We start from the raw sequence: 57671 nt of genomic DNA on the forward strand, positions 1-57671 counted from the left end.
CTAAAATTCTAAAATTCTAAAATTCTAAAATTCTAAAATTCTAAAATTCTAAAATAAGCCGAATTTACCGTCCTTGCGCTTATAAAGCACGCGCATTTTAGCATCCATATCGTTAAAGACCAAGAACTGATCGGTACTTTCTTTAAGCTTATTTAGCGCCTCATCGATCTCTAGCGGCTTATATAGATCCAGCTCGGTAGGGACGATCTCATCAACTTCATCGTTTAAATTTGGCTTATTGGCACCGACCGCATTATCTACGGCGTTTTGCTTCATTTCGTCGCGATTTTTGTGAGAATTTACCTTATCGTGGTATCTGCGAAGCACTTTTGAGGCGCGCTCGACGATGAGATCGACGGCAGCATAGAGATCTTTATCTTTTTGGCGCACGACGATAGTGTCTTGATGCGCTAAATTTAATGAGAAATCCACCACGAAGCCCTTTTTACCTTGCTTCTCGTCAGCAGAAATTACACAACGCCCCGAGATAATGTCGAGATTATATTTTTCTAGCGTCTCAAATGCGTTTTCGACATAATTTTTGATAGCTTCCGTTAACTCAAACTGCTTACCTACGATATTTAAATTCATCGTCTCTCCTTTGCATTATGGTTTTTGAATAGTACGCCTATGATATGTGATCTGTGGTCTACCCATAACTTCTACGTTAGATCTTACTACTACGTCTACGAGCGCGGCATGACTTAAAATTTTACCCACACCCTTACCGCTTGGAAGCGCCTCGGATGAGCCTTGCCCAAAATTACTATAAGCGACGGTATGATCGGCATCTGCACCTAACTGTCTATCAAAATATCCGAATGTCACGGTGATATCAAACATCTTTTGAGCTGGATCATTTGACGGATACTCAAGAGTAATCGTATTTAACGTAGGAGTGGTCGCAGCCGTAGCGCCTCCTGCCTTAAGCTCGGTAGTTAGATACTGGTGCTTTTGCATAGCAAGGACTGCTAGCTCCGTAGCACTCTGCGCTAGCAGTAGCGCCTGCTCTCTGCCTTGGATATTATTGACGTCGCGAGCCGTCATAGACGCGATAGATAGCGCCGTAATCGCGGTAGTCGCTACAATGATGATAAAAAATATGGCTGCTACTAGAGCAAAGCCTTTTCGCATAGTTTTCATTAGTACACCACCTGTGCTTTACAAACGTTTAGATCCAGCTCCGAAGGATCAAAATTTCTGCCGTCGTCTCTCATACATAGTTTAAGCGCAACGGCGCCATTATCATCCTTAAACCTAAATAAGCTCACATCTTCCGCCAGTAGTGCACTGCTAGCCTTATCATACGAGTTCGCATCTTTTGCGACAGTGCTCCATGGACGATAGTTATATTTCAAGAGCAGATTAAAATTCTTACTCAAATCACCCGCTCGATCTTTCGTGTATATTTCTACTTGATCCGGGACAATCGCGTAAGCGCTATGAGCTATATAGTATTGCTCAGAAAATTCCTGCGAGTTGGCATTGTTTGGATTGAATGGGTATTGATTGATAGCGATAGTTTCACCTTCCATACTACCGCTACCGGCATCACTAGGAGTGCCTACGGCGATTAGCACGCGGTTTCTGCCGTCTGCCCAAACAGCCCTATCGTAGCCATAGCCTATATCTACACTAGTAGGCGAAGCATCGTTAGTAACAACCCTAAAGATAACAGCAACTTGGGTGTTAGTAGACGATTTACCATATTCCGTAGCCCTTAAATTTCCAACTATTTTAGCTACTTGCGGAAAATCACTACCCAAGGATACCATATTAAACGCAGCCCTAGTATCTGCGATATAGCCGGCATCTCCTTTATCTGCATCCGCTTTCCATGTGCTATCTCGGAGTTGAGACATCGACATAAAGCCACTCCAACCGGGAGTTCTCTTATTTATATTTCTCGTCTCTACGCTTTGTCCGATCCACTCCAGTATGTCGTATTTAGGATCGGTAAGATCGCTGATCGGTACAAACTCATTTGAGCTAAGCTCCCTGCCTATAGTACTGCTTTTTATTCTATCTTCTAAACGATTTGTGATTAGCATCATCGCATTTTGCGTTCTGGCTTCCAGCTGATTTACCGCACGTACATGTACGTAAGATTTATAGATCTTGGTGTATAGATCAGCGCCAAACATCGAGATGATCCCCAGCACTACGATAACAAACACAAGCTCTATAAGAGTAAAACCTCTTTTCATCTCGCGCTCCTATTAGTTATGTAGTCTAGTGACGGTTGTCTGAACGCCGACACCGATATTAGATAAAAACGCCTTTAAAACAACTGATTTAGCAGTACCATCTTTAGCTACGGCGTCGTTTAGATCCGTAGCAGCAACCCTAACCATCTTGATATTGGTAACGGCGCCATTGGATGGCTGATCGCTAAGAACACCACTTATATCGGTACCGGAAGCATATTCCGCCGCGCTAAAAGGCTCTACTACATAATCTACATCGACATTAATCCTAGTATTGAGGATAAAATCACCTCTACTGCTAGAGCCTACTAAATTGCCTACTGTCATTTGAGTAGTAAATTTATCGTAGTCATCAACATCGTTATAACGACCGCCGCCAAAAGAAATTCCATTTCTACCAAATTGCTTTTTCGTAGCTGGAGCTTGGGAGCTGATTCCACGCTGACTAGCTTCCGGCAAAATCCCCGGTCTAACTTCCTTGGTACTATTGCCCGAATCATCTACGACTGGAGTTACGGTCAAAATTCTATCCATGCAGCTTGCATCGCCTCCGCAGCTAGCATCTGCTGCGTATGCGCTATCCCACTGCGCCTTATATATACGAGACATAAAAGCTTTAGCGTTATATACAAGCTCCTCTTTGATCGCAAGGGCATTTAGCTCGGTCGTCTGCGCGACGATACGCGGGATCGCCATCGTAGTGATCGCTAAAATCACGATAGTAAAGATCAGCTCGATTAGAGTAAAACCTTTTTTCATCTTACATCCTTTCTTTAAAATTTTGAAATTACGGAAACGCAAACTTACTCTGCGTTATCGGCGCTAATTATACTATTGTTAAACTTAAATTTAGAATTTATCGCGTAAATTTTTTGGTTTACAAAGATTTTTAAGCCCGAACGCACAAAAATTTTAAAGAAATTCCATTTTTAAATTTGAACGCGGAATTTAAGCTTGCATTTACTCAAAGACTATAAAATTACGAGCTAAATAAATTCCAAGGATTTTTTATGACAAATCTAAGTAAAATTCTATCCGCTCTCCTATTTATCGCGTTTATCGGCGGCTGCAGCGGCAAGGGCGACGGCGAGCTTTTTAATCTAAGCCCCGAGGCATGGTATTCTAAAATTTTAGAAGACATCAATAACGCCAGCATGGAGGATGCCGAGAAGCATTATACTAGCTTTTCTAGCGAGCATATCGCCTCTCCGCTGCTTGAGGAGATGACACTCATTATGGCGTGGGCTTTTGTGGAGGATGAAAACTACGAGAAAGCAAACAAATACCTAGACGAATATATCCGCCTCTACGGCACGACGCAGAAGATCGAATACGCAAGATTTCTAAAAATTAGAGCAAATTTCGACTCCTTTAGCCGCCCAAATCGCAACCAAAAGCTAATGCTAAACAGCATCGACGAAATTCGAAAATTTATAGCTGAATACCCGCAGAGCGAGTATCGCCCACTACTTGAGACGATGCTAACAAAGCTACGCCTTGCCGAGCATCAGCTAAATATCGACATCAAAGACCTTTACCAGCGCACCGACCGCGAAAGTTCTGCTAAAATTTACGAGCAGCGCATCGAAGAATCCCCGCTAAACGGCACTGACGTCATTAAACCGCACTCGCCTTGGTATCGCGCGATTTTTGAGTAGGAGGAGCGATGCAACTGATGCAAAATACAACCTTCCCTAGCGATCTACCTATCATCGTCGAGGACGAGCTATTTTTATATCCCTTTATGATAGCGCCCCTTTTCATCGGCGACGAGCATAACAAAAAAGCCCTCGATCTAGCAGCCAAAAACGAATCTATGATAATGGTCGTAAGCTCGAAGTCGGAATTTAGCGGCGATAGAAGCTTCAGCGGTATCTATAACGCAGGCGTCGTGGGCTCCGTGATGAGAACCGTGCCGCTTCCTGACGGTCGGGTTAAAATTTTATTCCAAGGCGCGCTAAAAGGCAAAATCGTAAAAGAAATTTCGCAAGATCCGCTGGTCGCTACCGTCGATATCATCCACGACGAGCGCGGCAACGACCAGAAATTAGACGCGCTGGTAAGCGTGCTAAAGGAAAAAACCAAGACGCTTAGCACTCTTACGCATTTTTTTCCAAACGATCTGCTAAAAACCATCGACGACGGCACCGATGCCGCGCGCGTCTGCGATCTGATTTTAAGCGCACTGAGGTTAAAAAAGCAGGTAGCCTACTCGTTTTTTACCGAGAGTAACTTGCAAAAGCGCCTTTTCAACCTCATCAACTACATCTCCGACGAGATCGAAGCGCAGAGGCTCGAAAAGGAGATCAAAAGCAAGGTTCATTCCAAGATCGATAAGACAAACAAAGAGTATTTTTTAAAAGAGCAGCTCAAGCAGATCCAAAAGGAGCTCGGCGGCGATGCCGATCGCGATGTCGAGATCGAGGAGTACCGCAAAAAGCTAGAAGCTAAAAAGCCCTATTTGGGCGAGGATGCCTACAAAGAGATCAAAAAGCAGATCGATAAATTTGCCCGCCTCCATCCGGACAGCGCCGATGCGGGGCTCGTGCAAAGCTATTTGGACTGGGTTTTGGAGGTGCCTTTTGAAAAGACCGCCAAGCATAAGATGTCCATCGAGGGCGTTACGGCACAGCTAAATAAAGACCACCACTCCCTGAAAAAGCCCAAGGCGCGTATCGAGGAGTATTTCGCGCTAAAGCAGCTTTTAGAGCTTCGCGGCACAAGCGGCAAGAAAAGCAAAGAGGACGGCAAAAACGGCGGCGCGATTTTATGCTTCTACGGCCCTCCCGGCGTAGGCAAGACAAGCCTTGCGAACTCTATCGCGACCGCGCTTAAGCGTAAACTTATCCGCATCGCTTTGGGCGGGCTTGAGGACGTAAACGAGCTGCGCGGACACCGCCGCACCTACATCGGTGCGATGCCTGGTCGTATCGTACAAGGGCTCATCGAGGCAAATCAGATGAACCCCGTCATCGTGCTTGATGAGATCGATAAAATTTCAAGCTCATACAAGGGCGATCCGACGGCGGTTCTGCTTGAAATTTTAGACCCCGAGCAAAACTCGAGCTTTAGGGATTACTATCTAAATTTCAACATCGATCTTAGCAAGATCATCTTTATCGCCACGGCGAACGACGTATCTCTCATACCCGCGCCGCTGCGCGATAGGATGGAGTTTATCGAGCTTAGCTCATACACGCCGCAGGAGAAATTTCAGATCGCCAAGGACTATCTGATCCCTCAGGAGCTGCAGCGCCACGGGCTCAAATCTGCCGACGTAGCGATCAACCCCGCCGCCCTTTCCGAGATCATCGAAGAGTACACGCGCGAAAGCGGCGTGCGAAACCTACGTCGCCAGATCGCTGCGATCTTCCGTAAGGTCGCGGTTAAAATTTTAAAAGACAAAGAGTTTAAAAAAATCGTCGTTACGACGAAAAATTTAAGCGAATTTCTAAATAAAAAGGTTTTCGAGATCGACGAGGTCGAAAAATGCGATCAAATCGGCATCGTAAACGGGCTTGCGTGGACTGCGGTAGGCGGCGACGTACTCAAGATCGAAGCGGTCAAGATCAAAGGCAAAGGCGCGATGACGATCACGGGCCAGCTCGGCGACGTGATGAAAGAATCCGCGCAGATCGCCTTTAGCGTCGTAAAGGTGCTGATCGACGAGGGCAAGCTCAAAACAGGCCAAGACGCGAAGGCGGACGCGACAAAAGCCTCACGCACGGGCAAAAACTCCGCATTGCGCGCAAATGGCGGCGCGACATCTAAAAGCTCGGCGGCGGCGCGAAATTTAGGCGCGGAAGAGAATTCCGAAAGCTCAGAGCAGATTTATAATAAATTCGACCTTCACATCCACGTGCCCGAGGGCGCGACGCCCAAGGACGGACCGAGCGCGGGCATCACGATGAGCACGGCGATCGCGTCGATTTTAAGCGAGCGCGAGGTGCGTGCCGATCTAGCGATGACGGGCGAGATCACGCTAAGCGGCAAGGTGCTACCGATCGGCGGGCTTAAGGAGAAGCTCATCGCCGCGCACAAAGCCAAAATCGCCGAGGTTTTGATCCCACGCAAAAACTACGAACGCGACCTAGCAGAGATCCCAGACGAGGTCAAAAACGATCTGAAAATAACGCCGGTAGATCGGATCGAAGAGGTGCTGAAGCTGGCGCTGGTCTAAATTTAAAGCGCCGTTTTAGCCGCTTTAGCCGCGCACTTCGGCGGAATTTTAAAATATTTATAGCGGCGCGAATTTTGCCCACGTAAAATTTCTATCGCCAAAATTCATACCCGTTTGGGTAACGTGAAATTTTATTGCGCAACTGGACATTGACGCGCTTGCGGCAAAATTTCTTGTAACGATGCGGCGAACGTAAAATTTCGTAGAATTTCGCATACGCGCGATCGCGTAATGCTGTAAAATTTTAAAACAGCTTAAAATTTTAGCTTCGCTTTTAGCGTAAAATTTTATAAAATTTACCTCGCAAAAGGAATAAAATGTTTGATTTTAAAAAAGAGTTTAGACAACTTTACGCGCCAAAGCAGACGCCGCAAATTTTAACCGTCCCGCCTGCAAATTTCGTTTGCGTCCGCGGCGAAGGCGACCCGAACGAATCAGGCGGCGCGTATCAGCGCGCGATAGAGGTGCTTTACGCCGTGAGCTACGCGCTAAAAATGAGCTACAAAACCGATTATAAGATCGATGGCTTTTTTGAGTACGTCGTACCGCCCCTAGAGGGGTTTTGGCGACAAAGCGGCTCGGCTTGCGGCGAGACAGACTACGCTAGAAAGAGCGATTTTAGCTGGATTAGCGCGATTAGACTGCCCGATTTTATCACGCGAGAAAATTTCGACTGGGCAGTGCGGCAGGCTACTTGGAAAAAGAAGTTAGACTGCGGCATAGCGGAGTTTTTGAGGATAGACGAAGGTCTTTGTGCGCAAATTTTACACATAGGCAGCTTTGACGACGAGCCAGGGAGTGTTGCTAAAATAGACGAGTTTATCGCCGCAAACGGCTATGCAAAGGACTTTGGCGAGCAAAGGACGCATCATGAAATCTACCTAAGCGACCCTAGAAAAATCGACCCGCAAAAATGCAAAACGATAATTAGACTGCCGATTAGAAAAATTTAGCCGTTTTTAGCCAAATTCGACTTATATAAAAGCAATACGCTATAAGCTTTAGCACATCGTAAATGTCAAAATTTATTCCATGAATCAAGAACGTTAAGCTAAATTTAGAATTTACTTCATTCTTACGTAGCCTCATAAATTTTTATCATCTCTTTATTTGTTTCAAATTTTAAAATTTACAAAATTTTACTAGTTGCAAATATAGTCCGATATACTACGCCGAAGCCCTCAATTTAACCCCAGCTTAAGCATAAGCTTATATACTTTGGCTTTAAATTTAAGGCGGCAAATGAGATCTCAGAGCGAATTTTTTGGCGTTTTCATCACGCTTCTTGGCGGCGTATTATGGGGCTTTAGCGGCGTTTGCAGGCAGTATCTGTTCACGCAAAAGGGCGTTAGCGCGGGCTGGCTCGTGCCCTACCGCCTGAGCCTTGCCGGACTTGCGATGGTGGCGTATTATTTAGTGCGTTCGCCGCGCGCAGCCCTCGCGCCGCTAAAAGATCGCGCGCTGTTGCCGCAGCTGCTCATCTACGCCGTATTTGGGCTTATGATGACGCAGCATTCGTACTTTTGCGGTATCGAGCTCTCAAATGCCGCCGTCGCGACCGTAATCCAGTACTCCGCGCCCGCGCTCATCCTCGCCGTCGTCTGTTTTTTAGAGCGGCGCGCGCCTAAAAAGGTCGAACTCATCGCGCTTATTTTGGCGGTGCTGGGCGTCGTGCTGCTCGCCACTCACGGCGATCTGGGTTCGCTCGTTATCAGCGCGGAGGCACTGGTTTGGTGCCTCGTTAGCGCGCTTGGCGTCGTGGTTTACAGCCTCATCCCAACGAAGCTAAATCAAAAATACCCCATTGCGCTAAATTTAGGCTGGGGTATGATCATCGGCGGCGGCGTGCTCGCGCTTTACACGCGGGTTTGGCAGCTAGGCGGCGTGAGCGACGCGCAGGGCTTTGCGGCGCTTGCTGCGGTGGTGATTTTGGGCACGATATGCGCGTTTAGCTTCTATATGACGGGGTTAAAGATAATAGGCGCAAGCAGGGCGAGCATGATAGCGTGCATCGAGCCGGTGAGCGCGGCGGCATTTGCCTATTTTTGGCTGGGGACAGAGTTCGTGTTCCTTGATTTTGCGGGCTTTACGCTCATTATCTCGTGCATATTTTTGCTGGCTAAAGACAGGAAAAAGGCGTAAATTTGGAGGAGAGATGATCTATTTGGCGCAGACCGATACGACGGCCGGGTTTTTGAGCAAGGATTTTCGCGAGATAAATGCGCTCAAACGCCGCCCGCTTAATAAGCCATGCCTCATAACGACGGCGAAGCTTAGCGAGCTAAAAAATCTCGCTCGCGTACCCGCTAAATTTAAAAATTTAGTGCGCCGCGCGAGAAAAACGACGTTTTTATATCCGAACACCAAGGCCGTGCGCGTCGTGAAAGAGTGCGCTCACGAGGAGTTTTTGAGGCAATTTGACTGGCTCTACTCCAGCAGCGCAAATTTAAACGGACAAAACTTCGACGAAGCCTGGGCAAAAGCGGCGGCGGACGAGGTTGTGGATCAAAATTTCAGCCAAAACGCAAGCTCGAAAATATATAAAATTTCAAAAACTAAAATTTTGCGGATTAGATAGAGCTGTATTCAAAATTCATGCGCAAAGAACGCTCAAAAAAGAGGCGCTAGTTTATAAATTTAAGCGACTTTGTAAATTTAAATGGCTCTATAAATTTACCGAACTGTAAAATTTCGTCATATATAGACCGCGCAAATACCATCTGGAATTTTAAAAAATCGCGAAAGGATCATGGCAAACTCGCGGAAAAATCATATAAAAAGCTGTAAATCCCCCCCCTCCCGTTGCCTTCAAATAGTAAAATTCCTGCCGTTTTCGAAGCAGTAAAATTTCACTATTGCTAGCTTTGAATGAAATTCTATCGCCAGATACTCTCGATCAAAATTTTAACTCGAGTGAGCTAAGATTGTCGCTAGAAATTCTAGCATCCCGAGTGTTCTGGATCAAAATTTTAGAGATTAGGCATTGCCGCCGGTTTTTATCCGAGTCGCTACGCGCCATTTTTTGATCGAAGCTCTACCCATGTTGCCTGCTTTCAATTAAAATTCCGCCGCTTCCACCGATAGTTTTAATTAAAATTTCATCGCCGCGCGCGAATAATTCCAATCAAAAATTCTATCATCACCGATCTTATGTCAAAATTTATTGTTGCCGCCTCACCTCCGCCACTACTGCCTTATCTCCACCGCTGCCGCAGCAGCAAGCACCACAAATCCGTCCGCGTCACTCATACTCTTTAGCTGCCAAAGCTGCGTGTAAGACGCAAGCGCACCGCCCCTCTCATCGCCGCCATTGCTGCGCTACGACGACAAATCCGCGATAAAATTTCCGCCGCCCGCCGCGCGAAAAGATAAAATATTCGATTTTGAAAAAGGGTTTAAGTCGCTCTACACGCCTAAACAAATATCGTAAATTTTAAAATTTAAACCGCCTCTCGCCGCGCGGCACCGATAAATTCCAACCGATAAATTCCAACCGATAAATTCCAACCGATAAATTCCGCTAGCTAGTCCATCATTTCCGCATAAATCATAAATTTTCATAAATTTAACGCCGCCTTTCTTGCTTTATATTAAAATTTCGCTAAAATTACCGCATTAAATTTGAGGCGCAAACGGAGCTTAAGCTTAAACCGCTTGCGGGCAAATTAAATCCATTCAAGGAGCTTTTATGAGCGGTGTTGCGTTAATCATCTGCTTCGCCATAGCGGTCGTCGTGATGATTTTTTTGATCTCCAAAGCAGGCGTTCACCCGTTTTTGGCGCTAATGCTTATCTCCCTGGCGCTCGCGATCGTCGCGGGCATACCGCTAGCCAAGATCCCCGCGATTATCGGCGACGGATTCAGCGGCACGTTTAAGAGTATCGGTATTGTCATAATCTTCGGCGCGATCATCGGCACCGTGCTCGAAAAGACGGGCGCGGCGCTCAAACTCGCCGATATGGTCGTAAACGTAGTCGGGCAAAAGCGCCCCGAGCTTGCGATGCTCATAATGGGCTGGATCGTGGGTATCCCCGTATTTTGCGACAGCGGCTTCGTCGTTTTAAACCCGATCCGAGAAGCAATCAGCAAAAAAATCGGCGAAAATCCGGTCGCTCTTGCAGTAGCGCTCTCCGGCGGACTCTACGCCTCGCACGTATTCATCCCGCCGACTCCCGGACCGATCGCCGCAGCAGGTGCCGTAGGTCTAGGCGGCAATCTGCTGCTCGTAATCGCAATGGGCGCGGTAGTGTCCTTGCCGGTGCTGATCGCCACATACTTTTTTTCTAAAAAAGTCGCCAAAAACGTCCATATAAGCGAAGCCGAAGCGAATGAAGTAATCGCTAAAAGCTACGACGATCTGCTTAAACAATACGGCAAATTGCCGGGCGGATTTTTAAGCTTAGCCCCTATTTTGGTGCCGATCCTATTTATGGCGCTGGGCTCCGTCGCCAAGATCCTAAAAGTAGGCGGGTTTGCGGGCGAAATTTCGCAATTTTTAGGAAATCCTATCATCGCGCTAGCCTTGGGCGTAGTTTTTGCGGTATTTTTGCTCGTACAAACCGGCAAACTAGGCGAATTTAGCGAGCTCACCAACGAATCCTTAAAAATCGTAGGCCCGATCCTCTTTATAACCGCAGCGGGCGGAGTGCTAGGCAAGGTCATCACCGACGCCGGCTTCGTAACCTACATCAAGGACAATGCGACCGCGATTAAAGCCGCGGGGATTTTCTTCCCGTTCTTAATCTCGGCCGTCTTAAAAACCGCACAAGGAAGCTCCACCGTTGCGATCATCACTACAGCTTCGATTATGGGGGCGTTTAACGTGGATGGCTCGCTAATGCAGGTACTGGGCTTCACCTCCGAAATGTCCGGCGCGCTTGTGGTAATGGCGATTGCAGCGGGCGCGATGACGGTTTCGCACGCTAACGACAGCTACTTTTGGGTCGTTACGAATTTCAGCAAGATGAATCCGCAGCAAGGCTACCGCACTCAAACAATGCTGACGCTAATTATGGGCATTACGGGCATGATCAGCGTGTGGGTTTTGTCGCTGTTTTTGATCTAGGTTAGCTTATTCTAGCCGCTACCGCGCTAAATCCGTGCGGAGCGCTACGGGCATCTACCAGCGGCTAGCTACATAAAATTCTTTAAATTTACGTAGCTAGCCGTACCGCGCAAATGCTCTAGGACATTAAAATTTCGTATAGCGGAGTTTTAAATTTACACACAAAGCCTCAAGGAGCGAAATTTTAAAATTCTATCACTACGGAATTTTAAAATTTAGCCGAAATTTTGTGGCTTACAGAATTCTAAAATTCCACGACATGAAATTTTAAAATTTGCCCCATAAATTTGGCAACGAGATTTTAAAATTATACTCTTGCTTCAGTCTTGTCATCGTAAATTTAGCCTACGCGCTGTAAAATTCCAAAATTTTAAAATACCAGCTAAAGGAAAAATATGAAAGTTTTAGTCGCGATCGATTCGTTTAAAGGCTCTCTTAGTTCGCTTGAGGCGGGCAACGCCGTAAAATCAGGCATCGAAAAGCTAGGCTGCGAGGTGCTCGTCAAGCCTATCGCAGATGGCGGCGAAGGAAGCGTTGAAGCCCTTACCGACGCGCTAAAAGCTAAGTTCATGGACGTCATCGTAGCAAATCCGTTAGGCGAAAAAACGCCCGCGCGCTACGCCTTAAAAGGCGAGCTAGGCATCTTAGAAATGGCGTCCGCATCAGGTCTGCCACTCATCGAAAAATCGCGCCGCAACCCGCTAAAAACGAGCACTTATGGCTTTGGCGAGATGATAGCGCATGCGATCGCACACGGCGCGCGAAAGTTTATCATCGGCATCGGTGGAAGTGCTACGAATGATGCGGGTATGGGTATGCTGCGCGCGCTTGGTTTTAAATTTAAAGATGCAAATGGCGCAGAGCTTGCAGGAGCGGGCGAGGATCTGATTAAACTCGCCACGATAGATTGCACTTCGGTGCTACCGCATCTTAAAGAATGCGAGTTTCTTATTGCCTGCGACGTGGATAATCCGCTTTTTGGCGAAAATGGCGCGGCATATATTTACGCTCCGCAAAAGGGCGCGGATGCGGCGATAGTAAAGCAGCTCGATGCGGGACTTATAAATTTTGCAAGCGTCGTAAGTAAGCACCTCGGACGCGAGCTTTGGAATAGCCCCGGAGCAGGAGCTGCCGGCGGGCTAGGCTTTGGCTTTGTGAGCTTTCTAAACGCGACGCTTAAGCCGGGCATCGACATCATCACCGAAGAGATCGGGCTAGATCGCGATATGAAAGGCGTCGAGCTCGTCATCACAGGCGAAGGAAGGCTCGATTTTCAAAGCTCGATGGGCAAAACCCCTTGCGGTGTCGCAAAGATTGCTGCTTCTTACGGCGTGCCCGTAATCGCGCTGGCAGGCGGCATATCGCCCTGTGCCAGCGGCTGTAATGAGCTAGGCATAGGCGCATTTTTTTGCATCCTAAACGAACCGATGAGCCTTGAGCGCGCGATGGAAAAAGAGACCGCAACACGAAATTTAGCCCGCGTCGCCGAACAAGCGGTGAGATTGTTTCTGCTAGGGCACGGCGCTAAATAGGGCTTTTGGGCTAAAATTTTAAGGCGCGGGCACTAAAACTTGCAGCGGGTACGGCGCGTATGTGCGCAGGGATATGGCGCGGCGGTGGCTCACAACAAATAAGCACGACAAAGTGCGGCAGGAGGCGAGCATGGCAAAGAAGCTAAATTTTATGCAGGATGGATTTGCGTGCTTTAAAGGCACGGCGCGATCTTGACGCAGATGCGGTGACGCGCAGCTTACAAGGCATAAAAAATATACGCGAAGAAGCAGGCGAGAGCCACAACGATGGACGTTATTAAAGTAGCAGCCGCGGCAAGAGGATATGGGCTATGGCATGCATGCGCGGCGAGCAAATACCGCGCGCAGCTTACGACGGGCGGCAAAATTTCATCCACCATAGACCACGGGTAGGCAGATAAAATTTTGCATTAAAACGTAGCTTTGCCGAAATTCTAGCGCGTTTGAAGATACAGAGCAATCGGATGAGAGTTAAGACAGCGGACGGCTCGGCGGTGACATAGCGGCGTGAAATTTTCGGCGCAAAAATTTATTTTACCGCGCGATACAAACGCAAGGCGCGCTTTAAAACTCATTTCCAATCAAGCGGTTCGCGAACCCTCACAATACATACCTCAAAACATGACTAAAACAAATAGAATTTTAAAATTTGACCGCCGTATTCGCAGCCTATGAGATTTGCAACGTAAATTTAAAAGCAGCGATCCGCCTTATGAAATTTCGTTTAAATTTTAGCCCGCGATATGTCCGTCTTTAGGCGAAAAAGGCCGCTCAATCGCAAGATCGCGCTTCTTGCAAAGATGGCGGCGCATTACTTCACTCGCTCACAAAGCCCGTCAGCTTTCCGATGACGCTTTGATGAGAGGTGGGCTGCGTCTGCGTAAATTCGTATTATTAGGATCGCGGATTTGCTTATCGCTAAATTTAGTGCGGATGCGGTCACCGTACGCCGCTACGACAGGGGTGAGCTTTCGTTAAATTTACTCCGATCGCACTATGTTTTGCGATAAAAATTTATGAAATTTTATTTTCGATCGGCGCCAAAAAATTTTATAAAGCTCTATTTTAAAATTTGCGGCACGGGTACGTACCGACCAGGTCGTCAAGCTAAAATCAAAATTCCAAGCGGCGAATGCAGAAAACCCTCGCGCCTAGCGTATCTGCGGCGGCGGTACGGGCACGCTAAATTTATCGCTTTTGGGACGCAAAAGATGCGCAGGCGCGGGCAAAATTTATTGATTTTAGAGTTTAAAGCATCGAATTCGCGCGCCTAGGCTAAATTTTAAAATTTAAAGCGCACGACGCTTCGGACGTATCCACGCGACTGCAAGCGCTCATAAAATTCGCCCGAAGCAAGGTTGTAAAACTGCGGGCGGCCGCAAAATTTATCGCCGCAAAAATCAAAACCGCGAAAGCAAAAAGGCTCCACGAGCGCTCGCTGCCGCACCCGCCCGAGCAAATTAAAATCGCATAATCCGCCTGGTTGGCATACGCGGAGGGCGCTGCTGCGGGCATTTGCACTTAAATCCGGTGCGATCGCAATGCGATTTAAAACCACGCCTGCTTAAATTCGCGCCGTTTCGGTTCGCTCGCAATCACATCTCGCCGCAGTAGCGCTATAAATTTGCGCCGCCGCGATTTATGCGCATTCAATCGCTACGGCAAGGGTAAAATTTCAAAATCTAGGTCCATACGCGCCGATTTGCGCCGCCCAAAATCGCGCGGATCGAATTTGCGCTACCGCAATCCGCGCAGATTAAAGCGCCGCCGTTTAAAAGCGTAAAATTTACCCCTCAAACGGCGGCGCGAAATTTCACTAAAATTTCATCTTTAAATCCGGCGCGCGATTTATAAAATTTCGCCCTCGCCGCGCTCCGAAATCTGCGGCCTAGGCAGCGCCAGGCTCTTTGCGGTTTTGCTAAAAAGTATCAGATCCTCGGTGCTTTGCACGCTCCACGGCAGGCGCTTTAGAGCGAATTTAAAAATTTCAAAGCAGGAAACGGCGTCGCTAAATGCGCGGTGGTGGACGTTTTGCACGCCTAAAAGCTCTTTTAGCGAGCCGAGCCCATATCTTTGCGCCTCGATCGTGCGACGCGCGAGCTCGACGGTGCAGAGCCTGCGATTTAAAAGCATTCCAAAGCCGCATTTTTGCAGGCTCGCGTCGATGAAGCCGTAGTCAAATTTGACGTTATGCGCCACAAAAACGCTATCGCCTAAAAACAGTCTAAATCGCTCCAGCACGCTAGCTAGCGGCGGTGCGCCCACCAGATCGTCCGAGCGGATCCCCGTAAGCTCCGTGATATTTTCGGGCACGACGGGCGCGTAAACGAAGCTCTCGAAGCGGTCCAGCTCCTGCGTGCCGCGCGCTTTTATCGCGCCGATTTCGATGATCTGGCCGTTTGAAAGCCCACCGTTCGTCTCGATGTCCACGAAGCAAAAAATTTCGTCCGAAATGTCCGTCTCACGGGTTTTGAGCGTAATTTTGCCGTTGTCGAGCTTTATTATCTCTATGCCCAGCGCCCGCCACATCGAGAGGTCTTTGGGCTCGAAAAGCTCAGTAATTTCAGCAATGTCGCTTGCTTTTGAGATAAAATCGTAATAATTTATGCTCTTTTGAGCTAGTAAATTTATGAGATTTTCGATTCTATGCGTCAAAATTTTACCCCTATGTCGCGCCTAAATTTTAAGCGCACGGATCGCCTCCGTGTAGTCGTTTGAAGAAAATATGTAGTTGCCCGCTACCACGACGTCGGCGCCAGCTTCGTCGATACCTGCGATATTCAGCCCGTTTACGCCGCCGTCGACCTCGATGAGGCATTTTGCGCCTTTGCGATCGATCAGCTCGCGCAGCTGCTTAATTTTCTCAAGCGCCGAGGGGATAAATTTCTGCCCTCCAAAGCCCGGATTGACGCTCATCAAAAGCACCATATCGACCTCGCCCAAAATAAACTCCAGCGCGCTAAGCGGAGTATGCGGATTTAGCACGACCGCGGGCGAGACGCCGCTGCGGCGTATATGATCTATGAGGCGCAGCGGGTGCTGCTCCTCCTCGATGTGGAAGCTAAGAAATTTCGGCTTTAGCGGCAAAAAAAGATCGACGAAAAACGGCACGTTTTTAACCATCAGATGGATGTCTAAAGGCTTGCTGCTCGCCTTTGCCGCGGCGCTTGCTACGAGCGGTCCGATCGTGAGATTGGGTACGAAATGCCCGTCCATCACATCTACGTGAATGAGATCGGCGCCCGCTTCGCAGACTGCGCGAATTTCCTCCGCAAGCCTTCCGAAATCCGCCGATAAAATGCTGGGTGCGACATACATTAAGATTCCTTTAAAATTTAAAGATGCGGAATTTTACTTAGTTTTGTCATAAATTTCGCTAAATTTGAACCGGAGCGAATTTTAAGCATAATTTGAAATTTTTTCGCTATAATCGTCATTTATTTTAATCATCAAGGATTTATTATGGCAAAAAGATGCGCAATCACCGGCAAAGGTGCGATGGTGGGAAACAACGTCAGCCACGCAAACAACAAAACGAAGAAGAAATTTCAGGTCAATCTACGCACCATCCGCGTTCAGCTACAAGACGGCTCAACCAGACGAATCAAAGTCGCCGCCTCAACTCTACGAACTATGAAAAAGCAATCAAAATAACCTCTTAAAGAGGAATTTATGTCTGTTTTGGACAAGATCAAGCGATTCCTCGACTGGTCCGGCTCGACTAAGCCGGACATCAACCTCTACACAGAAATTTACGACCAGCTACGTCCTTTTCGCTTACCGCTGATAACCATCGTATTGATGATGCTAATCGGCACATTAGGCTATGTCTTTATAGCGGGCTTTTCGCTCGTAGACGCCTTTTATCAAGCAGGCATGACCTTCACGACGGTAGGCTTTACCGAAGTAGCGCCGATATCGCCCGCGGGTAGAATTTTTACCGTCTTATTCATCCTAATGGGCTTTGGAACCTTTTCGTTTTGCCTGGGCGTCGTCGTCGAGGTCATAAAAAACGGCAAACTTCAAAATTTACTTAGGGAGCAACGAATGATCAATAACATCGCAAGACTCAAAAACCACTACATTATCTGTTACAACAACATCTACTGCGCCGAGCTTGCCAAGCAGTTTCGCGAAAATCATCTGCCTTTTGTCGTGATCGACCCCGATCCCGCTCTAGCTAAAATTGCCGAGGAAAACCGCTATCCATATTTCATCGTAGGCGAGCCGCACGTAGAAACTACAATGCTAAAAGCGCATCTGTCATCTGCGAAATCTGTCATCACGCTAAGTCCAAATTTAGCCGATAATATCGCAATAATCTCGCTCGTGCGCCTATACGAAAAGGAGCTTGGTCGCATCACCCCCTACTTCATCATGGCAAATAGCGATGATGACAGCGACACCGAGAGGCTAAAAAAACTCGGCGCAAATTCTATCGTCTCACCCTCTAAGCTCGCCGCACAAAGGCTCTCTGCGATCAGCGTGCGCCCCGATATGGAAAACATTTTGGAGCGATTTTTGTATAAAAAAGACTCACTCATCGATATCGAGGAGATCACGGTGCCCGATTTTTCATGGATCCGCTTCAAGCGCCTAAAAGAAACTCGCCTGCGCGATTTTACAAACGCCGACGTCGTGGGAATCAAAGAGCCCAACAGCCGCTTTATCCCGATGCCGGATGGCGACTACCTCATCGGTACTGGGGTAAAATTTTTAGTCATCGGCACGGCAGAGGGTATCCGCAACACGAAAAAGCTCATCCGCAGCAAATACAAGCCACAGGAGATGAGATATGTTTAAAATCACTAAGCTCGAGGGCGGCTTGCAGAATGTCGAGGGCTTTTATTTTGATGGCGTAAATTCGGGCTTTAAAAAAGAGGGGAACGATCTGGGATTTATCCGCGCGGATGAGCCTTTTGCCGTAAGCGCGATCTTTACGAGCAATAAATTTCAAGCCGCGCCGATTAGGCATTTCAAAAGGGCACAAGAGCGCGCAGGCGGGGAGCTTAAAACAAATTTTATCCTCGTAAATTCTAAAAACGCAAACTCTATGACCGGGGAGCAAGGCATCGCCGATATTGATGAAATTTTTAGCGAGCTTGGCAAAAAAATCCCTCTGATAAACCCTGTCATGAGCTCGACCGGCGTCATCGGATACCGCCTTAAAAAGGAAAAAATTATCGCCGCCGCGCAAAATTTTGACCTTTCGGCACGAAACTCGAACGCTCTAGCCACCGCCATTATGACGACAGATACGATAAAAAAAGAGCTTGCATATGAAATTTCTTTAGAAAACGGCGAGAAATTTCACATCGCAGCCGTTTGCAAGGGCGCAGGTATGATCAATCCTGCGCTTGCAACTATGCTCTGCTTCATCCTAACCGACGCAAAAATCCCGCGCGCTGATATGGACGAGCTGCTAAAAAAGGCAGCGGAGCAGAGTTTCAACACCGTAAGCGTCGACGGCGATACCTCCACCAATGATACGATTATGCTCTGCAGCAGCGCTAAATGCGCTTACGAAAAGGACGCCTTCGCCTCCGCGCTAAACGCCCTGACGCGCGAGCTTGCGCTAATGCTGGTAAAAGACGGCGAAGGCGCAAACAAGCTGGTGCGATTTAGAGTAAGCGGTGCCGCAAACGCCCAGGATGCCCGCAGGGCGGCAAAGGCGCTTAGCAATTCGCCGCTTGTTAAAACGGCGATCTTCGGCGAAGACCCGAATTGGGGTCGCATAGCCTCCACCATAGGCGCCTGCGGTATCGAATGCGACGAAGAAAAGCTGCGTATCAAATACGACGACGTGCTACTTTATGACGCGCAAAATCGCGAACTGGACGCCGCGCGCGAGGCCGCGGCTCACGCCATAATGCAGCAAAAAAGCTTTACGATCTGGTGCGATTTAGGGCTCGGAGAGGGCGAGTTTAGCGCGTACGGCTGCGATCTTAGCTACGACTACGTAAAAATCAACGCCGATTATAGATCATAAAGATTCACAGCTCGCTTCATAACCTAAAAATCTCGTCTCGAAAATAGCGAATAGCAGCAGGGCTTTAAAGCTCTACCCTAAAATTTTATCATTTAAATTTGCCTGTTTTAAATTTTTAAATACTAAAATTTCATCTCTTAAAATTTAGAATTTCATCCGCTAAATTCAGTCTAAATTTGATAGCTGAAATTAGGTTTTAAGCGCTTTATTGATATACTTGAATAAACTTTTCAAAGGAGTAAAGTATGTTTCATGAATACAGAGATTTAATCACTGAGTTAAAAGGCAAAAACGCGCGATTTGATTCGCTATTTGAGAAGCACGACGAGCTGGATCACAAGATCGCCGACGCACAAGCTGGCAGAGTGCATATGAGCGATCTGGAGATCGATGCGATGAAGAAAGAAAAGCTTCGCATAAAAGATGAGCTAGGCACCCTGCTAGCGCAATATAAAGCCGAAAAGGCAGATAAATAAAGTTGCTTGCGGCGAAATTAAGATGCAGCAGAATGCTAGCAAGGCTAATTTCGCCGCTAAGCTTTAATCCGTGTTTAGAATTTTCTAATCTCAATAAGTTTAACCGCTTAAATTTGCCGCGCGCAATAAATAAAAACAGCGCACCAAAACGAGTTAAAATTTATACCGCACACTCCACTATATTGACACCGCTAAATAATTTTTACGTATCGGCTACATCACTGCATATACCAACGCGGTATTAGCGCAATCAAATATAATTCGTTACGGCTCTCTATCGCGCCCTTTCCGCTTCCAAAAATATCTCTTGCTGAATATATTTTGCGCTACAGAGCAAATTAAAATTTACGCTGCGTCGCCCTGCAGCCTGGCTCTTAAATTTTACTTCGCAGTGAGTATTTTCTAGCAAATTTCAAATCTTGCGTTTTGCTTGTTGCAGGCGCAGTACCTACTTTTAAAATTCCGCATTTCGCAGAAATCTAAAGTGGCGCTAGAATTTTAAATTCCCGTTCGCGCTAACCGCGAAATTTCAAATTCGCAGACTTCGACCAAGCGCTAGTTTATGCTAGAGCCTGCTTTAATCTCTTCAAAGGATTTAACCAAGCTTGCTTATTTTAACCCGCTTCGTTGAGCTTTAAAAATTTAGATTATTTCTTTGATCGTATCGGATAATGCCTACCGCCACGGAATTGCTCAAGCCGCCCTATTACTATATGTGCAATTAAAAGCGGCGCTAACGCGGAATTAAATAATATAAGTGGATCTGTAAAAGGTATGAAATTTAATCATAGAATTTTAAGCGCTAAGGATTTGCGATAGAATTTCGCCACGCAAATCAAATCCCAAAACTAACCTGGCCTACTCGAAAACCTTCGCTTCTAAGCCATGTAGCCTTTGCAAGCCGATATCGATATATTCGTTAAGCTTCTCATTATTTTCCAGCAATTTGTCGTAATAGCTCTTGGCTCTTTCTCTCGCGGTCGCATCAGGCTCGATATACTTTAGCCCGCTTTTGAAAAATCCTTTGGATTCCACAAAATAGATCGAGTGGATCTTCTCGCAGTGCGATAGCCCTGCTTCAGTGTAGTTTAAAATCGATTCGTACGCGATGTTGCCTAACAGCTCCTGCAGCCTATTTGCGGGATTTTTGAAAAACTCGGCAAACTCCTTATACGGCGTAAAAACCTGATCCAGGTTTTTCATCGCATCGCCGTAGATACCCTTTTTCAGGCGAAACATCGTCATTTCTTGAGAACTCACAAACTTCTCTATTGCTTTTATCGTATCGTTTTTATTCACTGAATTTTTCCCTTTTAAAATATGAAACGCTCGGATTATATCGTTTGTTTTATAAAAATCCGTTAAAAATCGGTTAAATTTTGTCCTAGCGTTTTAGCCAAATTTCCTTGAGCGCTTTTTATTAAATTTCCCGCCTCAGCCGCCGCACTTCTCGCACAATCCTCGCACGAGCACGCTTTTGACATTTTTTTGTGGCAAAGCTGGCATCGAAATCTCCTCCATTTTATGGCAGCTTTCGCAGACAAAATACGCTTTGGCGCCGTCGGTAAGCTCATAAAAGCTTTTATGATTATTTTCGCTGGTAATTATCAAATTTTTCTCTTCCAAAAGCGCTATATTGCGATATATAGTGGTTTTATTCGCGCCCGTTTGTTCTACTAGTTCATCATAGCTTACCGGGCATTTTTTCTCGCTTAGGATCTGCACGATCTGCACTCTAAGCGCCGTAGGAGCGATATCGTGACTCGCTAAAAAATCTTTGGGATCCATTTTACGCCTTTTTTAAAATTTAAGCGATGATAGCGAAATTTAGATAAATTTATATTAAGTTGCAACTAAGTTGCTTTTGATATACTTCCGCAATTTTTTTGGAAAGGAATTTTATGAAAAAGCTTATTTTCACGCTTTTAGCAGCTAGTTGCGTAGTATTCGCCAAACCTACGGTCACCACGACCATACTTCCTACGAAGTATTTTGTTGAACAGATCGCAGGTGATACCCTGCAGGTAAATACGATGGTAGGCAAAGGCGCTGATCCGCACACATACGAGCCTAAGCCTTCGGAGATGAAAATGCTAGAAAATAGCGATCTGTATTTTGCGGTCGGTATAGAATTTGATGAAGTCTGGCTACCAAAGCTTGCCGCATCGTATCCAAAGATGAAGATAATCCGCACCGAAGATGGTATCACTAAAATGGCTATGGCAGAGCACCACCATCACGACGAACACGATCATAGCGCACATCACGATGATCATGATCATGACGCGCATCATGAGCATGGCGACAAAGATCACGAGGCACACGAGCACCATCACCATCACGGCGGTTTAGACCCACATATCTGGCTCGATCCGCAGCTTGTAAAAATTCAAGCTAAAAATATTAAAGACGCGTTAACCAAACAGTATCCTAAGGATGCTAAAATTTATGAAGCAAATTTCGATAAATTTGCTAAAAAGCTTGACGAGCTGGACGCTTACGCAAAGCAGAAATTAGCGGGCGTCAAGGGAAAGAAATTTATGGTTTATCATCCGTCTTGGGGCTATTTCGCGCATCGATACGATTTAGAGCAGATCGCAGTCGAAGTAGAGGGCAAAGAGCCTAAGCCTGCGGATTTAGCCGAGCTGATCGAGGAAGCCAAAGAGGAAAAGATCAAGGTGATTTTCGTCGCACCGCAGTTTTCCAAAAAGGCAGCGCAAACCATCGCCGCACAAACAGGCGCAAAGGTGATAGAGATCGATCAGCTGCCGCTAGATTGGTACGAGACGATGAAAAAGACGATCGACGTTTTCGGAGAGAATTTGTAGTTGATGAAATTTATTAAAATTTTACTTTTATCCGCGATCTTTAGCTCGCGGATATTTGCGTGCGCTCTGTGCGCCCTATACACGCCTACTGCGCACGTTAGCATTACCCCTGTCGCACAAGACGGCAAGATCGTGAGCCTGCATTTTTCGTGGCTTTTCTCTCAAAATTTTACCGACGTCATAATGCAGACCTACGATATAAATTCCAATGCCAAGCTTGAAAATAGCGAGCTTGCCGAGATAACCAAGGCGATGACCGATTATCTAACCCCCAAAAACTATCTTTGCGAGGCGGAATTCTACGATCAAGCGCCAAAAAACGCAAAACCTGCGCTTAGCAACCTCGTAGGCACGCAAATTAAGGGAAATTTTAAAAACGCAATAAGCCTCGTCAAAAAGGGCAGACTCGTGTTTGAGTTCGATCAAAAGGTTGGCTTCGAACTGCGAAACAACCGCGTTCTTAAAATTTCCATTAACGACGATCAGGGATTTTTCAATTTCAAAATGCTTGACGACAAGCCCATTAATCTAGGCGAGGGCTTTGTAGCGAAGCCTAATTCAAATTTGGCCACCACTTTTATAGAATTTAGCGGCGAAAAACCAAAGATCGCAGATAAAAAGCCGCCAATTTCAAGCGCGCCAAACTCCGATTTAGCGCAGGATAGCCTTGCATCTAGCGAGCAGAGTCTTGCGGGCTCAGAGGATAAACTTGCGCAAGGCGGCCAAGCTAAACCGAATTCCAGCTCAGCACGCAGATCAAACCAAAGATCCGTCGGCGATATTGTTTCGGAGGCTGCAGCAGAGGCACAAAAAAACATCGCCGCTTCGGATACTCTCGCGCAGATTAATAAAGCCGCCAAAAAGGATGCGCAGACGAAAGGTGATTCCGCAAATTCTGTGGCGCTTGTAGATAAAGACGTGAGCGAAAATTTTGCTGCGATCCGAGACAATTCTTTAAATTCCGCGCATTCTACGCAAAATCTAGCGACGCCGCCCAGGGAGAGTTCTTTAAATTTAGCGCAAAATAACGCGAGCAAAAACGGCGCCGCGCTCGGTAGCGACGAGATTTCAAGCGAGCAGCACAAAGAGGTTTCGCTGGGATTTGTCGCGCAAAAGACGATGGATTTTATGAAAAGCCTCAAAACGGCGTTTCGCGCAAGCAGCGAGCATGCAAGCGCGAGCACCATCCTATGGGTCTTGGCGCTTTCTTTCATATACGGCTTTTTCCACGCGGCAGGCCCAGGGCACGCGAAGCTGCTAACGGCGAGCTATTTCTTAGCCCATGGCGGCAGCTACGTCAAAGCCTTCGGATTTGCCCTTAAAATCGGGCTTCTACACGTACTAGGAGCGCTCGTTTTAGTAAGCGCGAGCATGTTCGTGTTGCAAAACGTCGCAGGGCTCGTCTCTGCAAACTCCGCCTCGATCACCACGAAAATTTCGGCACTTCTGATCATCGTCATAACCGCGCTCATCATCTACGACAAAGCTCGCCGCGTAAGATCGGGCGTCAGCCACGATGCGGGCTGCTCTTGCGCCGCTTGCGCTTCCGTCGCAAAGACCGCGGAGACGGACGTCCGCTTAAAAAATACGGCATTTGCAAACGCCGGGGATTCCGCTGGCGCAGCGTCAAAGAGCTATAAATTTTCTAAATTTAAAACCCCTAGCGGCGAATCCGCACAGTATTTAGATACTGAAAATTCGGGCGCCGCAACGGCAGAGCTAAATTCGGATTCAAATTTAGCCGCAAGCCTAGAAGAAAACTCGTCTAGCCAAAACGAACAAAAACAGGCTTCAAATTCTACAAATTTCAAAAACCAAACCTCGTCTAGCTCGCTGCAAAATGGCGCGACCTGCGGCGGCGAGAAAGGGCGGGAGTGGCTTATCGCGCTTGCTGCGGCGCTCGTGCCTTGCCCCGGCACGATCCTTATTTTCGTGCTTGCTTTCAGCCTCGGCAGCTTCGCGCTTAGCGTCGCAAGTGCGCTTTTCATCGGTTTTGGGATGAGCGTCGTGATATTTTTAGCCGCGCTTTTCGGCGCGAAGGCAAACGAGCTAAGCTCGAAGCGGCTCGTAAGTTTGAAGCTTTACATCGAATTTGCGGGGCTTTTCGTGATGTTTGGGCTCGGGATTTTTATGTATTTCATCTCAGACACCCTCAGGATACTGTGATCGCAAGCTTTGGATGCAAATTTTAAAAAGCGGCTCGCGTGAAATATAAGCTTACGCGATATGTTAAATTTTAAATCCGGTGCGGATCTAATTTCAAAGAGTAGGATTTTAAAATTTTACGCTGCGGACCCGCGTAAATTAAATTTCGATCCCGACTATTCATTAAGCGGCGGAATTCGCTCTTTATAAATCACGTTAAATTTTGCTACAATACGGGCGAAAATTTTATCAAGGATAGATATGTCGCCTGCTCTGCAAGATGTCGTTTCGCAGACTTTAACCGAACAAAAAGCGTGCGCTAAAGCTTTTAATAGATATTACTACCTCAGCATAGCCGCCTTTTTTGCGGTCCTGTTCGTATTAGTGTTTCTAAACGGCGTTAAAGCAGACACTCCTCTGATAATAATTGCCGAATTTTCGAGCGTCTTGATCCTTTTTCAGATCTTTTGGATATTTCTTATGCATTGCGCCGGTCAAGAAAGCGAAGCGGAAATTCGCTACTACAAATTTTATAAAGAGATATTCGTCCGCGCCGTAATAAACGATATAGATGCCGGTTTAAAATACGATCCATATACCGGCATGCAAGAGGAGGAATTTCAAAAATTTAGAATTTATAGGAAATCTAGGATCAAAAGCGAGGATCGGATTACGGGCGTGTACTGCGGGATTAAATTTAGCCTAAGCGAGGTACATAGTAATGGTAGGTTTTACATGAAAACGGATAATCCGCTCATAGCGGCGATTATGTTGATCAAAATATTCTACGATAACTATATGGACTTTGACGGCAACGTACTGATCTGCGAGCTCGCGAAAAAAACCTCGGGCAAAACGATAGTGGTAAGCAGGGAGCTAAACGCCAAGATCTTCGGCGAAAAAGAGATGATGGACGATGTGGATTTTATGCGCGATTTTCGCGTATTTGCGGATGACAAAGTAGAAGCGCGCTATCTGCTAACGCCCGCGTTTATGGAGCGTCTGCGCGAAATAAATCGCGAAACGAGCGGCGAGTTCAGCTTGAGCACGGTATTTATGGATAAGCGCTTATATCTATTTTTAAACGGTGCGCCCGATCTTTTTGAAACTACGCTTTTTGGTAGGCCCGCTAGCATAGAGCTCGCGCGCGAATACCAAACGCAGATCCGCAAAATTTTAAGCCTAATCGAGACACTGGGGCCACAAATTAGCAGGACGCATTACAGCTGAAATTTTGTACCTGCTCATTTTAGGATAGACGGAATTTTTCGGCGAAGCATAATTTCGGCAAAAACGTAAAATTTAATCAGCAGTGCGATCTCTCGGCAACTGCCCGAAATTTAACGAGCGATACGATTAAAGAGATGAAACGCCTGCCGCAAATAAATTTGAAGCAAAAGCGCCTTGACGTTGTCTTATAAATAAAATTTAACGCTCCGATGCTTCCTGGAAGCAACTCTTGCTTAGCTCTTCATGCCCAAAATAAAATTTTGATCTCGTTTCGCATCGCAGCCTCTAGCTTTTAGTACCAAACCCGCATAGCGACAAAATTTAATCGGCAGTGCCGCGATGATGAAATTTAAAGCGGCTCTGCAAGGACGAAATTTAAATTTAAAAGCAAGTCCGCGACGAGAGTTAAATTTAGAGCGTGCGTGTCGCGCTTACAAAAGCCGCACGCTAAAAGGGCATCTGCTCGGACGCATGTCGCAACGTACCTCAAGCGCTAGCTCTGCACGTACGCAAGTTCCGCCAATCCTCGCCACGCGTTCCTGCATCGTCTCATAAACACCATCGTAGGCTGGATTGTAAATTTAAATTATTAAAGAATTCGGGCGAGGCGAAATTTTAAATTTCGCCTCCTAAGCGGAAAAAGATTAAAGCGCCGCGTAGCGCACCATTAGGCAGGTTTGAAGCGCCGCCAGCTTATCAAGCGTGCTTTTTTGCACTTCGGAATCGACCAAAATGACCGCCAAAGCGTCCCCCTCCTCGCCTCTGCCTAAGCGGAAATCCGCGATATTGATGTTCTCGTCGGCTAGGATCGTGCTTACGGATTTAATAACGCCCGGCACATCGGTGTTTTTGAAGATTATCATCTTGCCTTTCGGCTTAAAATCGGTCTTAAATCCGCCGATATTTACGATACGCTCCTCGCTGCCATCAAATACGGTGCCCGCGACGTTTGAGATCGCTTTGTCGGTCGTAACCTTAACCGAGATCTCGCTTTTATAAACACTTCGCGCAAGCTCGCCAAAGCTCGTCTCGATCCCCTTTTCATCCGCAAGAAATTTAGCATTGACGTAATTTAGCGAATCGCCCGAAGAATCGTGCAGCGCGCCTACGATTGCAAAAACGAGCATCGATTTTAGATACTGCACCACCTCGCCGCTGCCCTCGATGCGAATCGATTTGATCGGGCCTTTATTGATCTGCGCCGCAAGATAGGCCATTTTCGAGACCAAATTTATATACGGCTCGATACCGCGCGGTAGATCCTCGAGCTTAAGCGGCAAATTTAAAGCGTTTGGATAGTTTAAGCCGCGCGCGGCGCTGATCGCCTGCTCTGCGGCTTCTCGGGCGATATTGCTTTGCGATTCGAGAGTATTTGCGCCAAGATGCGGAGTCGCGCTTAAATTTTCGATATCCAAAAGCTCGTGATCGGTCGCAGGCTCTTTGTCGAATACGTCGATGCCGAGATATGCGATCTTGCCGCTGCGTAGATTGTTTGCAAGCGCTTTTTCATTATACAGCCCGCCTCTGGCGCAGTTTATTAGGCGCACGCCGTCCTTCATCTTCGCTATTTGCGGCTCGCCTACCATATTTATCGTCTCTTGATTTTTCGGCGTATGGATCGTGATGAAGTCGCAAGATAAAATTTCATCGAAATTCTTCGTATATTTTACTCCGAGCTTCGTGGCCTTCTCAGGCTCGATATAGGGATCATAGGCGATGACGTTCATCCCAAACGCAAGCGCGCGCACCCCCACGCGCGAGCCGATGTTTCCAAAGCCGATGATGCCGAGGCTCTTTTTATAAAGCTCGGTGCCGTACCATTTCTCGCGCTTCCAAATTCTATTAATTTTCAGATCGTTGCAGGAATTTACATATTTGCGCGCAGCATTCAGCAGATGGCACATGGTCATTTCGACCGCGGCGATGGTGTTTGCAGTAGGTACGTTCATCAAAATAATGCCGCGCTTGGAGCAGCCGTCGATATCGCAGTTATCTACACCCACGCCCGCGCGCACGATCGCTTTTAGCTTGGTGCCGGCATTTAGAAATTTCTCATCCACCGCCGTAGAGCTTCTGGTAATCGCGACGTCAGCATCGCCTAAAATTCCGTATAGCTCGCTCTTGGGCACGCTCGTGGCGTCGATTACTTTAACGTCCGATTCCTGCTTAAGCAGATCGAAACCGATTTTGTGGATTGCGTCGCAAACTATGATAGTTTTCATTAAATTTAACCTTTAGAAGTGGGTCCGCAAGGCGGGGATGCCTTGCGGGAGGAATTATTTATTTAGTTGATCTTTGATCAGATCCCCTAGGCTTTGCTTCTCGTCGTCGTTGCTATTGATCTCGTTTAGCGCCTCGCGCTCCTTCTGATGAGCCAGTCTGCGCACGCTTAGGCGAATTCTGTTTTTCTTCTCGTCGATAAAAGCGATCGCAGCCTCGATCTCGTCGCCCACTTTTAGGCTATCTACGCTTACGTTGCCGAGATCTTCCTTGCGGATAAGCGCGTCTATACCGCCTCCCAGCTCAACAAAAATTCCGAACTCTTTAATATCGCGGATCTTGCCTTTTACGACATCGCCTTGATTGTGACTCTTGGCAAACTCGCTAATCGGGCTATCGCCGAGTTCTTTGTGGTTTAGAGAAATTTTTTGAGTATCTTTGTCGATCTTGATGATCTTAACCTCGATCTCGTCGCCTACTTTGAATAAATTTTTGCACTTCTCGCCGCGATCCCACGAAGCGTCTTCGTTATGCAAAAGCCCCTCTACACCGTCGATCCTCACAAACGCGCCGAAGTTTGTAATCGTAGTGACGCTGCCTTTTAGCACGTCGCCCACTTTATGCTTAGCAACAAACTCGTCAAAAGGCTTGGTGAGTAAATTTTTAAGGCTCACGCGTAATCTACGCTCGCTAGGGTTAATCTCTACGACCTCGACGTCGAGCTCTTCACCCTCGCTGATGAAATCTTTCGGATTTTTGATATTTTTATCCCACGAAATTTCGCTGATATGCAAAAAACCCTCGATGTCGTTGCCAAGATCGACAAACGCGCCGTAAGGCTCGATATTACTTACTTTTACGCGGATCGTATCGCCCACTTCCAGGCTATCTTTAATCTCGTTCCAAGGATCGGGCATCGCCTCTTTGATCGAAAGGGAGAGATGCTTTTTATCGTTGTCATATTTGATAACCTTAACCGGAACCTTATCGCCCTCTTTGTAAAGCGAGCTTGGATTTACAGGACCTTTGTATGAAATTTCGCTGTAGTGCACGAGCCCGTCCACGCCGCCTACGTCTACAAACATACCGTAGGTGGTGATCTTTTTGACGACGCCTTCGATGATGCCCTCAGTAGCGATTACTTTCTCGATCGCCTCTTTGCTTGCTTTGCGATCCTCATCAAGTAGCTTCTTGCGCGATACTACGATGCTTTGCTCATCTCTATCGACCTTAATGATCTTTACTTTGAAATTTTTACCGACGGCGCCATTTGGGTTTTTAAGCGCACTTTGCGAGCGCGGCATAAAAAATTCCACATCGTCTGCATTAGCACAAAGGAAACCGCCCTTATTAAACGATAGAATTTTAACGTCATAGACATTTTCTGCGTTTTCATCATAGGAGTCGATGAACGCCTTTACTTTTTCCTTCTTTAGAGCCTTTTTATACGATACGACCGGGCGACCGCCTCTGCTTCCGATAATAGCGACTTTGATGTCATCTCCTACATTAACCTGCGGATTTCCTTGATCGTCGCTAACCTCGGCGGCGTCCAAAATGCCCTCCGACTTCCTGCCTACGTCTATGAAAACCTCGCCGTCCTTAAGGGCGATAACCTTACCTGTGACGACCTCGTCGCGAGACTTCCCGGCGTCATACTCCTCTAACAATGTCGCAAAATCTTCCTCTGCGTGGTTTTGAACCTTTTCGTTCACCTCAGCCATATGCTTCCTTTAAATTTATTTGCGCTTTTTTGAAAAGAACTAAAATGCGCGATTCTAGCCAAAATTTGCTTTTAATTTGATAAATTTCTAAGAATAAATTTGATAAGAGGGCTTATAAATTCTGCGTTAAATTTTCGATTCGCGCTACTACTTTTTTGATGATCCAATCAGGCGTGCTGGCTCCTGCGGAGATGCCGCATAGGCTTTTGTTTTCAAACCACGAGCGTTCAAGCTCGCTTTCGTTTTCTATGAGGTAGCTGTCTTTGCAAAAATTCTGCGAAATTAAAAAAAGCTGCTTGGTGTTGGAGGAATTTTTCCCGCCTACGATTATCATCACGTCGGCCTTTTGCGACAGGCTTTTTACGGCCTCTTGATTTTCCAGCGTCGCATTGCAAATCGTATTAAAAATTCTTAGCTCCCTTGCGCGCTGCATCAAAAAATCCGCGATTTTGGTAAAGCTTTCTATCTTTTTCGTAGTCTGTGAAACGAGCGCGACGCGCGAGCCAAGCTTGACGTCTTGCAGTTCCTTCGTATCCATGATCACGAATACGCGCGATTTTGCGTAGGATTTCACACCCTTTACCTCGGGATGATTTTTATCGCCGAAGATTACGATATCATAGCCCTCTGCGCTCATCTTTTCTACGATCTGCTGCGGCTTGGTTACGAAAGGGCAGGTAGCGTCGATGAGCTCTTTATTTTGCGCCTTTAATCTTTGCAGATCGTCTTTTTGGATACCGTGCGTGCGGATGATGAGCTTTTGCTCGTCCTTGATCTCACTAACGCCTTCTAAGGTTTTGACGCCGAAATTTTGCCTTAGCCTGTTGATCTCTTCGGCGTTATGTATCAGTTCGCCGATCGTAGCGGCCTCACCGGCGCTTTCTGCGATCTTGATCGCGCGCTTGACGCCGAAGCAAAAGCCGTAGCTTTTGGCCATCTCAATCTTCAACGCCGGCCCCGATCTGTCTTAAAATCGCGGCGAAATTCGGAAACGACGTCGCGATACAATCGCTATCTTCGATGATCATCCCCGATCTTAAGCCCAAAATCGCAAAGCTCATCGCGATGCGGTGATCTCCGCACGGCGTGATAATCGCTGCGTTTGCCTCGCCGCCTTCGATCTGCCAGCCGTCCTGTAGCTCGCGCGCCTTGATACCGCAGGCACGAAGCCCTTCGCAGGTTACCTTTATGCGGTCGCACTCCTTCACGCGCAGCTCGGCGGCATTTCTAAGCACGCTACTTCCCTGTGCACAGGCAAAGGCGATCGCAAGCGCAGGCGCTTCATCTATCAGCCACGAGATATTTTCGCTCACCTCCACGGCGTGAAGCGGCGCGTAAGCAACCTCTATATCGCCGATCTGCTCGTAAATTTCGCTTGTTTTATTAAATTTTACCTCGGCGCCCATGCGTTTTAAAATTTCATACGCCTCTATGCGGGTTTTGTTTAACAGCATATTTTTTAGCACGATGCGCGAGCCTGGGATTATCGCTGCGGCGACGGCGAAAAAAAACGCCGAGCTTGGATCATTTGGGATAAAAATTTCAAGCGGTTTAAGCGGCAAGCTAAGCGGTGCGACTTCGATCGCAAGGTCGTTTCGCGAAATTTGCGCACCCATCGCTTTTAGCATCCGCTCGCTGTGATCACGGCTAAGCTCGGGCTCGCTAAACCTGCACCCGCTGCCGCGCAAGGCCGCTAAAATTAGAGCGGTCTTTACCTGCGCGGACGCAATCTTACTCGCGTATTCAAAATACCCAAGCTTTTGCCCCAGCACCGCAATAGGCGCCTTTTCGCCGCCTTGACGCCCGTAAATTTTAGCGCCTACTTTGCAAAGCGGATCCGCAACGCGCCTCATCGGACGCTCGCTTAGATAGCGATCGCCGCATAGCACGAAAAAGCCCTCGCGTCCCGCCAAAAAGCCCATAAATAGCCGCATAGCGGTGCCCGAGTTGCCGCAATTAAGCGGGACATTCGGCTCTTTGATAACCTCCGGCGGAGTGATTAAAATTTCGCCCGCATCGCGCTGCACGCAAGCGCCCAAAAGCTCCACTATTTTTAGTGTATTTAGCGTATCCTCGGCGGCTAGATAGTTTGAAATTTTACTCGTCCCCTCCGCTAGCAGCGAAAAGATCGCCGCACGATGAGAGATCGATTTATCCGCGGCGATATTTGAAATCTCCGCCCGCAAAGGGCTTGCTTGCGCAAAAATTCTCATCGCAGTCCAAGTCCCAGCTCGCTGCTAAGCGCGGCTAAAATTTTATCGGTAAAGCCCGCGACTTCCTCGTCGCAGAGCGTTTTTTGAAGGTCTTGAAATACAAGTCTGATCGTCAGGCTCTTTGAATCGCCCAGGCTTTCGTCACTGTAAAGATCGCTCGGGATAAATTCCTTTAGCGCCTCGATTTTAAGGGCGTCTATGCACTCTTTGATCCGCTCGAAGCGCATTCCGCTCGGCACCAAAATGCTTAGATCGCGCGATACGCTAGGGAATTTCGAATAAACGTCCGCTACGATATTTTTAAATTTAAGCTTTGAAAAATCGATCTCGCACAGATAGCTTTTATCCAGATCGCGCCCCGCTTCTACGGCGTAATCCACGCGCCCGATAAAGCCTACTATTTCGCCGCCATGCTCAATCTGAGCTTGCTCGAATTCGCTTAAAAATTTCAAATTTTCGCCAGGCAGCCTGACGTTAAATTTACCGATGACGCTTTGGATTAAATTTGCAAAATACAAAAAATCCACTGCGGCAGGTTTTGCACCGGCAGCGATAGAGGGTTCGGCCTTTAGCCCGCTAGCGATGAAGCCCAGCCTTAGGCTCTGCGCGCCGCTTTCGTCAAAGACCTCTCCTAGCTCAAAAAGCTTGACGCTTCTGCGAGAATTCTTTAAATTTCGCTCAGCAGATTCCAGCAGATGATTAATTAGCGTCGGTCTTAGCGCGTCCAGCTCGCCGTTTATCGGATTTAAAATTTTAACCTTGCACGGCGCAAAGCCTAAATTCTCTAGCGCTTTTCCGTCGTCAAATACATAATGCACGCACTCGAAAAATCCTACTGCTGCCGCCTTGCTACGAAGCTTGCGTACATTACATAAGCTTACGTAGGTATCGTTTAGGCGGTTTTTTTCGTAGAAGCTTAGCGGCGCTGCGGCGATATTATCGATGCCCACGATACGCACGATCTCCTCGCACACGTCGTGGGAATTTACGATATCGTGGCGGAAAGGCGGCACCTTGGCGGTGATGAGATCGGCTTCGACGCCCACATCAAAGCCCAGCCTTTTTAAAATTTTTACGATCTTGTCGCGTGGAATTTGCGCGCCGATCATTGAGTTTATCTCTTTTTCGCTAAAGCCCACGATAAGCGGTTCCAAAGCATTTGAAATCTTTTGTGTGCCCGCATATAGGCTCACGGCTTTATTTTTAAGTAGCAATCTAAATAGCAGATCGAGCCCTAGCCTAAGCTTTGGCTCGCTGCCTCTACTTGAGCGATACACATGCTCGTCGCCTTTTAGGCCTTTGTTTTCGTTTACTGCTTTGGCGATAATTAGTGGCGCGGTGTAGTTTGCCTCTAATAGCACCACTTTGCTACTGCAACACGCCTTTAGCTCCGCGTCTTGGCAAATCCCTGCTACGCTAAGCAATCTCTTGCCCGCATAAACGCCGAACTCACCGTTTGGCATAGGCTTTATGTCAAGCGCTACCTTGCCATCTGCGGAAGCGATCTTTTCAAAATCATAAGCACGCAGCAACACTCCGGTAGAATGAGTAGCGTAGTTGATGAAATTTTGCACCGCGCAGCTTTGCAAAATACCAACGCTTGCAAGACGCAAGGTCTGCTTTAAATTTAACTTCAGCTCGCCTTTGATCTCATAAGCTCGAAAAGCAAATTTAGCGCTTACCTCATCGCTTGCACGTACGCTTAAAATTCTACCGATACCAGGCGCTCCGTCGGCATCTTCAAATTCGTGCTTTTCCTTTAGCGGCAGATCAAGCGCTGCGCTTAGATCGCGCGCTACGCCTAAGATGCTAAGGCAGTCGCCGCGGTTGGGAGTAAGCTCGATCTCGATGACGTCGTCGTTAAAAATTTCATACTCGCGCAGCTCCTTGCCGAGCACGAGCTCGCCGATGCTGCTATCAAGCACCATAATGCCGTCATTTGTTTTAGCAAGCCCAAGCTCCGTTGCCGAACAGATCATGCCGAAGCTCTCCACTCCGCGAAGTTTGGCGGGCTTTATCTCAAGGCCGCTAGGCAGCACGGCGCCGATGAGGCTAACCGCGACGTATTGCCCAGCCTCGACGTTTTTCGCGCCGCAGACGATCTGCAGGCTCTGCTCGCCGACGTCCACTTCGCAGACGTTTAGATGATCGGAATTTTCGTGGCGATGCTTGCTTTTTACGAGCCCCACGACGACGCTAGCGGGAAGCGAAATTTTATCGTGCGCGTCGACTTCGAGGCCGATAGAGTTTAGCGTAGCGGCCAGCTTCTCGCTTGAAATTTCTCCTATGTCGATCCACTCTCGTAGCCAATTTCTCGTTATTATCATTTAAACTGCTCCAATAATCTAATATCGCCTTCAAATAGCGAGCGCAGATCGGGGATGCCGTGCAGCAGCATCGCAAAGCGCTCGACGCCGAGCCCGAATGCGTATCCGCTGACGTTTTTCCAGCCCACCGCTTTAAAGACGTTAGGATCGACCACGCCGCTGCCTAGCACCTCAAGCCAGCCCGTCTGCTTACAGACGCGGCATCCATGGCCATGGCAGAAAATACAGCTGATATCGACCTCCGTACTCGGCTCCGTAAACGGAAAGAAGCTCGGACGGAAGCGGACTTGGACGCTACCGAACATATAGCGCAAAAATTCCTCCAAAACGTATTTTAAATTTGCGAAGCTCACGCGGTCTCCCTGCTCGACTACTAGACCCTCCACTTGATGAAACATCGGCGTATGGGTTAGATCCATATCGCGGCGAAAGACCGCACCCGGGGCGATCATACGCACCGGCGGAGCTTTAAATTTCTCCATCGTGCGGATCTGAACGCCACTGGTGTGCGTGCGCAATAGCCGTCCGTCATTTAGATAAAACGTATCTTGCATATCGCGCGCCGGGTGGTATTTGGGTAAATTTAGCGCCTCGAAATTATGAAAATCGTCCTCGATGAGCGGGCCGCTTTCGACGCTGAAATTTTGCGCGATGAAGTAGTCTATGATCTTATCCATCGTCTCCATCACGGGATGCAGCGCGCCGCAGCTTACGTTTTCGTTAAAAAGCGTGACGTCGCTCGCTTCATTTTTCATCGCCTCTTTTTGCTCCGCCTCTTCCAAGCTCGCCTTTTTAGCGGCGATGAGCTCGCTGAAATAATCGCGCTTTTCATTTGCGCTTACGGCAAGCTCTTTTTTCTGCTCGGGCGCTGCGGATTTGAGCTCGGCAAAAAGCGCCGTTACGATGCCTTTTTTGCCGAAAAGCTCCAAGCGCACGGCTTCCAGCTCGCTTAGGCTCGATGCAGCGCCGATTTTTGCTTTAATCTCTTGCAAATTCTATCCTTGTAGTTAAATTTAATGGCGCGATTGTAGTTAAAATTTGATAAAAGCTAGGTAAATTTGCGTGTTTGGATTTTTTGGCTATAATCGCGGCTAAATTTCAACCTCATAAAAGGATCTAAAATGAACGTCTTCGAAAAGATCGTAAACGGCGAAATCCCGTGCAACAAAGTGCTAGAGAACGATGAATTTTTGGCTTTCCACGATATCAACCCAAAAGCGCCGATCCACATCCTGGCGATCTCTAAAAAATGCTACGAAAACTTCCAAGTAACGCCACCTGAAGTGATGGCGAAGATGAGCGCTTTCATCCAAGAAGTAACTCGCAAAATGGGGCTTGATAAGAGTGGATACCGTCTCGTTTGCAACTGCGGCGAAAACGGAGGTCAAGAGGTGATGCATCTGCACTTTCATATCCTGGGCGGAATGAAGCTACCGTGGGACCGCGTCAGCGACCGCAATACCGAAGAGAATTTTTAAGGCTAGAGCTCAATTCTATAAAAACTAAAATTCCGTGAAATTATAAAATTTTACGGAATTTGCGAAATTCTTTGAAATTTTTAAAATTCCGCTTCATTTATAAGCACCGAGGTTTTAAAAATAATCAAAATAGTAAAACTATAAGCTAAAATTTATCATCAGACGCTAAAAAGAAATACAAATTTATCACAGACGATCTCTTAGCAAATACCATTCTTGAGCTGCAAAGCTTTAGCTCTTAGAATTTTTACGGCTATGAAATTTGAAATCGACAAGAAATTTTAACGATGCGGCAAAATTTTAAATGAAACCGAGCTTTATAAAAAGAGTTATGATTTTACATGGCGAATGAGCTAGATTTCAACGATATGAAATTTAAAACCTACATGAATTTTGCTTTGAATGAGCGATTTAGCTTCAGTTTTCAAGCATAATTTAAAATTTTAGCGTGAAATTATAATCTTAGAATTTTAAAATTTCTTGAAATTTCAATATTAACTTTAATGGATTTTAGGGGCATGTGCCCCTAAAAATTTTGAAAGGATTTGCAAGGATTATTTACTTAGCATTGAGCTTAGCATCCATAGGCGTTTTTCATAATCGCCGTAGTGATCCTGCGCGATATTTGAAGTAGTATCGTCGCCCTCTGCTTCGGCTACCTCTTGAAGCTTTTTAAACTCTTTTACCAAATACTCGTAGGCTTTTTTGACGTTCTCAAGTACTTCGGTTACGCCGTAGCTGTCCTTTGCGCTGATCGGCGCGTCTTTTGAAAGCTCGATCAGATCCTTGGTCTTAGTTACCGCCTTGCCGCCTATCATTAACGCGCGCTCGGCCATATCGTCGAAAAGCTCGCCCATCTCATCGTAGGCCTCCTCTGTGTAAGCATGAACCTGCGCGAATTGCAAGCCTTTAACATTCCAGTGATAATCGTGAAATGCGACAAAGAGCGCATGAGCGTCCGCCTGAAGTTTGTTTAATTGTTTTACTGTTTTTGACATTGTGTCTCCTTTATTTAAAATTGCTGTAATTATAGCAAGATTTGCTTAAATTATAATTATACTAAGTAATAAATTTTATCTTTTAGTGAAATTTTAAAATTAAATGGCTTTTAAATTTATCTACAATTTTTTTGAAATTTCAGCTATGCTGCATTATAATGCCGCATTATGAAAAACAAATTTATGATAACCATAACCGACCTTAACGGCTCTAGGAATTTTTTGCTTTCGCAAATCATCAAAAAGATCGCGTTATATCTGGTGCTATTTGTTTTTACTATTTTCATCACGGGTGCGTTATATATCAGGTATCTGGGCTCTAAAATCGATAGCCTTTCGCGAACCAAAACCGAGCTTAACGAGCTAAATCAAAAACTTCGCGACGGTATCGCGGCAAGTCAGATGGAATTTGAAGCCATCGAGGGTAAAATTTCGGATTTGGAGCATCAGTTCGGGCTTGATCCTGAGGAGGATGAGCGCGCGATCGACCGCCTATCTCACATCAAGCCTACTTCCGAACAAGAGATCAAAGAGCGTGCGCAAAAGATCATCAACGAAAAATTCTCCGACGCACTGATCAAAGAAATTTTTATGCAGATCCCAAACGGCAGGGTCATGCGCACTCATCAACTCAGCGAGAAATTTGGCTGGCGCAACCATCCTATCTTAAAACGCAAGCAGTTTCACCCAGGCGTTGATCTACGCACTCCGCCCAAAACACCTATCTATGCGCCTGCAGATGGTATCATCCAATACAGCGGCGCGGGCGCTACTGGCTACGGCAATCTAGTCGAGATCCGCCATAACTACGGCTTTACGACACGATATGCGCATTTGGATTCAAATTTAACTCGCAAAGTAGGCGAGTTTGTAAACAAAGGTGATCTCATCGCTTTTAGCGGTAATACCGGACTTAGCACAGGACCTCATCTGCACTACGAGATTAGATTTTTGCAGCTGCCGCTAGATCCGCTAAATTTCATCAACTGGAACGAAAAAAATTACAAAGAAATTTTTACTAAGGAGGAAGATGTCCCATGGCAATCTTTAATAAAGGCGATGCAAACACCGCTCAAACAACAATAATCTCGTCAGGCACGCTCATCAAAGGAGAGCTACACCTGTCGTGCATTTTGCATATCGACGGCAATGTCGAAGGCGACGTGATCTCCGATAATACTGTCGTCATCGGTAAAAATGGTACCGCGCGCGGCTCGATTAGGGCCAAACATATCGTAATCAGCGGCAAATTTTTCGGTAATATCGAAGCCGAGCTCGTCGAGCTACTAGGCGGCGGCGTGCTCGTGGGCGACGTGCTATCGCAAAGCTTCGGCATCGAAGTCGGCGCAAAATTTAATGGAAAAAGCGCTGTAAGTGGCGGCGATCAAGCCCTAGTCATCGACGGCAGCGCAAGCGAAGACGTCAAGCTCATCGACAAAGCTCTAGGCGAATAAATCGCGCATATTTGGAATTCTTGGGATTTAAAAAAGCTTTAGCTAACGGGGTTTTAGAATCTGATTGATATTAAAATTTTAAAATTTCTAGCCTTTGGAATTCTTAGAATTTTAAAGATTTTTATATTTGCGAGATCTTAGGGTGTCATCAATCTTAAAATTTGGAATTTTAAAAAATTCCAAATTTTAAAATCCTCACAACCAAAATTATTGAAATTTTTAAGCTTTGAAATTTTCGAAATTTTAAAGCTTAAATATGCTTAAAATTTAAGAATTACGCAGATCGTAAAACCCTAAATCCTAAAATTTTGCGCTTACATGGGATTTTGAAATTTTGCTTGTAAGCCGGATTTTAAAATTCGCGCCCAGCTGAATTTAAAATTTTAAAATTTCGCCGCAAAATAACGCATGGACGCAAAATTTCTGCTCGCACATACTTTAAAAGCTCGCGTAAGTTTTAAGTTTCGCAGAAGCTATGTAAGCAAGTATAAATTATCTACGCCGAGTGCTTTGACTCGTTATAGCTCTTTGTGCCACCAGCTTAAAATATCCGCGAGGTGATAAATTCCGCGGACTGAGCTAATTTAAGCCCATTATTAGATTAGTTATGTATAATGCGATTTCTTTTTGTGGACAGATGGGTGAGTGGCCGAAACCACACCCCTGCTAAGGGTGCAGCTTCTAACCGGGGCTCGAGGGTTCAAATCCCTCTCTGTCCGCCACCAATTCAAAATTTTTAAATCAATAAAATTTCACTTCCGTGGTTCAGTCGATTCTAGCCGCCTAGGATACTGCCTAACAGCAGCACCGGCATCATTAGCGGCATTACAATGAACCCTTGTATATCGGTATCCATTTTCGCATCGCGCTCGCTTTTGATCCCGCTATCGACCGCTATACGCGCAGGGTACTCGATCGGCACGCCTAGGCGGTGTGATCTGCGCAGCTCGTCGTGATCTTTTAGGCGCTTAAAATATTTGCCTTCGATCAGATAAGAGTAGCGAAACGTAGAGCTATACGCGGGCTCCAGCTGCTCTGGGTCGTCCATCAGCTTAGCCTGCACGGATAGCGGCAGATCGTATTTTACGAGCTCGATTTCGTGCTGGATATACGCAGCATCGCTGCCCTCGTTATATCTGTCGATCGTGAGCATACTTACGTTGCGCCTTATCGCGTCTTTATTCAGCGACGCCAGACTCGCGACCTTGGCGCGCACAGCGCTGAGATTCGCATCAAATACGTAATCGTAAATCTCGCCGCTCATACGCAGCTGACCGCCAGATGCCGCGCTCATCGCGACGATGTGCTCGCGCCCTTGCATGTAGCCCGGCAAATTCTTACTCGCACATCCGCTAAAAATTCCACAGCATAGCGCCAAAAGCGCGCCATAAATCCAAAATTTCATAAACTTCCTTTGTAAAATTTAAAGACGGATTGTATTAAATTTTGCCTTAACGAGAGTGGAATTTTACGGTGCGGCAGAATAGAATTCTGCGGCGGAATTCTATGGCGGCGCGTAGAATTTCGCGCGGATTTGTATAAAATTACGATGAATTTCGTAAGAGCTGAAGCCGGAATGCGCGGAAGAGGCAAAATAAGCGCAATGGCACTACCGAGATTTTAAAATTTTAAAATCTCGAGGAAATTTCGCGGAAAGAGACGAGTCATTTGCACGTCAAAACTTAACCATCATCGCGAGCTTGCTTTTAAATTTTAAAATTTTACGACAGGCTTTAGAATTTAAAATCCAAAGCCCTTTTTGATATGCGGCGCGCTACTTTCGATTTGCGTTAGCAAGCATCAGTTTTATGCGGTTTTCTTGATTTACCGCGCTTGCGCCCGGGTCGTAATCGATCGCGGCGATGTTTGCTTGCGGGTAGTTCTGCTTGATCTTTCGGATCATTCCGCGCGCGATGATGTGGTTTGGCAGGCAGCCAAAGGGCTGCGCGCACACGACGTTTTGTATGCCGTGACGCATAAACTCGACCATCTCCGCCGTCAGCAGCCAGCCCTCACCCATCTTCACGCCGTGACCGATGTAGCCGTCGGCGGCGGCGCGAACCTCGCTAAATGGGCTCGGTGCGCGAAAGCCGAAACGCTTCATCTGCTTAATCATCATGCGCTGGAAAAATTCCACTACTTTAGCGACCGCGAGCGAGCCGTAATACGCCGCGCCGCCCTTGCCGTAGAGCTGCTTGTCGTAGACCGCATCGTAGATACAGGTAAGCACGAAGTCCATCAGCCCCGTATTTACGGGCTCGGCGTTTTCGCGGATAAGGTAGGCGTTTAGGCCGTTGTTGCCGATGGGCGAGTATTTGAGATAAATTTCGCCCACGATGCCCACTTTTACTCGCGGCTTATCGTCGCGCTCGATTTTAGCAAACTGCGAGAGGACAAATTTGAAATTTTTCTTGAGATTGAAAAATGATCTTTGATCAGTCAAATTTTTGATCCGCTCGGCGCAGAGTTCGTAAATTTCATTCGTTTGGTTTTTGATCTTTTCGTAGGGCTTGCACTGATTATACAGCCCCATCATCAAATCGCCGTAAAATATTGCGGCGAAGAGCTTTAGAAGCGATTTTTTTCCGAGGCTAAATTCATTCTCATCTAGCGAGCCGAAATTTAACGAGATCGCGGGGACGTAGCTAAAGCCGCTGTCCTCAAGCGCTTTGCGAAGCAAATTTATATAGTTGCTCGCTCTGCAGCCGCCGCCCGTTTGGCTGATGAGAAGCGCTACCTTGTGCGTATCGAACTCGCCACTTTTGAGCGCGTCGATGAACTGCCCGATGACGAGTAGCGCGGGGTAGCACATATCGTTGTGGACGCTGCGAAGCCCCTCCTCGACGATATTTTGACGATTTTCGCCGAGCAAGACGCTCTTATAGCCCTCGTCGCGCAGCACCCCCTGCATAAAGCGAAAGTGCGGATCGATCATTGTGGGGATCAATATCGTGTGGGTCGCTTTCATATCTTTCGTAAATTTAGCAAACATTAGCGCGCATCCTTTCTTGCTTCTTGTTGCGCGCCTTGCCTCTCGCGCTCTAGCATGGTAGCTTTTAGACTGCGAAGGCGGATCTTGACCGCACCTAGGTTGGTGACCTCGTCGATCTTAAGCTGGGTGTAAATTTTGCCGTTTTGGCGCAGTATGTCGCGCACCTCATCGCCCGTGATCGCATCTATCCCGCAGCCGAAGCTGACTAACTGCACCAGCTGCATACGCGGGTATTTACAGACGAACCGCGCCGCACTATAAAGCCTGGCGTGGTAGGTCCATTGATTAAGGCTTTTCGTCTGCACCCTGCTAAGCGGCAGCGCGTCCTCGCTAAGCACTATAAAGCCCAAGGAATTTAGATAGCGATCGATACCGTGATTTATCGTCTTATCAATATGATACGGGCGACCCGCTAGCACGATGGCAGGCATGCCGCTTGCATTGATCTCCTTTAGGGTCTCCTCGCCTTTTATTAAAATGGTATTTTTATAATTTTGCAGCTCCTTAAGGCCTTGCAAGACGGCGTTTTTCACGGCGTCGGAATGAAATTTATACCCGGCGTCCGCTAGCTCAGCCTGCATCGTTTTGCAAAACGAATCTTGCATGTTAAGATCCACGTGCGGGTAGAGGAATTTTTTCTCCTCCAGCGCGCCTACGTTCGCGCGTATCAGTTCGGGATAGTATGCGACTACGGGGCAGTTGTAGCAGTTCTCGCTGATATTTTCATCTAGGCTGTAGCTCATACACGGATAGAAAATAAAATCGACGCTCTTGTTTAGCAGATCGTAGATGTGACCGTGCACGCTTTTAGCCGGGTAGCAGACGGTATCGCTCGGGATGCTTTGGCTTGCTAAAAACAGCGTCTCTTTTCGCGGCTTTTGCGACAGCACGACGCTCATGCCTAAATTTTCAAAAAACGCGCTCCAAAACGGGATCATCTCAAACATATTCAAAACAAACGGAATTCCAACCCGCGGCGCATCCTGCTTCGGTGGCTTGCGATATTTTCGCAAAAGCTCGTTTTTAAACTCAAATAAATTCGTAATGTCGTGGCGGATCTCCTTGCCCGCGCCGCGCTCGCATTTATTGCCCGAGACAAATTTAGTATCGCCGAAGTAGCTGATCGTAAGCGGACATTTGTTCGTACAGAGCTTGCAGACGCTAAATTCGCTGCGGTGAGTAAAGCTTTCAAGCTCTGCGCGACTGATCATATCGGTACGCTCGTTCGCGTTATTTTTGGCAAAAAGCGCCGCGCCGTATGCACCCATAAGCTCGCTTATGTCTAGACGGATCACGTCCTTGCCGAGCTCTTTTTCAAAAGCGCGCAGCACAGCGTTGTTTAAAAATGTCCCGCCCTGCACTACGATATTTTGACCTAAATCGTCGGCGTTTCGCACGCGGATAACCTTGTAAATCGCATTTTTGATGACGCTAATAGCAAGACCTGCGCTGATGTCCTCGATCGTAGCGCCGTCCTTTTGAGCCTGCTTGACCGAAGAGTTCATAAAGACCGTGCAGCGGCTACCAAGCTTGGCGGGATGGGTTGCAAAAAGGGCTAGGTTTGCAAAATCTTTAATGTCGTAGCCCAAAGAATTTGAAAAGGTTTGCAAAAACGAGCCACAGCCCGAGCTGCACGCCTCGTTTAGCACGATAGAATCAATATTGCCGTCTTTAATGGAGAAGCACTTGATGTCCTGCCCGCCGATGTCGATGATGAAATCGACCTTTGGATTGAAGTGGCGCGCGGCGCTATAATGCGCGATCGTCTCGACGATACCGTAATCGAAGCGAAAGGCGGTCTTAATGAGATCCTCGCCATATCCGGTAACGCCGCTGCCCTTGATCTTGATGCGACCCTCGCAAAGATCGTACAACTCCTTAAGACGCGGCAGCAGGATATCGACCGGATCGCCTTTATTGGAGGAGTAAAATTTATAGAGCAGCTCGTAGTTTTCGCCCATCAGCACGACTTTGATCGTAGTGCTGCCGCAATCCACGCCCAAATACGCATCTCCACTGTAGGTGTGGATATCCACCTTAGGCACGCTCGCGCGGGCATGGCGGGCGATGAACTCGTCAAATTCCGCCCTGTCTTTAAAAAGCGGCGGCTCGGCTTCCAGCGCGGTCCTATCGGGTTCCTTTTTTAAAAGCGCGATCGTTTCATCTAAATTTAGAGTCTCGCCCGTATCTTTTGCATACAGCGCGCTGCCGTAAGCCACGAAGTAAGGCGCGATGTCAGGGAATGTCGCGGTTTCGTCGGTGAGCTTTAGCACCTCTTTAAAGCGCTTCTGAAGGCCTTTTAGGAAAAACAACGGGCCGCCTAGAAACAGGATATTGCCCTTGACCTCGCGACCTTGCGCAAGCCCAGAAATCGTCTGTTCGACGACCGCAGCGTAGATACTAGCGCAAATATCCTCTTTTCTAACGCCCTGATTTAATAACGGCTGAATGTCGCTTTTGGCGAACACGCCGCAGCGTGAGGCGATCGGGTAAATTTTATTCGCCGCAAAGCTTAAACGATCAAGCTCCGTGATATCCAGATGCAAAAGATTGGTCATCTGATCGATAAATGCGCCTGTACCGCCCGCGCATGAGCCGTTCATACGCTCTTCAAGTCCGCCCGTGAGAAATAAAATTTTAGCGTCCTCGCCGCCGAGCTCGATGACGACGTCGGTCTTCGGAAACATCCGTTTGACGCCGAGCGAGGTAGCGAAAACCTCTTGGACGAACGGAATTTTGCAATTTTTGGCGATACCCATGCCCGCCGAACCTGCTATGGCGACGCTGAATTGCTCGCCTGCATAGGTTTTTTGGATTTGCAAAATTTTATCCAGCACCAGCTCCTTGGGCTTTGCCAAATGCCGCTCGTAGCTCTTGCTTAAAATTTCATATTTATCGTTTAAAACTACCGTTTTAACAGTGGTTGATCCTACGTCAATGCCTAAAAAAATCACATCTCGCTCTTTACTGAATAAATTTTACTCGGCCAAATTCTCAAATTTAGCGCGAGCTTTCTAAATTAAAATTTGCATTTTATAGTAATATTTTTAAACGCAAATAAAATCAGGATATATTTTATCTTTTTCTATCGAGAAAGACGAATTTTGGGCAGTTTAAAACTAAAAATTTTAATGGAAAAGTTGTAAAATTTTAGATTTAATGCGAGTAGATTTTGCGCGAAATTTTTTAAAATCTCGCGCATTATAAAAAGAGCTTCCTTTTGAATTGGGAAGCATAAATTTAAAGTATTATTTTCGAAGCTCTTTGATTTTAGCCGCTTTACCGCGTCTATCGCGTAGGTAAAATAGCTTCGCGCGGCGAACGCGTCCTTTTCTTAGAACCTCGATGCTTTCGATGCTTTCGCTGTAGATCGGGAAAATTCTCTCTACGCCGACGCTATTTGCGCCGATCTTGCGAATAATGAAGGTCTCGCTGACGCCGTTTCCGCGGCGCGCAATGCAGGTGCCTTCAAAATTTTGAATTCTACTCTTATCGCCCTCTTTGATCCTGATGGCTACCTTTAAGGTGTCGCCGGCACGGAAATCAGGCACACTTTTGCTTGTGATCTGAGCGTCCTCAAACGCTTGGATATACTTGTTTTTCATAAATTTCCTTTATTTCTGGCGATTTTTCGGTACATATCCGGGCGGAAGAACCTCGTTTTGCATAGCGCCATTTGATTTTTTAAACTGCGCATTTTAGCGTGATTACCCTTTAAAAACTCTGAAACTATAGGTAAATTTTCAAAAACATCAGGCTTCGTAAATGCGGGCGCCTCTAAAATTCCGCCTTCAAAGCTTTCTTCGACAAGCGAGCTTTCGTTGCCCAAAACGCCCTTTATGTTGCGGCTTATCGCATCGCACATGCAAAGCGCGCCGAGCTCGCCGCCGGTAAGGATGAAATCGCCGATGCAAAAAATTTCATCTACATATCTTTCGACTATGCGCTCATCAATCCCCTCGTAGCGCCCACAGATAAAGCATAGGCTCTCTTCGCCGCTTAGGCGCTTGGCATCGTTTTGGTTAAATTTTTTACCGGCGGGCGAGAGGTAGATAAACTTGGCGTTTTTAAATTTAGTTCTTACGTGTTCGATCGTTCCGGCAAGCGGCTCTGTGCCAATCAAAAGCCCCGCACCGCCGCCGATCATATAATCATCTACCTTTTTATACCGATTTGTCGTGAAATTTCGCGGGTTAAAAAAATGCGTCGCAATTATTTTCTTATCGACCGTGCGCTTTAAAATCGAGTCCTCAAAATACGGCGCGATAAGATTTTCAAACAGCGAAACGAAGATAAAATTCATGAGTTTTCCAAAATCGCGCGCGCATTTTGCGTAAAAATTTTACGCTCACTAAGCAAAATTTCTTTCACATAGGCATCCACGTAGGGGATAAAAAATTCTTTCGGCAGAGCCTGTAAGATTAAGCTTTCATCCGTTTCTACCTCAAAAAGATATCCGTTTCCGATCTGCAATATGTCCTTTACGCGCCCCAAAACCGCGCCGTTTTCATGAATTTCAAGCCCGATAATATCGAAGTAAAAAAACTCGCCCTTTTGCAATTTGCAAAATTTCCGCGTGTCCTCTTTGCTTCGGTAAAGGATTTGGTTGGTTAAATTTGCCGCCGCTTCTACGCTTTCGTAATTTTTAAAAATAGCGCTAGAATTTGCGCCGCTAAAGGATAGAATTTCTAAAATTTCGCCGTTTCGTAGATAAAATTTGGCGCCTTTTTTAAACTGAGAGGGGAAGTCGCTGCGATCGAAAATTTTAACCGCGCCCTTTAAGCCGATAGTCCGACCGAGCTTTGCGACCTCTAAAAGATCATCAGGCATCTTTGGCTTTGACGGTAATTTTATAATTGATCGGATCTTTTGCTTTGTAGCCGATGATGACGGTCTTTATGGCGTTTATCATTTTGCCGTCCTTGCCGATGAGTTTGCCTGTATCGGCCTTGTCGGCATAGACGATGATCTCGGTAAAGTTTTCACCGACCCGCTTTTGCGTAGAAACGGACTGCGGATAGTCGGCGATCAACTTTGCGTATTCTTTTATAAAATTTTCTACCATTTTATTTGCTTGTGATTTGGGCGACCCTATCGCTTAACTTCGCGCCTACACTCTTCCAGTATGCCAAACGCTCCGCGTCGAATTTGATATTATCGCTCTGTTTTAACGGGTTATAAAAACCGATCGTCTCGATAAAGCCGCCGTCGCGTCTTTTCCTGCTATCCGTTACCACGATGCGGTAAAAAGGCTGCTTCTTTCTTCCGATTCTTGTAAGCCTAACAACTGTTGCCATTTTTTCTCCTTAAATTTTTGTAAGTTTTAGAACTTGCAGATGGCTAAAACTTAAACATCTGCAAACTCTACCGAGAGGCTATCTCGGTAAATTTTGCCTTTGAGCGATCGAGGCAAGCCCCTGCATACCGCCCTTGCCCGAAAATTTCTTCGCAAGCTTCGAAGCGCCCGCGAACTGCTTCAAAAAGCGGTTTACTTCCACCTGCGAAAGTCCCGCGCCGGCAGCAAGTCTGCGCTTACGCGAATTATTTAGCAGATCGGGATTTTCGCGCTCTTTCGGCGTCATAGAATTGATCATCGCTTTGATATGAAGTATCTCTTTGGAGTTTTCCAAATCGATATCTTTTATCTTATTCGCCATGCCGGAAAGCCCCGGGATCATGCCGATTAAATTTTTCATATTGCCGAGCTTTTTCACACTTTCTAATTGATTTACGAAATCGTTAAAATTAAACTCGCCCTTTTTGATCTTTTTGTTTAGAGCCTTAGCTTCTCTTTCGTCGAAGACGGCGCTTGTTTTCTCGGCTAGCGTCGCTAAATCGCCCTCGCCCATAATGCGACCTGTAATTCTATCGGGTATAAAGCCCTCCAGATCGGCCACCTTCTCGCCGGTTCCGATAAAGCGAAGCGGGATGCCAAGCTGCTGCGCGATACCGAGGGCCACGCCGCCTTTGGTATCTGCGTCAAATTTACTTAAGATCACGCCCGTAAGGCCTAAAATTTCATCAAATTTAGCGGCCGTTTTAATGCCGTCTTGACCGCTCATGGCGTCCGCTACGTAAAAAATTTCATGCGGATTTAGAGCTTTTTTCATCTCTGCAAGCTGCGCCATTAGCGCCTCATCGATCGCAAGACGTCCCGCCGTATCTACGAGCAGTACGTCATAAAGCCCGCTCTTAGCCTTGCTTAGCGCTTTTTCCGCAACCTTTAGCGGATCGCTCTCGCCCTCGATGAAAAATAGCTCAATCTCGTTTGCTTCGCAAAGCTGGCGGAGCTGTTCGACCGCGGCTAGGCGCTGCAAGTCGCACGCTGCGACCAAGACCTTTTTTTTACGAAGTTTCAGATAGTTTGCAAGTTTTATCGTGCTTGTGGATTTTCCGCTTCCTTGGAGTCCCGTCATCAAAGCTACCGTAGGAGGCGTGCCGGCAAATACAAACCCCTGACTGCTGCCCCTAGGCGCCGTTAAAATTTTAGTCAAATTTGTCTTGATGGACTGCAAAAACGGCTTCTGTCCTATCGTGCCGATACGAAGATCGGCTTCGACGAGTGCCAAAAAATCCTTTACGACTTTGTGGTGCACGTCGGCCTTTAAAAGCGCCTTTTTTAGCGTCTCCAAGGCGTTTTTTAAAGCTTTTTCGTCATCGATTGTTTTTAATTTATTGACCGCGTTTTTAAACGACTCGCTTATGATCTCAAACACTTTGATCCCTTATAAAATTTTTAAACTTGCGATGTTACCTAAAATTAACTTAAAAGCCATTGAATATCAGAGATCCTTAGAAATTTCAAAGCCGAATTCGTTGAAGCTTGTACCTAGCGGAGCTTTAAATTTAAGCCCTAAAATTTCAGTCTCGTACGAGTGCAGAAACATCCGCTTCGCGCGGCTTTTAGCGTATTTTTCATCGCCTATTACGCCATAGCCCGCGTTCGCCAGATGCACACGGATCTGATGCGTCCTACCCGTCTCGATCCGCACTTTTACGAGCGATTTTTTGCCGCTTATCATCAGCGGATAAACCTCGCTAAATGCGCTCTTGCCGTTTGGCGAAATTTTAGAAAACGCGCCGCTTCTGGTCTTTATCGTCAAAATCGGCTCGTCAAATTTCATCTCTTCGCTCACGATCCCTTTTACGATCGCGATGTAGCTTTTCTTCACGCGCAAATTTTTAAATTCCGCAATCGCCGCTTCGCGAAATTCCTCGTTCTTATATAGCAGCACGACGCCGCTAGTCTCCTTATCCAGGCGGTTTAGAAGCCCGAATTTGTAGATTTTTTCCAAATTTTCGCTACTCATAAAGGGCGGCTTATTGACCGCCAAAACGTTCTCATCCTCGTAAATGATCGCGGGTTTTGCGGGCTTCATCACGCTAAATTTAGTATTTTCGCCGAGCATCTCGCGCGCTAGAGCGATCTTTGTGCCGCGCGCGCTTACAAGCCCCGCGTCGATGAGAGCCTTGGCTTCGTTGTGCGAGATGTTTTCCTGCGCCGCCAGCAGCTTGTAGGCTTTTTCTTGCATTAAATTCTTTCCTTAATTAAATTTTCTATCTCTTGCAGATCGCAAATTTTATCTATCCGCGTTCCCTTTAGCGGCTCTTTTAAAGCGTTTGAAATTTCGTTCGCGTCGCACAGAGCGATGTTTTGCACGAGCGCATACAGCGCCTTTTGATTATGAAAAAATCGTCCGCTGATGATCGGCACGCCGAAGCTCGCCGCCTCGATCGGGCTATGTCCGCCGATATTGCGCAAAAAACTGCCGCCTAAGATCACGACGTTTGAAATTTTATAAAAGTTCGCTAGCTCCCCGAAGGCATCGAGCAAGATAAAATCGCTCCCAAGCCCCGCGCCGCCGCTAAACCGCTCAAAGCTAAGCCCATGCTCGCGCGCCCAAGTCTTGCAAATTTCACGTACCTTTTCGAAGCGCTCCGGATGTCTCGGCGCCAGGATGATTTTTAGCTTTTGCGGAGCGGCGGTCGAAGCCGCCGTATTCGGTGCGGTAGAATTTAAAGACGCGCCGTTTAAAGGCGCCGTATTCGGCACGGCGGACGAAGCATCGCTTGAGCTCGCCGTATCCAAAGAAGCCGCGTTTAAATTTACCGGCTCAGTCGAGCCCGTCTCGCCGCGAAGCTCAGCCGCAGGCAAGCTCCTATCGCCATTAGAGCCCGTTGTGCGCGGGTATTTTTCGAGAGCACTCTGCGAGCCGTGAAATTTTATAAAATCGTTTAAATTTGATAAAACAAGCTCCTCTTCGCCCTCGTGAGTGTTTGAGATCGTAAGCACAAAGCTATTTGCGGACGCAGCAGAATAATCCTTCGTCGCAACGGCGATATTCGCGCTTTTTATGTTGCCCGCGACCCTTATATTTTTTGCGCCGAGCTCCCGCAGCCGCGCCGCATCAAGCTCGCTTTGCGCAAGCACCAAATCGATATTTTCAAACGCTTTGCGATAATAAAACTTAAAACGCAGATAACTCTCGTACGAGCGGTCGCTAATGCGCGCATTTAGCAGGATAACGTAGCTTCCGCGCGCCTTGGCGGAACGGATCAAATTTAGCCACAGCTCCGCTTCAAAGATCACCAGCACGCGGCTGCCTGCAAGCCAAAACGGAAGCCAGTTTTCAAACGGCAGGTAGCGAGAGTTCGGCGTGAGCGCACGCGCCGCACCGAAGCCCGTCTGCGTGGTCGTGCTAAGCGCGACGCTCTCAAATTTAGAAATTAGCGGCGCGAGAGCATTTACCTCGCCCAGGCTGCAAGCGTGAAAGTGCACCGCTGCGGGGCTAAATTTGGGGTTTTTGTATAGAAAAAATCGCGCCTTCAGGCTCGTACGGTATTTTTTTTTAAAGCTTAGGATAAAAATAAAAGGCGCAGCTGCAAGCCACGCCAAAAACGCCAAGGCGGTGTAGATCACTCGGCTTCTTTATATAAAATTCTGCCGCAATACGGGCAGGTTACGATGTCGTCGCTTTTGATGACCGCAGAGTAAGTCTTATCGCTTATGCGCATAAAGCAGCCGTAGCAGGCCTGTTTGCGCACCGGCGAGACCGCCGTATTGCCCGCCCACTTGCGGATCTTTTCGTAGAATGAGACGGTTTTGGGGTTCATCGTCTGCATTAGCTTGTCGCGCTTGGCGTAGATCGCGCCGCGAGCGACTTCGACCTCGCCCATCTCGGCGCTTACCTGCTCTTGCAAACTTTTTAACTCGGCTTCAAACGCCTCTTGGTTTTCGCTCTGCTCTTTTACGAGCGCTTCCTTTGCGGCTACGATCTTTTCCAGCCTTTCGATCTCCTCGTTTGTGGCTTCGAGCTGCTCTTTTGCGATGTCCTCTTCGACGCTAAGGGCTTTGATCTCCTTTTCTGTTTTTGCCGCGCCGCTTTTTTTACCCGTGCTTTTTAGTTTGGACGAAAATGCACTAAGCTGCGCGTTTGCTTGTAAAATTTGAGATTTTAGCTCGGCGATCTCCGCATTTAGAGTTTCGATCTGTTCTTTTGCGCCTGAAATTTCGCCGCTTTTTTTGCCCAGCTTCTCCTGCGCGGCCTCGATTTTAGGCTTAAATCCGTCCAGCTGCTTATCGAATTCGCAAAGCTCTACCAATTGGCTTAAATATTTGTTCATCTTTTTCCTTTAATAATACGTAAATGGATTTTTTTGCTCGCTTATTATAACTTCAATTTCGCTTTTTTGCAAGAAAGGTGCGAGCGCGCGCCCAAAATAGCGCTCGCTTTCAAAATGATTTATGTCGATCAAACTCACGCCGTTTTCTAAATTTTGAAGTGCGGCGTGATATTTTATGTCGCCCGTGATGAAGCAGTCCACGCCCAAGCTTTGATTTAGTTCGCTTCCGCTGCCGGTGCAAAGCGCGATATTTTGGATAAAATTTTTCGTCTTCACGGCGCGCAGATGCTCGATGCCAAGCTTGCGTTTTATATCCGCGCACAGAGCCTCAAAGCTCAAATCTGCGCGCATGAAAACCAAAAATTCCCGCTCATCCGTAATTTCAAATTTTAAAATTTCGCGCGCTACGAACCCGTTTAAAACGTGCTTGTCAAAGTTCGTATGCATCGCGACGAGAGAGATATTTTTGCGGATCATCTCATAGATCAAATTTGCAGGATAGAGCCGCGAATCAAGCGATTTTAGCGGACTGAAAATCAGCGGGTGGTGCACCACGAAAAGCGAGCCCGCCTCAGCCTCGCGCACCAGCTCGCTAGTAACGTCGAGGCTTAGATAAATTTTTGAAATTTCATCATCCAAGCTTCCGAGCATTAGCCCGCTATTATCCCACGCTTCCGCGTCGCAAAAGGGCGCGGCGGCGTTTAAAATTTCATAAATTTCGCCCGTTTTCATAAATCCTACTTTGCGCTTTCATCCGCTTTGTCTGCGGCGTTTTTCTTGCAGTGGGCGTTTTTTAAATTTACGCCTGCGGAGTTTGCGTTTGCCGCGCCGCCCTCTTTGCCGCCTTTTTTATCGATGCATGCCGTGCCGCAAAGATCGGCGACATATTTTTGCGGATCTGCGTAGCAAAGCGCGCAGTTTTTGGCAAGATCGCGGATCTTTAAAATATAATCCTGCCTCTGCGTGACCGAGATCGCTCCGCGTGCGTCAAGGACGTTGAACGTGTGAGCCGCGAGCATGCAGTAATCATACGCGGGAAGCGCCAGGCCGTGTTTTAGGATGCTTTTGCACTCGCCGAAGCAGTTTTCAAACTGATTAAAAAGCATCGCGGTATCCGCAAGCTCGAAGTTGTATTTGCTAAACTCGAACTCGCCCCTTTTATGCACGTCGCCGTAGGTTACTAGCCCCGCTTTATCGTCCCAGACGATGTCGTAAACGTCGTCTTTATTTTGCAGATACATCGCCAAGCGCTCAAGCCCGTAGGTGATCTCGCCGCTAATTAGCTCGCACGTGATGCCGCCTACTTGCTGAAAATAGGTAAACTGCGTCACCTCCATGCCGTCTAGCCAAACCTCCCAGCCAAGCCCCCAGGCTCCTAGCGTCGGGCTCTCCCAGTTGTCTTCCACGAAGCGGATATCATGACTTTTAAGATCTAACCCCAGCTTTTCCAAGCTTTTTAGATAGAGTTCTTGGATATTATCCGGGCTCGGCTTTAAGATCACCTGAAACTGATAATACGCGCCGAGGCGGTTTGGGTTTTCGCCGTAGCGCCCATCTGTTGGGCGACGCGAGGGTGCTACGTATGCCGCGCGCCAAGGTTTGCTTCCTAGACTGCGCAAAAAGGTAGCCTGATGATAGGTGCCTGCGCCCGCGGGCATATCGTAGGGCTGAACGAGCAAGCAGCCCTGCTCGTGCCAGTAATTTTGAAGCGTCAAAATAATCTGTGAAAACGTCATTTTTATCCTTTTATCGATATGTAAATTTAAATTTTATCTTCTAAGTGCTTTTCAAAGCCTGTCTCAAAGGCTCTTTGCGGCTCTAAAAATTTTTCAAATTTCAGCCGAGCATTCGCCCGCCCTCGTAGGCTCGTTCGCAAAATCAAAAACCGCGTAATCGTCCGCTTCGATATGTAATTTTTCGCCGGTTTCATCGCGCTCATTTTTGCAGCACTGCTTTGCGGATTTGCAAGCTTCGTCGTGGCTTTCTTTATGGTGCCGTTCCTCCGAGTAAGTGCCTATTAGCACGGAGCATTCGCCCTGCGCGCCGTTTTCATAGTCGTAATATGCGGCGTAAATTTCGTTTTTCTCGGCGCTGCTTCTGCTAGCGTTAAATTTTAAAAACTCACCCCACAAATTTGCGATCACCCCCTCGCCCGCTCATCTCATCTGCGTTATTCGTGCGAGTCTTTGGCTCACAAATTTCAAAGCTCTCGCGCAATTTTAAAATTTTCAAAGTTTAGCCCTCAAGCAGCACTTCGATCTGCTCAGAGTCCTTTTTCAGAGCCTCCGCTTTTGCGGCGCGATCCGCCTTTAGCTTCGAGCTTAGCACCTCGTCGCTTAAAGCTAAAATTTGCAACGCCAGATACGCCGCGTTTTTCGCGCCCGCCTTGCCGATCGCAAGCGTCGCGACGGGGATACCCGCAGGCATCTGCACGGTCGAATACAGCGCATCTACGCCGCTAAGCGCGCTGCCGCCGAGCGGAACGCCCAGCACCGGCTTGGTCGTATTCGCAGCGACCGCGCCCGCAAGATGCGCCGCCATGCCCGCCGCGCAGATGAAGACCTGCGCGCCCTTTTTCTCGGCGTCCGCGACGTATTTTGCCGTGCGGGCGGGGCTTCGGTGCGCCGAAGATACGATCATCTCGTACGCCGCGCCGAATTCGTTTAAAATTTTAGCCGCCTCGTAAACGACCTCGTAATCGCTCTTTGAGCCCATTATTATAGAAACAAATTTCATTCCATCTCCTTTCTTAAAAAGCAAAACTCCGCGAGCTTCACAGGCAGCTTAATCTCATTTAGATTGCCGCTGTGAATCTCACTAAATTCCTTACCGCTGCGGCTTTGCAGCTTCTTAAATTTTAAATATGGCTTGCCGCTAAGCTCGTAAATTTCGCCGATTTCATTATCGCAAGCGCAAATTTTAAAGCCGCGCGGAGCAAAAATTTCATACGAAACGCCGGGTAAAATTTTATCTTTGACGCTTATAAACTCGCCGTCTTGCGAGATTGCGCAGACCTGATGCGTGCCAAGCTCGATGCTGCGGTCTAAATTTTGCGTATCCTCTCGCTCGTACGGGCGCTTTATCAAATATCCGTCGCTAAAACCGCGGTTTTTAAGCGTCGCGATCTCGCGCTCGTAAACGCCGGCCTCAAATTTATCGCTCACGGCATCGTCGATCGCCGCACGATAAGCGTTCGTGGCGCATGCGACGTAGTATTCGCTCTTGGTGCGCCCTTCGATTTTAAAGCTGTCGATCGCGCCCGTTTGCATAATCTTTTGCACGTGCGAAATGAGGCTAAGATCCTTCGCGTTCATTACGAAAGTGCCCTCCCCTTCACGCTCTTGCAAGCGGAAAAGCGCGCTGGTTTCGGGATTTTTCGCGTAAAGCTCGTAGTTAAATCTGCAGTCGTTCGCGCAGCTTCCGCGGTTGCTGAAGCGCCCGCTTTGCACCGCGCTAACAAGACAGCGCCCGCTGTATGCGAAACACATCGAGCCGTGCACGAAAATTTCAATCTCGAGGTTCGGAATTTTTTCTTTAATCTCCACGGCGTCTTTGAGCGTCATTTCTCGCGCTGCGACGATGCGGACTGCGCCCAGCTCCGCCCAAACCTGCGCGTCGAGATAATTTAGCACGTTGGCTTGGGTGGAAACGTGAATCGGAATTTCTGGAGCTACGGCTCGCGCGAGGCTCGCAACACCCAAAGTGGCGATTAAAATTCCATCCACGCGCAGATCGCGAAGAAATTCCAAATGCCTTTCGATATTTCCTAGCTGACCGTTGGTCGCAAAGCCGTTCACGGTCGCGTAGAGCTTCTTGCCGCGCTCGTGCGCGTACGCGACGCCCTGCGCGAAGCTTTCCTTGCTAAATTCCTTCGCGCTTCGCTGGCGCAGCGAAAATGAGCCGGTGCTTGCATACACGGCGTCCGCGCCGTAAGCCAGGGCGATTTTTAGTTTCGTTAAATTCCCCGCAGGAGCTAAGAGTTCGGGTTTTTTCAAATACATTCCTAGTGATTTTTTAAGCGCGATTTTACTACAATTTAGCCAAAATTTTATTTAAGGAGCAGTTGATGCGAGCCGATCTACACAACCACACCTATCTTTGCAACCACGCTAGCGGCGAGCCGCGACAGTATTTGGAAGCCGCGATCGCACGAGGCATAGAAATTTTCGGCTTTGCGGATCACGCGCCGATGAACTTCGATCAAAAATACCGAATGAGCTTCGAGCAGATGGAGCTTTATGAGCGGATGATTAGGGATCTGCGGGATGAGTTTAGCGGGCGGATCGACGTGCGGCTGGGATATGAGGTCGATTTTATGACGAAAAAAGAGCTAATGGATGAGCGGATTTTCGCGCGCGAGGTTGATTATCTCATCGGTTCGGTGCATTTTTTAAACAACTGGGGCTTTGATAACGAGGAATTTTTAGATCAGTGGAGCGGGCGCGAGATAGACGACGTTTATCGCGAATACTTTGCGCTGATCTGCGCGCTGTGCAAAAGCGGCAAATTCGACATTTTAGGACACATGGATCTGATTAAAATTTTTAAATTTACTCCGAAAAAAGATATTAGAGTTTTGGCTGGCGGCGCGATAAATGCGATCAAAAAAAGCGGTATCGTCGTGGAGCTAAACTCCGCGGGGCTTCGCAAGCCCGCAAATGAAATTTATCCAAGCGACGCGCTTTTGGCTATGCTAGCAGATGCAGACGTGCCGATCACGCTTGGCTCGGATGCGCACTCGGTTGCCCAAGTAGCGCTAAATTACGATAAAATTTATGCCAAAGCGCGCGAGTTCGGCTACGAGCGGATCGCAGTTTTCAAAAACCGCGAGCGGCAGTTTGTAAAGCTAGCGTAAATTTTAACGGCAGCCGCTTTTAAATTTCAAACAAGCGCGGACAGCGAGAAATTTTAAAATTTCAAAATCTTCAGTGGCGTGAAAATTTCAGATTTCAAAAGGCATGGCGGCGCAAAATTTTAAAAATCGCGGCGCGCAAAACGGCGCAGATAAAGTCGAATTTCAACTAAATAATGTTAAAATCCGCCGTTAAATTTAGCCCGAATACGGGCGGAAAAAAGGAAAAAATATGGGAAAATTTGTTAATGACGTGAAGGAATTTTTTAAATTTTGCGATGAAAACGAGGTCGAGTTCGTGGATTTTAGATTTACCGATCTAAAGGGCACCTGGCACCACGTCGCTTACAACTACAAGCGTCTGCCGAAGGACTTCGCCGACGGAATTCCATTCGACGCAAGCTCGGTAGCGGCATGGCAGCCGATCGATAAATCCGATATGATGCTAAAGCCCGACGTAGAAACGGCGTTTTTGGATCCGTTCACCGCGGACGTTACGATCATCGTCATCTGCGACGTTTACGACATCTATAAAAACGAGCTTTACGAAAAATGCCCGCGCTCGATCGCTAAAAAAGCCGAGCAGTTTCTGCAAACCACGGGCCTTGGAGATACCTGCTACTTCGGACCGGAGAATGAATTTTTCGTTTTCGACGACGTAAAGATCATCGACGATATGAACTGCGCGATGTTTAAGGTGGATACCGAAGAGGGGCATTGGAACAGCGGTAAAAACTACAAAGACGGCTTTAATAGCGGCCACCGCCCGGGCGTAAAGGGCGGCTACTTTCCCGTCCAGCCAGTCGATTCGATGGTTGATCTACGCGCCGAAATGCTAAAAGTACTCGAGCAGATCGGGCTTGAGACCTTCATCTGCCACCACGAAGTAGCGCAAGGCCAGGGTGAGATCGGCGTTAAATACGGCACCCTCGTCGAGGCCGCCGATAACGTGCAAAAATACAAATACGTCGTAAAGATGGTCGCGCACCTAAACGGCAAGACTGCTACCTTTATGCCAAAGCCGCTCTACGGCGACAACGGCAGCGGAATGCACGTGCACCAATCGATCTGGAAAAAGGGCAAAAACACCTTTTATAAAAAGGGCAACTATGCAAATTTAAGCGACGCGGCGAGGTGGTATATCGGCGGTGTGCTAAAGCATGCGCGCAGCGTCGCGGCGTTTACGAACCCGAGCACCAACAGCTACAAGCGCCTGATCCCGGGCTTTGAGGCGCCATCCATTCTAACTTATTCGAGCCAAAACCGCTCGGCTTCGATCCGCATCCCTTACGGCAGCGGCGAGCACTCGGTGCGCGCGGAGATGCGCTTTCCTGATAGCACGGCGTGCCCGTATTTGGCGTTTGCAGCGATGCTGATGGCCGGTATCGACGGCATCAAAAACAAAACCGAGCCGGTCGGGCCGATGGATGAGAATTTATTCAAACTGCACCTAGATGAAATTCGCGAGCGCGGCATCGAGCAGCTTCCGCACACGCTTCGCGGCAGCCTAGAGGCGGTGATCCGCGATAATGAGTATCTGCGCCCGATAATGAGCGAGCTTTTTATCGAGACCTATCAGCATTTTAAATTTGAAACGCAGGTTTGGCCTTACGAGGCACGCCCTACGCCGTTTGAGTTTGCGACGAATTATTCGTGCTAAGGCTAAATTTTATGTCGCGCCGTCCGGTTTTTATGAGGCGGTGCGGCATAGAGCCTTGGAATTTTAAAATTTCGCCGCGCGCGAACTTTTAAAGCTCTACCGCATGCGCGAACTTAAATACCGCCCGTGAAGCTTCAACTCTTTTACCGTAAACGTGAAATTTTATACTTTCTGCTCATTTTGCTTGGAATTTTATCGATAAACTTAGGCGTGAAATTTTATGAATTCAAAGAATTTCGCGCGAAAAACTACGCTTTTTACGACGCGCAAATTTTAAACGCCTACGCCAAAACGAACGAGCGCGGCCGCACCTACACGGTGCTAAAGCTCAAAACGGCGGATTTCACCCTCTACACGACTGCCGGGCTCGGGCGGGAATTTCACCGCTTCGCGCGCATAAATATCGGCATCGTGACGAAAAACGTAAAATTTTTAGATTTTTTAAAGCAGCGCTTTTACGCGCCAAATTTTAAAATC

Annotated in this window: 53 protein-coding genes, 1 tRNA gene and 1 pseudogene (1 of these 55 running past the window's edge); 22 read left to right on the top strand and 33 right to left on the bottom strand. The window is 47.4% G+C overall.

Going from position 1 to position 57671, the window contains the following annotated elements; all coding sequences use genetic code 11:
• Positions 1–48: 48 nt before the first annotated feature.
• From raiA to Q0380_RS04860, 4 genes are read right to left on the bottom strand one after another with little or no spacing between them, the layout of a single operon-like run.
• Complete coding sequence (gene raiA / locus Q0380_RS04845) at positions 49–591, bottom strand: ribosome-associated translation inhibitor RaiA (RefSeq protein WP_177388896.1); 543 nt, start codon at positions 589–591, stop codon at positions 49–51.
• 15 nt (positions 592–606) lie between these two features.
• Positions 607–1143, bottom strand: a complete 537-nt coding sequence (locus Q0380_RS04850; RefSeq protein WP_298960839.1) for a hypothetical protein — start codon at positions 1141–1143, stop codon at positions 607–609.
• Complete coding sequence (locus Q0380_RS04855) at positions 1143–2207, bottom strand: type II secretion system protein (RefSeq protein WP_298960842.1); 1065 nt, start codon at positions 2205–2207, stop codon at positions 1143–1145. Before Q0380_RS04855 ends, Q0380_RS04850 begins: the two co-directional genes overlap by 1 nt.
• 12 nt (positions 2208–2219) lie before the next feature.
• Positions 2220–2966 (bottom strand): type II secretion system protein, encoded by a 747-nt coding sequence (locus Q0380_RS04860; protein WP_298960845.1) that lies wholly within the window; start codon positions 2964–2966, stop codon positions 2220–2222.
• 251 nt (positions 2967–3217) lie between these two features.
• Between Q0380_RS04860 and bamD the strand changes: the two genes are divergently transcribed.
• The 5 genes from bamD to Q0380_RS04885 all read left to right on the top strand — a co-directional run bounded on the left by bamD (position 3218) and on the right by Q0380_RS04885 (position 8965).
• Complete coding sequence (gene bamD, locus Q0380_RS04865; RefSeq protein ID WP_005873100.1) at positions 3218–3865, top strand: outer membrane protein assembly factor BamD; 648 nt, start codon at positions 3218–3220, stop codon at positions 3863–3865.
• A gap of 8 nt (positions 3866–3873) precedes the next feature.
• Positions 3874–6387 carry an endopeptidase La gene (lon, locus tag Q0380_RS04870; RefSeq protein WP_298960850.1) on the top strand — a complete coding sequence of 838 codons (2514 nt, stop codon included), beginning with the start codon at positions 3874–3876 and terminating at the stop codon, positions 6385–6387.
• A gap of 317 nt (positions 6388–6704) precedes the next feature.
• Positions 6705–7340 (top strand): GyrI-like domain-containing protein, encoded by a 636-nt coding sequence (locus Q0380_RS04875; RefSeq protein ID WP_298960852.1) that lies wholly within the window; start codon positions 6705–6707, stop codon positions 7338–7340.
• A 289-nt stretch (positions 7341–7629) separates the two neighbouring features.
• Complete coding sequence (locus tag Q0380_RS04880) at positions 7630–8529, top strand: DMT family transporter (protein WP_298960855.1); 900 nt, start codon at positions 7630–7632, stop codon at positions 8527–8529.
• 13 nt (positions 8530–8542) lie between these two features.
• Positions 8543–8965, top strand: coding sequence for a Sua5/YciO/YrdC/YwlC family protein (locus Q0380_RS04885; RefSeq protein WP_298960858.1), 423 nt, complete (start codon positions 8543–8545; stop codon positions 8963–8965).
• Positions 8966–9792: 827 nt separating this feature from the next.
• Here Q0380_RS04885 and Q0380_RS04890 read toward each other — a convergent pair.
• Complete coding sequence (locus tag Q0380_RS04890) at positions 9793–9948, bottom strand: hypothetical protein (RefSeq protein ID WP_298960861.1); 156 nt, start codon at positions 9946–9948, stop codon at positions 9793–9795.
• A 127-nt stretch (positions 9949–10075) separates the two neighbouring features.
• Here Q0380_RS04890 and Q0380_RS04895 point away from each other — a divergent pair, with 127 nt between their 5' ends.
• From Q0380_RS04895 to Q0380_RS04905, 3 genes are all read left to right on the top strand, one after another.
• Positions 10076–11452 carry a GntP family permease gene (locus Q0380_RS04895; protein ID WP_298960863.1) on the top strand — a complete coding sequence of 459 codons (1377 nt, stop codon included), beginning with the start codon at positions 10076–10078 and terminating at the stop codon, positions 11450–11452.
• A gap of 395 nt (positions 11453–11847) precedes the next feature.
• Positions 11848–12984 carry a glycerate kinase gene (locus tag Q0380_RS04900; RefSeq protein WP_298960866.1) on the top strand — a complete coding sequence of 379 codons (1137 nt, stop codon included), beginning with the start codon at positions 11848–11850 and terminating at the stop codon, positions 12982–12984.
• Positions 12985–13251: 267 nt separating this feature from the next.
• On the top strand, positions 13252–13377 hold the full coding sequence (locus Q0380_RS04905) for a hypothetical protein (protein WP_298960869.1): 126 nt from the start codon (positions 13252–13254) through the stop codon (positions 13375–13377).
• A 1455-nt stretch (positions 13378–14832) separates the two neighbouring features.
• Here Q0380_RS04905 and Q0380_RS04910 read toward each other — a convergent pair.
• A complete protein-coding gene (locus Q0380_RS04910) occupies positions 14833–15639 on the bottom strand; it encodes a 3'-5' exonuclease (protein WP_298960872.1) in 807 nt (268 codons plus the stop codon).
• A gap of 21 nt (positions 15640–15660) precedes the next feature.
• Positions 15661–16302, bottom strand: a complete 642-nt coding sequence (gene rpe, locus Q0380_RS04915) for a ribulose-phosphate 3-epimerase (RefSeq protein WP_298960875.1) — start codon at positions 16300–16302, stop codon at positions 15661–15663.
• Positions 16303–16446: 144 nt separating this feature from the next.
• On the opposite strand from rpe, the gene rpmB reads away from it, so the two are divergent.
• The 4 genes from rpmB to Q0380_RS04935 all read left to right on the top strand — a co-directional run bounded on the left by rpmB (position 16447) and on the right by Q0380_RS04935 (position 19449).
• Positions 16447–16638: a 50S ribosomal protein L28 gene (gene rpmB, locus Q0380_RS04920; RefSeq protein ID WP_298960877.1), complete on the top strand. Its 192-nt coding sequence runs from the start codon at positions 16447–16449 to the stop codon at positions 16636–16638.
• Between the two features lie 18 nt (positions 16639–16656).
• Entirely contained in the window at positions 16657–17787 is a 1131-nt protein-coding gene (locus tag Q0380_RS04925; RefSeq protein ID WP_177387602.1) for a potassium channel protein, read from the top strand.
• A complete protein-coding gene (argJ, locus tag Q0380_RS04930; RefSeq protein WP_298960880.1) occupies positions 17780–18973 on the top strand; it encodes a bifunctional glutamate N-acetyltransferase/amino-acid acetyltransferase ArgJ in 1194 nt (397 codons plus the stop codon). The genes Q0380_RS04925 and argJ overlap by 8 nt, the downstream gene beginning before the upstream one ends.
• 245 nt (positions 18974–19218) lie before the next feature.
• Positions 19219–19449 carry a YdcH family protein gene (locus Q0380_RS04935; RefSeq protein ID WP_177387402.1) on the top strand — a complete coding sequence of 77 codons (231 nt, stop codon included), beginning with the start codon at positions 19219–19221 and terminating at the stop codon, positions 19447–19449.
• Between the two features lie 858 nt (positions 19450–20307).
• Here the strand turns inward: Q0380_RS04935 and Q0380_RS04940 are convergent.
• A complete protein-coding gene (locus tag Q0380_RS04940; RefSeq protein ID WP_005873131.1) occupies positions 20308–20748 on the bottom strand; it encodes a hypothetical protein in 441 nt (146 codons plus the stop codon).
• Between the two features lie 135 nt (positions 20749–20883).
• Entirely contained in the window at positions 20884–21237 is a 354-nt protein-coding gene (locus tag Q0380_RS04945; RefSeq protein ID WP_295152447.1) for an HTH domain-containing protein, read from the bottom strand.
• A 113-nt stretch (positions 21238–21350) separates the two neighbouring features.
• On the opposite strand from Q0380_RS04945, the gene Q0380_RS04950 reads away from it, so the two are divergent.
• The 3 genes from Q0380_RS04950 to Q0380_RS04960 all read left to right on the top strand — a co-directional run bounded on the left by Q0380_RS04950 (position 21351) and on the right by Q0380_RS04960 (position 25652).
• Positions 21351–22277: a zinc ABC transporter substrate-binding protein gene (locus tag Q0380_RS04950; RefSeq protein ID WP_298960885.1), complete on the top strand. Its 927-nt coding sequence runs from the start codon at positions 21351–21353 to the stop codon at positions 22275–22277.
• 3 nt (positions 22278–22280) lie between these two features.
• Positions 22281–24443, top strand: a complete 2163-nt coding sequence (locus Q0380_RS04955) for a DUF1007 family protein (RefSeq protein ID WP_298960888.1) — start codon at positions 22281–22283, stop codon at positions 24441–24443.
• 240 nt (positions 24444–24683) lie between these two features.
• Positions 24684–25652, top strand: a complete 969-nt coding sequence (locus tag Q0380_RS04960; protein ID WP_298960891.1) for a DUF3137 domain-containing protein — start codon at positions 24684–24686, stop codon at positions 25650–25652.
• Positions 25653–26296: 644 nt separating this feature from the next.
• Here Q0380_RS04960 and serA read toward each other — a convergent pair.
• The 6 genes from serA to pheS all read right to left on the bottom strand — a co-directional run bounded on the left by serA (position 26297) and on the right by pheS (position 35128).
• Complete coding sequence (gene serA / locus Q0380_RS04965) at positions 26297–27874, bottom strand: phosphoglycerate dehydrogenase (RefSeq protein ID WP_298960895.1); 1578 nt, start codon at positions 27872–27874, stop codon at positions 26297–26299.
• A 54-nt stretch (positions 27875–27928) separates the two neighbouring features.
• Complete coding sequence (locus Q0380_RS04970) at positions 27929–29596, bottom strand: 30S ribosomal protein S1 (protein WP_298960897.1); 1668 nt, start codon at positions 29594–29596, stop codon at positions 27929–27931.
• A 112-nt stretch (positions 29597–29708) separates the two neighbouring features.
• Positions 29709–30545, bottom strand: coding sequence for a 4-hydroxy-3-methylbut-2-enyl diphosphate reductase (locus tag Q0380_RS04975; protein WP_298960900.1), 837 nt, complete (start codon positions 30543–30545; stop codon positions 29709–29711).
• Positions 30535–31809: a 3-phosphoshikimate 1-carboxyvinyltransferase gene (aroA, locus tag Q0380_RS04980; protein ID WP_298960903.1), complete on the bottom strand. Its 1275-nt coding sequence runs from the start codon at positions 31807–31809 to the stop codon at positions 30535–30537. The genes Q0380_RS04975 and aroA overlap by 11 nt, the downstream gene beginning before the upstream one ends.
• A complete protein-coding gene (pheT, locus tag Q0380_RS04985) occupies positions 31806–34136 on the bottom strand; it encodes a phenylalanine--tRNA ligase subunit beta (RefSeq protein WP_298960906.1) in 2331 nt (776 codons plus the stop codon). Before pheT ends, aroA begins: the two co-directional genes overlap by 4 nt.
• Entirely contained in the window at positions 34133–35128 is a 996-nt protein-coding gene (gene pheS / locus Q0380_RS04990) for a phenylalanine--tRNA ligase subunit alpha (protein ID WP_298960909.1), read from the bottom strand. The genes pheT and pheS overlap by 4 nt, the downstream gene beginning before the upstream one ends.
• A gap of 129 nt (positions 35129–35257) precedes the next feature.
• Between pheS and Q0380_RS04995 the strand changes: the two genes are divergently transcribed.
• A complete protein-coding gene (locus Q0380_RS04995) occupies positions 35258–35614 on the top strand; it encodes a histidine triad nucleotide-binding protein (protein ID WP_298960912.1) in 357 nt (118 codons plus the stop codon).
• A 554-nt stretch (positions 35615–36168) separates the two neighbouring features.
• Here the strand turns inward: Q0380_RS04995 and Q0380_RS05000 are convergent.
• Positions 36169–36612: a DNA starvation/stationary phase protection protein gene (locus Q0380_RS05000; RefSeq protein WP_298960914.1), complete on the bottom strand. Its 444-nt coding sequence runs from the start codon at positions 36610–36612 to the stop codon at positions 36169–36171.
• A 165-nt stretch (positions 36613–36777) separates the two neighbouring features.
• Here Q0380_RS05000 and Q0380_RS05005 point away from each other — a divergent pair, with 165 nt between their 5' ends.
• The 3 genes from Q0380_RS05005 (at position 36778) to Q0380_RS05015 (ending at position 38788) form a co-directional block, all read left to right on the top strand.
• The gene (locus tag Q0380_RS05005; protein ID WP_366806644.1) at positions 36778–37698 is read left to right on the top strand and encodes a M23 family metallopeptidase; all 921 of its coding nucleotides are present in this window, start codon (positions 36778–36780) and stop codon (positions 37696–37698) included.
• Entirely contained in the window at positions 37650–38066 is a 417-nt protein-coding gene (locus tag Q0380_RS05010) for a polymer-forming cytoskeletal protein (RefSeq protein ID WP_005873147.1), read from the top strand. Before Q0380_RS05005 ends, Q0380_RS05010 begins: the two co-directional genes overlap by 49 nt.
• A gap of 631 nt (positions 38067–38697) precedes the next feature.
• Positions 38698–38788, top strand: a tRNA-Ser gene (locus Q0380_RS05015).
• A gap of 53 nt (positions 38789–38841) precedes the next feature.
• Here Q0380_RS05015 and Q0380_RS05020 read toward each other — a convergent pair.
• The 17 genes and pseudogenes from Q0380_RS05020 to Q0380_RS05100 all read right to left on the bottom strand — a co-directional run bounded on the left by Q0380_RS05020 (position 38842) and on the right by Q0380_RS05100 (position 54677).
• Positions 38842–39471 (bottom strand): hypothetical protein, encoded by a 630-nt coding sequence (locus tag Q0380_RS05020; protein WP_298960920.1) that lies wholly within the window; start codon positions 39469–39471, stop codon positions 38842–38844.
• Between the two features lie 369 nt (positions 39472–39840).
• Positions 39841–41058, bottom strand: coding sequence for a 2-hydroxyacyl-CoA dehydratase (locus Q0380_RS05025; protein WP_298960924.1), 1218 nt, complete (start codon positions 41056–41058; stop codon positions 39841–39843).
• Positions 41058–44012, bottom strand: coding sequence for an acyl-CoA dehydratase activase (locus Q0380_RS05030; protein ID WP_298960927.1), 2955 nt, complete (start codon positions 44010–44012; stop codon positions 41058–41060). Before Q0380_RS05030 ends, Q0380_RS05025 begins: the two co-directional genes overlap by 1 nt.
• A 294-nt stretch (positions 44013–44306) precedes the next feature.
• Positions 44307–44663: a 50S ribosomal protein L19 gene (gene rplS, locus Q0380_RS05035; RefSeq protein ID WP_005873155.1), complete on the bottom strand. Its 357-nt coding sequence runs from the start codon at positions 44661–44663 to the stop codon at positions 44307–44309.
• A complete protein-coding gene (gene trmD, locus Q0380_RS05040) occupies positions 44660–45361 on the bottom strand; it encodes a tRNA (guanosine(37)-N1)-methyltransferase TrmD (protein WP_298960930.1) in 702 nt (233 codons plus the stop codon). Before trmD ends, rplS begins: the two co-directional genes overlap by 4 nt.
• Positions 45358–45888: a ribosome maturation factor RimM gene (gene rimM / locus Q0380_RS05045; RefSeq protein WP_298960933.1), complete on the bottom strand. Its 531-nt coding sequence runs from the start codon at positions 45886–45888 to the stop codon at positions 45358–45360. Before rimM ends, trmD begins: the two co-directional genes overlap by 4 nt.
• A complete protein-coding gene (locus Q0380_RS05050; RefSeq protein WP_005873158.1) occupies positions 45881–46123 on the bottom strand; it encodes a KH domain-containing protein in 243 nt (80 codons plus the stop codon). Before Q0380_RS05050 ends, rimM begins: the two co-directional genes overlap by 8 nt.
• 1 nt (position 46124) lies before the next feature.
• The gene (gene rpsP, locus Q0380_RS05055; protein WP_291939688.1) at positions 46125–46355 is read right to left on the bottom strand and encodes a 30S ribosomal protein S16; all 231 of its coding nucleotides are present in this window, start codon (positions 46353–46355) and stop codon (positions 46125–46127) included.
• 78 nt (positions 46356–46433) lie between these two features.
• Positions 46434–47774 carry a signal recognition particle protein gene (gene ffh / locus Q0380_RS05060; RefSeq protein WP_298021392.1) on the bottom strand — a complete coding sequence of 447 codons (1341 nt, stop codon included), beginning with the start codon at positions 47772–47774 and terminating at the stop codon, positions 46434–46436.
• A gap of 66 nt (positions 47775–47840) precedes the next feature.
• Positions 47841–48590: an RluA family pseudouridine synthase gene (locus Q0380_RS05065; protein ID WP_298960938.1), complete on the bottom strand. Its 750-nt coding sequence runs from the start codon at positions 48588–48590 to the stop codon at positions 47841–47843.
• Positions 48590–49978: a 3-deoxy-D-manno-octulosonic acid transferase gene (locus Q0380_RS05070; RefSeq protein WP_298960941.1), complete on the bottom strand. Its 1389-nt coding sequence runs from the start codon at positions 49976–49978 to the stop codon at positions 48590–48592. Before Q0380_RS05070 ends, Q0380_RS05065 begins: the two co-directional genes overlap by 1 nt.
• Positions 49975–50682, bottom strand: a complete 708-nt coding sequence (locus Q0380_RS05075; RefSeq protein WP_298960944.1) for a zinc ribbon domain-containing protein — start codon at positions 50680–50682, stop codon at positions 49975–49977. Before Q0380_RS05075 ends, Q0380_RS05070 begins: the two co-directional genes overlap by 4 nt.
• Positions 50683–50691: 9 nt before the next feature.
• Positions 50692–51414: a Nif3-like dinuclear metal center hexameric protein gene (locus tag Q0380_RS05080; protein ID WP_298960947.1), complete on the bottom strand. Its 723-nt coding sequence runs from the start codon at positions 51412–51414 to the stop codon at positions 50692–50694.
• A gap of 167 nt (positions 51415–51581) precedes the next feature.
• Positions 51582–52418, bottom strand: a pseudogene (gene glyQ, locus Q0380_RS05085) (glycine--tRNA ligase subunit alpha); the annotation flags it as partial.
• A 93-nt stretch (positions 52419–52511) separates the two neighbouring features.
• On the bottom strand, positions 52512–52826 hold the full coding sequence (locus tag Q0380_RS05090) for a hypothetical protein (RefSeq protein WP_298960949.1): 315 nt from the start codon (positions 52824–52826) through the stop codon (positions 52512–52514).
• A 91-nt stretch (positions 52827–52917) separates the two neighbouring features.
• Positions 52918–53418 (bottom strand): 5-(carboxyamino)imidazole ribonucleotide mutase, encoded by a 501-nt coding sequence (purE, locus tag Q0380_RS05095; protein WP_298960951.1) that lies wholly within the window; start codon positions 53416–53418, stop codon positions 52918–52920.
• Entirely contained in the window at positions 53415–54677 is a 1263-nt protein-coding gene (locus tag Q0380_RS05100; RefSeq protein WP_298960953.1) for a peptidase U32 family protein, read from the bottom strand. The genes purE and Q0380_RS05100 overlap by 4 nt, the downstream gene beginning before the upstream one ends.
• 71 nt (positions 54678–54748) lie before the next feature.
• Here Q0380_RS05100 and Q0380_RS05105 point away from each other — a divergent pair, with 71 nt between their 5' ends.
• The 3 genes from Q0380_RS05105 to Q0380_RS05115 all read left to right on the top strand — a co-directional run.
• Positions 54749–55537: a histidinol-phosphatase gene (locus tag Q0380_RS05105; RefSeq protein ID WP_298960955.1), complete on the top strand. Its 789-nt coding sequence runs from the start codon at positions 54749–54751 to the stop codon at positions 55535–55537.
• A gap of 229 nt (positions 55538–55766) precedes the next feature.
• The gene (gene glnA, locus Q0380_RS05110) at positions 55767–57194 is read left to right on the top strand and encodes a type I glutamate--ammonia ligase (protein ID WP_298783151.1); all 1428 of its coding nucleotides are present in this window, start codon (positions 55767–55769) and stop codon (positions 57192–57194) included.
• Between the two features lie 126 nt (positions 57195–57320).
• On the top strand, positions 57321–57671 hold the 5' end (the start) of the coding sequence (locus Q0380_RS05115; protein WP_298960958.1) for a ComEC/Rec2 family competence protein. It continues 903 nt past the right edge of the window; the window shows 351 of its 1254 coding nt (coding positions 1–351); its start codon is at positions 57321–57323; the stop codon falls past the right edge of the window.

The sequence above is a fragment of the uncultured Campylobacter sp. genome (genome assembly GCF_937959485.1).
Taxonomy (GTDB): domain Bacteria; phylum Campylobacterota; class Campylobacteria; order Campylobacterales; family Campylobacteraceae; genus Campylobacter_B.

What these genes read in the sequence shown, in the direction of transcription:
- raiA (WP_177388896.1), bottom strand. Translation starts at nt 591, where the DNA reads ATGAATTTAAATATCGTAGGTAAGCAGTTTGAGTTAACGGAAGCTATC.
- Q0380_RS04850 (WP_298960839.1), bottom strand. Translation starts at nt 1,143, where the DNA reads ATGAAAACTATGCGAAAAGGCTTTGCTCTAGTAGCAGCCATATTTTTT.
- Q0380_RS04855 (WP_298960842.1), bottom strand. Translation starts at nt 2,207, where the DNA reads ATGAAAAGAGGTTTTACTCTTATAGAGCTTGTGTTTGTTATCGTAGTG.
- Q0380_RS04860 (WP_298960845.1), bottom strand. Translation starts at nt 2,966, where the DNA reads ATGAAAAAAGGTTTTACTCTAATCGAGCTGATCTTTACTATCGTGATT.
- bamD (WP_005873100.1), top strand. Translation starts at nt 3,218, where the DNA reads ATGACAAATCTAAGTAAAATTCTATCCGCTCTCCTATTTATCGCGTTT.
- lon (WP_298960850.1), top strand. Translation starts at nt 3,874, where the DNA reads ATGCAACTGATGCAAAATACAACCTTCCCTAGCGATCTACCTATCATC.
- Q0380_RS04875 (WP_298960852.1), top strand. Translation starts at nt 6,705, where the DNA reads ATGTTTGATTTTAAAAAAGAGTTTAGACAACTTTACGCGCCAAAGCAG.
- Q0380_RS04880 (WP_298960855.1), top strand. Translation starts at nt 7,630, where the DNA reads ATGAGATCTCAGAGCGAATTTTTTGGCGTTTTCATCACGCTTCTTGGC.
- Q0380_RS04885 (WP_298960858.1), top strand. Translation starts at nt 8,543, where the DNA reads ATGATCTATTTGGCGCAGACCGATACGACGGCCGGGTTTTTGAGCAAG.
- Q0380_RS04890 (WP_298960861.1), bottom strand. Translation starts at nt 9,948, where the DNA reads ATGAAAATTTATGATTTATGCGGAAATGATGGACTAGCTAGCGGAATT.
- Q0380_RS04895 (WP_298960863.1), top strand. Translation starts at nt 10,076, where the DNA reads ATGAGCGGTGTTGCGTTAATCATCTGCTTCGCCATAGCGGTCGTCGTG.
- Q0380_RS04900 (WP_298960866.1), top strand. Translation starts at nt 11,848, where the DNA reads ATGAAAGTTTTAGTCGCGATCGATTCGTTTAAAGGCTCTCTTAGTTCG.
- Q0380_RS04905 (WP_298960869.1), top strand. Translation starts at nt 13,252, where the DNA reads ATGGACGTTATTAAAGTAGCAGCCGCGGCAAGAGGATATGGGCTATGG.
- rpe (WP_298960875.1), bottom strand. Translation starts at nt 16,302, where the DNA reads ATGTATGTCGCACCCAGCATTTTATCGGCGGATTTCGGAAGGCTTGCG.
- rpmB (WP_298960877.1), top strand. Translation starts at nt 16,447, where the DNA reads ATGGCAAAAAGATGCGCAATCACCGGCAAAGGTGCGATGGTGGGAAAC.
- Q0380_RS04925 (WP_177387602.1), top strand. Translation starts at nt 16,657, where the DNA reads ATGTCTGTTTTGGACAAGATCAAGCGATTCCTCGACTGGTCCGGCTCG.
- argJ (WP_298960880.1), top strand. Translation starts at nt 17,780, where the DNA reads ATGTTTAAAATCACTAAGCTCGAGGGCGGCTTGCAGAATGTCGAGGGC.
- Q0380_RS04935 (WP_177387402.1), top strand. Translation starts at nt 19,219, where the DNA reads ATGTTTCATGAATACAGAGATTTAATCACTGAGTTAAAAGGCAAAAAC.
- Q0380_RS04945 (WP_295152447.1), bottom strand. Translation starts at nt 21,237, where the DNA reads ATGGATCCCAAAGATTTTTTAGCGAGTCACGATATCGCTCCTACGGCG.
- Q0380_RS04950 (WP_298960885.1), top strand. Translation starts at nt 21,351, where the DNA reads ATGAAAAAGCTTATTTTCACGCTTTTAGCAGCTAGTTGCGTAGTATTC.
- Q0380_RS04955 (WP_298960888.1), top strand. Translation starts at nt 22,281, where the DNA reads ATGAAATTTATTAAAATTTTACTTTTATCCGCGATCTTTAGCTCGCGG.
- Q0380_RS04960 (WP_298960891.1), top strand. Translation starts at nt 24,684, where the DNA reads ATGTCGCCTGCTCTGCAAGATGTCGTTTCGCAGACTTTAACCGAACAA.
- serA (WP_298960895.1), bottom strand. Translation starts at nt 27,874, where the DNA reads ATGAAAACTATCATAGTTTGCGACGCAATCCACAAAATCGGTTTCGAT.
- Q0380_RS04970 (WP_298960897.1), bottom strand. Translation starts at nt 29,596, where the DNA reads ATGGCTGAGGTGAACGAAAAGGTTCAAAACCACGCAGAGGAAGATTTT.
- aroA (WP_298960903.1), bottom strand. Translation starts at nt 31,809, where the DNA reads ATGAGAATTTTTGCGCAAGCAAGCCCTTTGCGGGCGGAGATTTCAAAT.
- pheT (WP_298960906.1), bottom strand. Translation starts at nt 34,136, where the DNA reads ATGATAATAACGAGAAATTGGCTACGAGAGTGGATCGACATAGGAGAA.
- Q0380_RS04995 (WP_298960912.1), top strand. Translation starts at nt 35,258, where the DNA reads ATGAACGTCTTCGAAAAGATCGTAAACGGCGAAATCCCGTGCAACAAA.
- Q0380_RS05000 (WP_298960914.1), bottom strand. Translation starts at nt 36,612, where the DNA reads ATGTCAAAAACAGTAAAACAATTAAACAAACTTCAGGCGGACGCTCAT.
- Q0380_RS05010 (WP_005873147.1), top strand. Translation starts at nt 37,650, where the DNA reads ATGGCAATCTTTAATAAAGGCGATGCAAACACCGCTCAAACAACAATA.
- Q0380_RS05020 (WP_298960920.1), bottom strand. Translation starts at nt 39,471, where the DNA reads ATGAAATTTTGGATTTATGGCGCGCTTTTGGCGCTATGCTGTGGAATT.
- Q0380_RS05025 (WP_298960924.1), bottom strand. Translation starts at nt 41,058, where the DNA reads ATGTTTGCTAAATTTACGAAAGATATGAAAGCGACCCACACGATATTG.
- rplS (WP_005873155.1), bottom strand. Translation starts at nt 44,663, where the DNA reads ATGAAAAACAAGTATATCCAAGCGTTTGAGGACGCTCAGATCACAAGC.
- trmD (WP_298960930.1), bottom strand. Translation starts at nt 45,361, where the DNA reads ATGAATTTTATCTTCGTTTCGCTGTTTGAAAATCTTATCGCGCCGTAT.
- rimM (WP_298960933.1), bottom strand. Translation starts at nt 45,888, where the DNA reads ATGCCTGATGATCTTTTAGAGGTCGCAAAGCTCGGTCGGACTATCGGC.
- Q0380_RS05050 (WP_005873158.1), bottom strand. Translation starts at nt 46,123, where the DNA reads ATGGTAGAAAATTTTATAAAAGAATACGCAAAGTTGATCGCCGACTAT.
- rpsP (WP_291939688.1), bottom strand. Translation starts at nt 46,355, where the DNA reads ATGGCAACAGTTGTTAGGCTTACAAGAATCGGAAGAAAGAAGCAGCCT.
- Q0380_RS05065 (WP_298960938.1), bottom strand. Translation starts at nt 48,590, where the DNA reads ATGCAAGAAAAAGCCTACAAGCTGCTGGCGGCGCAGGAAAACATCTCG.
- Q0380_RS05075 (WP_298960944.1), bottom strand. Translation starts at nt 50,682, where the DNA reads ATGAACAAATATTTAAGCCAATTGGTAGAGCTTTGCGAATTCGATAAG.
- Q0380_RS05080 (WP_298960947.1), bottom strand. Translation starts at nt 51,414, where the DNA reads ATGAAAACGGGCGAAATTTATGAAATTTTAAACGCCGCCGCGCCCTTT.
- purE (WP_298960951.1), bottom strand. Translation starts at nt 53,418, where the DNA reads ATGAAATTTGTTTCTATAATAATGGGCTCAAAGAGCGATTACGAGGTC.
- Q0380_RS05105 (WP_298960955.1), top strand. Translation starts at nt 54,749, where the DNA reads ATGCGAGCCGATCTACACAACCACACCTATCTTTGCAACCACGCTAGC.
- glnA (WP_298783151.1), top strand. Translation starts at nt 55,767, where the DNA reads ATGGGAAAATTTGTTAATGACGTGAAGGAATTTTTTAAATTTTGCGAT.